Here is a 57,092-nt window from a genome sequence, read left to right on the forward strand (position 1 = left end):
CCGCATGCACGCCGCGACGGTCGCGCGCGCGGCGTCGGATGTGGATCTCGCTGCGCTGACGGTCCCGACCGCCACCGGGATCGTGCCGCTGCCGATCGGTCGCGACGCCTCCCTGGGACTCCACGTGTTCACGATCGGCTTCCCGATGCCGTCCATGCTCGGCGTCGATCCCAAGTTCTCCGAGGGATCGATCAGCGGCCTCAGCGGCCTTGGCCTGGACTGGCTCTATCAGGTCTCCGTCCCCGTTCAGCCGGGCAATTCGGGCGGGCCGCTGGTCGACGACGACGGCGCGGTGGTCGGTGTCGTCGTGGCGAAGCTCCGCGCCGACAAGGTCACCGCGGCTACCGGTGTGGCCCCCGAGAACGTCAACTTCGCCGTGAAGGGCGCCGCGCTCAGGCGATTCCTCGCAGACAGCGGCGTCTCAGCCACGGGCGTCGCTGGGCCGCGCGCGGACGCGATCGCGCGCGTGTCCGCCGCGGTGTGCCAGATCCTCGTCGAGGCCGCGCCACGCGGTCCAGGCGGCGCTGGTCCGGGGCCGCGATAGCGACGACTTGGCGCGCCCCCGAGGTCGATGCCTGCGGCCGAACCCGGCGCCGGTCACCGTCGCAGGTCGCGCGGCGGCTCGCGCCGCCCGCGCGCAGGTCGCGCTACGCGTCGCGCAGCAGCTCGGCGAGGGACAGCGGCGGCCGCGGCAGCGCGACCGGGGCGACGGCGGCCTCGGCGGCGTGGGTCGTGATCGACGTCCAGGCGCCCACCGCGCGATCGCGGTGCACGACCACCACGCGGCGGACCAGATCGATCACCCAGTACTCGTCGACCGCGCTCTCGGCGTAGAGCGCGGCCTTGGCGCCGAGATCGTCGTCGATCGAGGTGTCGGCCACCTCGATCACCAGCGCCGCCGCGGCCGGGTGCGCGTCGCGGTACGGCTGCCGCGCGACGATCGCCAGGTCGGGCTCCGGCTCGGACTCGTCGGCGCACGCCAGCGGCTGCTGGCTGCTCACCATCAGGTCGGGCGGCGCGGCGCGCACGAGGCGCTCGCTCAGGACCCGCACCACCGCGCTGTGCGCGCTCCCGATCGGACTCATCGTCACCAGCTCCCCCCGGACCAGCTCCACGTGCTCGCCGTGGAACATCCCCGCCGTCACCATCCGGTCGTACTCGTCACGGCGGAGCTTCCGCCGCGCCCGACCATCGAGTGCCACCATGGATCCAGGCTAGCAGCGCGGTCGGTGATGGCCAAGCCGCGCCCAGGCGCGCGACCTGGGCGGCAAGGCCGTCGCCCGGACGCCCCGCCAGCACGACCGGTGCTTCAGGACCTCACCCGATCGTTGCGCGGCCGCGGAGCACGGACCTCACCCGATCGTCGCGCGGCACGGACCTCACCCGATCGTCGCGCGGCCGCCCAGGGCGCGGCCCCTGGGCCCGCGGTCACGGACCGCGGTCACGGACTCCCTCACCCGATCGTCGCGCCGCACCTCACCCGATCGTCGCGTCGCGCCGCGCCTCACCCGATCGTCGCGCCGCACCGCACCCGATCGTCGCGCCGCCCGCCCGTGCCGTCGCGCTACACCTCGCCCGACCGTCGCGCCGCACATCGTCGCGCCGCACCTCACCCGATCGTCGCGCCGCCCGCCCGTGCCGTCGCGCCGCACCTCACCCGATCGTCACGCCGTCCCGCCGCGCAACCCTCGGTGATCACATGACCTTCGGGCCGTGCCGCGCGCCCATCCTCGTCGTCGGCCCAGGTGGCTGTTACCCTGCCCGCCGTGTCGCGCCCGCTCCTCGCCATGCTCGCGGTCGCGCTGCTCTGCGGCAGCGCCGACGCGCGGCCGCACCGCAAGGCCAAGCGTCACCGGCGGCGGACCCCGGCGGCGCAGCTGTATCCGCCGCCGAGCGATCCGGCGGCGACCGCGGCGGTGCGCTACGGCGCGCTCGGCCCCGAGGCGTGCCTGGCCGAGCTGGCGACCCGCCAGATCCCGTACGTGGCCGAGACCGCCGACGGCGTGGCGGCGCCGGTGCGGCTGCAGGGCCCGCTGCACGGCGTGACGTTCCGCGGCGGCGAGCCCGAGGACGAGCGCGCGACCAGCCCGTCCGAGATCGCCGACTGCCGGCTGGTGCTCGCGCTCGATGATCTCGCCGAGCTCCTGGCCGCGCACGACGTGGTCGAGGTGATCCACTACTCGATGTACCGCCGGCCGCGCGCCGGCAAGTCGTCGGAGCACAACGCCGGCATGGCCATCGACGTCGGCCGCCTGCGCCTGGCCGACGGCACCACGCTGTCGGTGCTCGACGACTACCACGGCCGGATCGGCGCCGCGAGCTGCGGCAAGCGCGCCCGGCCGCGCCGCCCGACCGCCAAGACCAAGGCGCTGCGCGCGATCGTGTGCGAGGTCGCCGAGCGCTACCTGTTCAACGTCGTCCTCACGCCCAACTTCAACCGGCCCCACCGCAACCACGTCCACCTCGATCTGACCGCCGGCGTGCGCTGGTTCATCGTGCGCTGAGCGCCCGCCCCCCACCACCCACCCGCGCCACCCCACCCGTCGACGACGGCGCGCCGCGCCGCCGGTCGTGCGCGGTGGGCCGCGGGCGCGCCCGAGCATCGCGCACCGCGATCGATGCGGCGCCCGGCTACACTGTCGGGCATGGGCACCTGGGGCAGCGGCAACTTCGACGACGACACCGCGGCGGACCACCTCTCGACCTTCGCCGCGCGGCTGGTCGCGGAGGTGGAGGCGGCGCTCGCCGAGGGCCCCGGCAACATCGAGCCCGACGAGTACTGGGGGGTCGCGGTGCCGTGCAACCTCGAGCTGCTCGGCCTGCTCGCGCAGCAGAAGTGGGTGGGCGTGACGCTGCCGCCGGCGGCGACGATCGCGGCGTGGAAGGCGACCTACCTCGCGGTCTGGGACGCGACGATCGACGGGCTCGCGCCCAGGCCTGACTTCAAGGCCCAGCGTCGCGCGGTCCTGGTCGCGACGTTCGACCAGCTCGCCGCGCTGGCGCAGGACGACGCGCCGCCGCCGGCCCCGTCGGCGACCAGGCCCAAGCACGCGCCCCCGACGAAGCCCGCCCCGACGAAGCCCGCCCCGACGAAGCCCGCCCCGACGAAGCCCGCCCCGACGAAGCCCGCCCCGACGAAGCCCGCCCCCCAGGAAGGCCGCCCCCACGAAGCCCGTGCCGACGCAGCCCCCCCCGACCAAGCCCGTGCCGACGAAGCCCGCCCCGACGAAGCCCGCCCCGACGACGCGCAGCTGATCTACCGCCGCTACCGCCACCCCGGAGGACAGTCGGCGCCGCTGACCGACCGCGCCGCTGACCGACCGCCCGCTGAACCGCGACGCTACCGCCGCGCGCGGGCGACCGAGCGGCGGGCCAGGTCGCCGAAGCCGTCCTGGCCGTCGGTGAGCACGCCGGCGACGTCGGCGGTGGCGGCCCGGACCGCGGGGCGACGGCCGCGGCCGGACACCAGCCCCAGCGCGCCGCCGAGCGCGCGCACGGTCAGCGCCAGGATCGCGAGCGCGAGCCAGCCGCCGGCGGCGGTGCCGAGCAGCGCGATCCGCAGGGCCATGCGCAGCGGCTCGGGCACGTCGACGAACACCGGCCGCGCCAGCGCGCGCGAGGTCGGCGCGGTCAGCGCCGTCGCCGCCGGGCGCGGCGCCGGCAGCGGCTCGGGCTCGGGCGCGCGCGCGAGCATGGCCAGGACGTCGCGCGGGCGCGCGGGCCGCTTGTCGGGATCGGGCTCGACCATCGCGGCCAGCGCCGCGCGCAGCGGCTTGCTCATCGCCGGCAGGTGCTTGGCGAGATCCATCGTCAGGCCCTTGCGGGGCACGTCCTCGGGCTCGGTGCCGCCGGCCAGGGCGACGATGGTCGCGCCGAGGCTGTAGAGATCGGTCGCGGGCGTGACCTGGCCGTGGAGCTGCTCGGGCGCCATGTAGCCGTAGGTGCCGACCAGCGTCGAGCCGCCGGCCGACGCCCCGTCGGCGACGCCGCCGAAGTCGACCAGCGCGAGCGTGCCGTCGCGATCGCGCACCAGGTTCGACGGCTTGACGTCGCGGTGCACGACCGGCGGCGTGCGGGTCGCGAGGTAGTCGAGGATCTCGAGCCCGCGCACCAGGATGTCCTTCAGCTCGAGCTCGCTCAGCCGCTGCTTGCCGACCAAGGCCCGCAGATCGGTGCCGGGCATGCGCTGCATGATCAGGTTGAACGTGCCGGGCGGCTCCTCGAACGCGGCGTGCAGCCGCGGGATGCCGGCGTGGCGCAGCTGGCCGAGCACCTTGGTCTCGCGCTCGTGCAGCTCGAAGCTCTTCCAGCCGGCGCCGAGCTTGACCCGCTTGACCACGACCTCGACCCGGCGCGCGACCTCGACCGCGAGGAACGTCTGGGCCTGGCTGCCGTGCCCGAGCGCGGCGCCCAGCCGCCAGCGGCCGCCCAGCAACGGACCGTCGACCGCCATCACGCGGCTCGCAGCGTGAACACCGCGACCTCGGAGGCGGTGCCCTCGCCGACGCGCACGCGCACGCCCGAGAAGCCGACCCCGGGCGTCACGTACAGGTGGCCGTCATCGATCGGGTAGAAGCCGCGCCGGAACGTGCGACCCATGCGCGCGATGATCCGATCGGTGACGCCGCGCAGGTAGATCTGCCCGCCGTGCATGTGCCCCGAGAGCACCAGGCGCGCGCCGCGCGCGACCAGCTCGGGCGCCAGCTCGGGATCGTGGCACAAGGCGACGGTGGTGCCGTCGGCGCGCGCGCCCACCCCAGCGAAGGCGCCGTCGGCGTCGTCGTGGTGGGTGATGGGGTCGTCGATGCCGACCAGCGTCAGCGGCGCGCCGCGCACGTCGAACCGGGTGTGCTGGTTGTCGAGGACGTCGTAGCCGTGGCCGGCCAGCGCCGCGCGCACGCCGCGGGCGTCGGTGAAGTAGTCGTGGTTGCCGAGCGTGGCCGCGACCCGGGTCGCGCGCAGGCCGCCGAGCTGGTCGCGCACCAGCCCGACCTCGTGCTTGCGCCAGCACACGTAGTCGCCGGTGAGCGCGACCACGTCCGGGGCGGCGTCGTTGGCCAGCTCGATCGCCGCGCGCACGTGGCTGGCCGGCGTCAGGTTGCCGACGTGGATGTCGGACAGGTGCGCGATCACCACGCCGTCGTGGCGCGGGTCGAGCCCGGCGACCGCGACCTCGTGGCGGACCAGGCGCGGCGGCGGCAACGGCTTGGCGCGACCCATGAGCCGCCCACTGTAGAGCGCCCCCACCGCCGCGCAAGCCCTGGCGGTCGTGACGGCCGGGTTGCGGCTGGGGGTGGGGCCTGGCACATTGGACCTGAGACGATGGCACAACCAGCCCTGGCCGAGGTTCGCGTGTCCTGTCCGGCGTGCGGTGGTGCGATCCATCCGATCGCCGGGCGCTGCAAGCACTGCAAGGCCGACCTCGTCGCTGCTCGCGGTGGGGCGACCGCGGCGATCGGCTCGGTGATCCAGCTCGGCGCGCTGGCGCCAGCACCATCGGGCCCGGCCCCGGGGTTGCCCTCGGGCCCGCCGACGGCGGCGCCGAGCCCGGCGAGCGGGCTGCCGGCGGTGGCCACCGCCGCGCCGCCGCCGGTGATGATCGCGCAGCCGCTGGTCGCGCCGCGCCGGGCCTCCTGGCGGCGCCGCTGGCCGCTGCTGGTGGCGGCCCTGGCCGCGGTCGCGATCGTCGTCAGCGTCGCGGTGCTGGTCTTCGGCGGCGAGGATCCCAAGGCCCGCCGCCGGCGCGCGCTGGGCCCGGCGCCCGACCGCATGCAGACCGATCAGCTCCCCACCGATCCGTGGAAGGGCTCGGGCCGCGCGCCCGATCCCGATCAGCTCCAGCCGGTCCCGCAGGCGCCGCCGCCCGACATCGATCCTGGCGGCGGCGCACCGCAACCGCCGCGCGTGCCGACGCCGCCCGCGGCTGGCGGCGGCTCGATCACGTCGGCCGACGAGTTCGTGACCCGCGCGGTCGACGTCGGCTGTCAGCGCCTGGCGACGTGCTGGGGCGGCCCCAGCGCCTCGGGCATCTGCGAGGAGCTCAAGCAGCTGACCGCCAGCGGCCTGGCGATGTCGACCGGCTGCCCGCAGTTCGATCCAGCCTCGGCCAGCCAGTGCGTCAACCAGCTCGCCAGCCTGCCGTGCCCGGACAGCAACGTGCAGCTGCCCGAGCTGCTCGGCATGGTCGCAGGCCTCGACGCATGCATGCGCACGTGCCAGGAGTAGCGCGCCGCGCGACCTTCGCGCTGGCGCTCGCCAGCGCGGTCGCCGGGTGCGGCAGCAAGCGCCGGGCCGCCGCAACGCCGCCGCCGGCCGACGCCGCCGTCGCGGGACCGGTCGTCCACGATCTCGGCGCGACGCCGCTGCGCCCCGACGAGCCGCACCCGCCGATGCCGCAGGAGCTGCGGACCACCGTGCTCGAGACCGGCGATCCGCCGCGCACGGTCCGGCGCTACCTGACCACGCCCGCGCCCGAGCGCACGCTGACCGTGCGCGCCGCGATCACGGTCCACGGCTATCGCGACGGCGCCTGGTACGGCCCGACCGAGCTGCCGGCGATCACCGACGGCTTCGGGATCAGCGTCGAGGCCGGCGCCAGCCCGACGCTCGTGCTGCGCGGCCTCGAGGGCACGGTCGCCGACGCCGCGCCCGCCATCCGGGCCAGCACCGACGACGTGACCGCGCGCTGGCGCGTGCTGCTCGAGCGCCGCCGGGTGGCGATCGCCGCCGACGCCCGCGGCCGGCTGGGACCGATCACGTTCGTCGACGATCCCGATCGCAAGCGCGCCGACGACGAGCTCGCCACCGACGAGCTGGTCCAGCGCTGGCTGGCGCTGGCGGTGCCGTGGCCCGACGAGCCGATCGGCCCGGGCGCGCGCTGGCGGGTCGTCACGCTCCTGCGGGTCGGCGGCGCGTACTTCAAGCAGACCGCGACCTACAAGCTGGCCGCGGTCGAGGGCGATCGCCACACCGTCGAGGTCGACCTCACCCGCCTGGCCGAGCGCCAGCTGCTCGACGTGCCGGGGCTGCCGGCGGGCGCGACGGCGGAGCTGATCGGCATCGTCCGCTCGGTCAAGGGCACGGTCGTCGTGACGTCGGTCGCGCCGCTACCGCTGTCGGGCGAGCTCACGTCGACCCAGAGCACCCACGCCCAGTTCCACCTGGGCCCGGGCGCGCCGATCGACGAGGTCACCGACGATCGCGCGACGCTGACGCTCACGAGCAAGTGACCTCGGATCGACGGGATCCCGGCGATGATCGGGATCGATCACGAGTTCGACGACGCCCGCGCGCGCGGCTTCGGCGGCCACCGCCGCCCGACGGCCACCGCCACGTCGCCCGGCCCCACGCGCGCGCGGCCGCGGTGACCGCTACCACACCAGGTCGATCACCTCGAGCGAGGGCGGCGACGCGTACCGGAACGGCACCAGCGAGTAGCCGATGCCGGCGGTGACGATCACCGTGGTCGCTCCGAGCTGGGAGCGCCCGTCGACGTAGGGCGTCTCGATCCGCGCCGGCGACACGTGCACCAGGCCCAACACCGGGTTGAGCTGTCCGCCGTGGGTGTGGCCAGCCAGGACCAGATCGACCCGGCCGCGGACCCGGGCCGCGATCGCGGCGTCGAACTGGTGGGTGACCACGATCGCGAAGTCAGCGCCGGCCAGCGCCGCCAGGCCGGCGTCGATCGTGGCGCCGTCGGTGCGGGTCAGGTAGTTGTGCTCGAGGAACAGGACCCCGATGCGGCGGCCCTGGTGCGTGAACCACCGGACCTGGTCGCGGACCATCGACACGCCGTGCTCGGCCAGCGCCGCCTCGACCTCGCGCACGCTGCGCGCGCGATCGACGTAGGCGAAGTGCTCGTGGTCGCCGACGACCGAGAACGTGCCCAGGCGGCTGCGCAGCGCGCCGGCGCTGGCCGCGGCCGCGGCGATGTAGTCGGGCCCGGTGTTGATCCAGTCGCCACCGGCCAGCACGAGGTCGGCGCCGGCGGCGTTGGCCAGCCCGACGACCTGGGCCGCGCGCGCGCGGTCGGTCTGGCGATCTTGTTGCAGGTCCGCCAGGAAGACGATCCGGAACCCGGCCCCGGCGCTGGCGGCGCCCGGCCCCAGCCGGTAGTGCCGCACCCGCAGCGCGTCGCGCTCGAGCACGATCCGCGCCGGCGTGTAGATCGCGAACGCCGCGATCACCGCGATCACCGCCCAGGCCCGGGCCCGCCCGGCCCGCGCCGGTCCGCGCCGGCGCCGCCAGAGGTAGTGCCCGAGCTCGATCGCGCCCAGCCACGGCAGCGCCTGGCCCAGGATCAGCACCGCCACGAAGAACGGGTACACCAGCAGCCAGGTGGCCAGCGGCCCGTCGAACCGCGGCATGGTCGCGGCGCCGGTCGCGAGCGTGACCGCGACCGCGACCACCATCACCAGCGGGTAGCCGAACAGGAGCCACGCGGTCAGCGCGCGCGCGACCCGCACCGCGCGCGGCCCGCGCCCGAGCGTGGCCAGCGCCTCGCCGAGGCGGCGCCGCAGGTACAGGCCGGCGACGACGATCAGCGCCAGCGCGACGGCGAGCATGACGAACCACACCCCCGCCACGTAGCACGCCGCCGCCGCCGTGCCCCTTGCGGCGCCGATCGCGCCGCGCTACCCAGGCGGCATGAGCGCCCCGCCCCGCCTGCCGGTCACGGTGCTGACCGGGTTCCTCGGCGCCGGCAAGACCACGCTGCTCAACCGCCTGCTCGGCGAGCCGGCCCTGGCCGGCGCCGCGGTGCTGATCAACGAGGTCGGCGCGGTCGCGATCGATCACCACCTGGTGCGCGCGGTGCGCGGCGACGCGCGGGTGCTGGGCAGCGGCTGCGTGTGCTGCACGGTCGCCGGCGACCTGGTGCGGGCCCTGGCCGAGCTGCGGGCGCAGCTCGACCGCGGCGAGCTGCCGGCGATCGATCGGGTCGTGCTCGAGACGTCCGGCGTCGCCGATCCCACCGGCGTGATCGCGACCTTGGTCCAGCACCCGCTGCTCGCGCGCGCGTACCACCCGGCCGCGGTGGTGACGGTGGTCGACGGCGTCGACGGCGTCGGCACGCTGGCGCGACACCGCGAGGCGGTGAGCCAGGTGGCGCTGGCCGATCGCGTGATCATCAGCAAGGTCGATCTGGCCGACGACGCGACCGTGGCCGCGGTCGAGGCCGCGGTGCGCACGCGCAACGGCGCGGCGCCGCTGGTGCGCGCGGTCGACGGCGCGATCGACCCGGCGGTGGTGGCCGAGCTCGCGGCGGTGCACGCCGACGACGGCGCCGGGCTCGCGCGCTGGCTCCGGGCCGCGACCGCGCGGCCGCTGCTCGGCGGCGAGGCCCGCACGCACGCCGACGTCATCACGTCGGTCGCGTGCTTCGAGGCGCCGGTGCGCCTCGGGCCGCTGGCGCTGTGGCTGTCGCTGATGACCCAGATCCACGGCGGCGCGCTCTTGCGCGTGAAGGGGCTGGTCGCGGCGGTCGGCGAGCCCGGGCCGATGGTGATCCACACCGTCGGCCACGTCGTCCATCCGGCCCGACCGCTCGCGGCCTGGCCCGACGACGATCACCGCACCCGCCTGGTCTTCATCGCGCGCGGCATGTCCGCGCCGATGCTGCGCTCGCTCCTGGTCAACCTGGGCGAGACGCTGGGGCAGCCGCTGCTGCCGTAGCGGGCCGCTCAGCGGGTGATCGAGGTCGGCGCCGGCGCAAAGCCGGCACCGCGCGCGCTCGCCGCCAGCGCGCCGAGGCCCAGCGTCACCAGCAGCGTCACGCCCACCGCGAGCACCACATCGCGGGTGCCACGGCTGCGCTGACGACGGACGATCTGATCGAGGCGTTGCGTGTTCATGCCGAGCGCTCTATGCGAACGGCGGACCAACGGCACTTCGGCGTCCGAACCTGGTTCGATCGTCGCGGCTCCGTGCGGTTGCCGACGACAACGTCGCCGACTCGCGCTCAATCGTCCACGCCCGATGACGATCTTGCGTGCGGTGCGACCAGTCGCTGCGACACCTGCGCGGTCGCACCGCGCACGCACACCGACAGTGATGTCGTGGCACCCCGGTCAGACCGCGCAAGCCCGTGATCCGCAAGGCCCGCGCTGGTCGCTCGGGTGGCCGGCGGGTGGGCGCGCCAGGACAGCTCGGCACACCGCGTCGCCCCACGCCGTCGGTGCGTCGCCCACACCGCCGCCGCGCGACGACCACAACGCACCCGCGACCGCATACGCGCGCCGCGCACGCGCGCCGACCGCGCCGCACGCGCGCCGACCGCGCCGCACACGCGCCGCACGCGCGCCGACCGCGCCGACCGCGCCGACCGCGCGACGATCGCGCCGCGCGCGCCGACGTCAGCTGTCCTTGAGGACGACCACGGTCACGCCGTCGCCGCCCTCGCTGCCCTCGCCGGGTCGCGACGACTTGGCCGCCGGGTGCCGCGTCAGGTGCTGGCGCACCGCATTGCGCAGCACGCCGGTGCCGTGGCCGTGCAGGACGAAGATCGCGTCGTGGCCGAGCAGCAAGGCCTCGTCGAGGAACCGATCGAGGCTGGCGATCGACTCGTCGACGCGCTGGCCGCGCAGATCGAGCGTGGTCGTGGGCGTGCGCGCGCCGGCCTTCGCGGGATCGTTGCCGTCGACGGTCGCCAGCGCCGGCGCCGGCGCCGGCTCGGCCCGGGCGGTCGCCTGCTGCGCGGCGCGGGCCTGGCGGTGGCTGTCGATCAGCACGTCGGCGACGTCGACCAGCGCGTGCATCGCGCCGAGCCGCACGCCGACCTTGCCGCGCTCGGGCGCGGCCGCGACGAAGCCGCGCCCGCGCAGGCTCGGCACGATCACCGGCGCGCCGATCACCAGCTCGCGCGCGGCGGCCGGGCGCCCCGGCGGCAGGTCGGCCTCGGGCTCGTGGCGCGCGACCTCGCTGCCGACCTTGACCAGCTGGCGCCGGGCCTGCTGCACGTCGGCCAGCTTGGCGGCCTGCTCCTTCTTGCGCAGCTCGATGCGCACGCGCTCGGCCTCGGCTCGGGCCTGGCGCAGCGCGCCCAGCGCCTCGCCGTGGGCGCGGCTGTGCTCGCGATCGCCCTTCACGCGCGCGCGATCGCGATCGATCTTCTGGGCCATGCGATCGGCCTCGACCGCCTCGAGCTCGGCCAGCAGCGCCGCGCGCTCCTCCTCGAGGCGGCGCCGCTGATCGGCCACCGACGCCAGCAGCCGCTCGACGCTCATGCCGACGTCGCCGACCAGCGCGGTCGCGCGATCGACCACCTCGGCCGGCAGCCCGACCCGGCGCGCCACCATCAGCGCGCCCGAGCTGCCGGGCACGCCCAGGTGCAGCTTGAACGTCGGCTCGAGCTTCTCGAGGTCGAAGCCGACCGAGGCGTTGACGTAGCGCGGATCGGTCGCGGCCACGGCCTTGAGCCGCTCGTAGTGCGTCGTCACCAGCGCGGTCACGCCGCGCGCGGCCAGCGCCTCGATCACCGCCTGGGCCAGCGCCGCGCCCTGATCGGGATCAGTGCCGACCGCGAGCTCGTCGATCAGGACCAGCATGCCGGGGCCGCCGTCGGCGAGCAGCTGCCGCAGCCGCGCGACGTGGCCGGTGAACGTCGACAGGTTGGCCTCGAGGTTCTGGGCGTCGCCGATGTCCGAGCGCACGTCGGTGAACCAGCCGATCACGCTGCCGCTCTCGGCCGGCAGGTGCAGGCCGCACCGGGCCATCAGCGCGCACAGGCCGGTGGTCTTGAGCGCGACGGTCTTGCCGCCGGCGTTGGGGCCCGAGATCAGCAGGCAGCCGCCGGCCACGACCTGCACGTCGTTCGCGACGCAGCGGCGCCCGGCCAGGAGCATCAGCGGGTGGCGCGCGTGCAGGAGCGCGACCCGCGGGGCCGGATCGAGCACCGGCGCGCTGGCGATCAGCTCCTCGCCCAGCACGCCGGCCGCGACGATCACGTCGAGCTCGCCGACCGCGCCCATGGCCGCGTCGAAGCCGTCGGCCTCCTCGGCCACCCAGCCTGACAGGCGCGCGAAGATCCGGCGCTCCTCGTCGGCGACCTCGCACTCGGCCAGCTTCTTCTTGTTGTTGAGATCGACGATCTCCTCGGGCTCGATGAAGATCGTCTGCCCGCTCTGCGAGGTGCCGTGGACGATGCCCTTGACGAAGCCCTTGCCGTCGGTGCGCACCGGCAGCACGTAGCGATCCTCGCGCTGGGTGTAGTAGTCGTCCTGGAGCAGCGGCGCGTAGCGCGGATCGTGGACCAGCTCCTCCATCCGACGATCGAGCTGGTGGGTCAGCCCGACGACCGACCTGCGCAGCGGCCCCAGCGCCGGGCTGGCGTGATCGACCAGGCGGCCGTCGGGATCGAAGGCCTCGAGGATCGGGTGGAAGACGTGGCCGAGGTCGGGGATCACCGCGGCGATCGCGGCCAGCGCCGGCGCGACCTCGGCGTGGACGCGCAGGTGCCGCCGGACCCGGGCCAGGGCCTGGCCGGTGTGGCCGACCGCGACCAGCTCGACGGCGTCGAGCGCCGCGGCCTTGCGCACCCGCGCGATCGCCGGGCCGATCTCGGCGACGCCACCCAGCGGCACCGCGGCGTCGATCGACGCCAGGTGCCGGGCCTCGCTGACCGCGGCGATCCGCGCGCGCGCGGCCTCGAGGTCGGCCACCGCGGGCGTCGCGCGCACGGCCTCGGCCCCGCGCCCGGTCGCGCACCGGGCGGCCCAGTGGTCGACGAGCGCGGGCCAGCCGAGGTCGGCGGCGGTCTGAGGATCCAGGCCCAGCACGGGGCCAGGCTTCTAGCACGATCGGCGCGGCGGCGACCGCCAAACCGCAGCGCCAGCGGCGCGCAGCGCGCGGGCCGGGCGCGCGCAGCCGGAGCCGTGTGCCCCCTTTCGCTCGACCCGTGTCGCGCCGTGGTCCCGGCGTGCCCGCGGACCTCCGGGTCCCCCTGCACCTGCCCCGGGCGCGGCGACGAAGCCGCGGCGGCTCAGCGCGCCGGGAACCCGAGCGACTGCGGCGACGGCACCACCTGGTTGCGGCCGTTGCGCTTGGCCGCGTACAGGTTGTCGTCGGCCCGCTTGATCAGCGTCGGCGGATCCATGTTGGGCTCGTTGTACGCGCACGCGACGCCCAGGCTGACCGAGACCGGGATGGCGGTGCCGTTCCAGATCACCGGCCGCTCGGCCATCAGGTTGCGGACGTGCTCGGCGAAGATCACCGCGCCGTCGAGCCCGGTCGACGCCAGCACGCACGCGAACTCCTCGCCGCCGTAGCGCGCGAACAGGTCCTCGCGGCGCATGCGGGTCTTGAGCCGCGCGCTGACCTCCTTGAGCACCTGATCGCCGGCCAGGTGGCCGTGCTCGTCGTTGACCTTCTTGAAGAAGTCGAGATCGAACATGACCAGCGACAGCGCGTGGCCGTGGCGCTTGGCGCCGGCCAGCTCGCGGTCGACGAACTCGAGGAAGTAGCGCTTGTTGTGGATCCCGGTGAGCCCATCGAGGATGGTCATCCGGTAGATCTCTTCGTGGTAGGCGCTCTCGATGTTGGCGCCCGACAGGAACTTGAAGATCGCGTCGCCGAACCGCACCTGATCGCCGTCGGCGAGCGGCTGCCGCTGGACCCGCTGCTCGTTGACGAAGGTGCCGTTGGTCGAGCCCAGGTCGACCGCCCACCACGAGCCGTCGGCCTCGCGCACCAGCTGGGCGTGGTGGCGGGACACCGCCGACCGGCTGATCACCAGGTCGGCGTCGGTGTCGCGCCCGATGATGTACAGCGACTTGGCGAGTCCGGTCCGACGCCCGATGTCAGGCCCGGGCGGGTGCAACAGCACGAGGCAGGCCTCCCCCGTCGACGTCGGCCGCTCAGGCTGATCGATGGGCGCCACCAGGACGAGCGTGCCGCTATTGCGAGTCTGGCTCACGAGGGACCGTGGTGGGGTTATATCGCGGTCCCTGGGTGGGTACGCAAGTTTTGGTCCACCGACGCCCCGCGGCGCCGGTGCTACGGCCGCGGCGGCGGCGCCTGGAGACGCTCCCACGGTGCCATCACGCCCAGGTACTCGCCCCACTCGAACCCGGACCCGTGGATCGACCGCACCTGGTCGGCGCTGAGGATCGAGCCGACGCGCCCCTCGGCCCCCTCGAGGATCGAGCCCAGGCCGCCGGCGTACTGGAGCAACCCCTTGACGTTCCGGTCGTACGGGGTCAACGAGCCGTCGGCGACCGCGGCGTCGGTGAACGCGACCACCTCGTCGTACACAGATGAGAACGCGGCGTCGAGCTCGGCCCGCTGGGCGTCGGTGACGCCGGCCGCGGCCTCGACGTTCTTGCGCAGCTGGTCGAGATCCGCGCGACGTCCGCCCAGCGCCAGCTCGATCAGCGGCAGCACCCGGGCCTTGTACGCCTCCTCGCTCTCACCGGGGTCGCGGCCCAGGAGCGCCGCCATCTGCTCTTGCCGACGCAGGCGGCGATCGAGCCGCCCCTCGGCCGGCGCGGGCTCGAGCTTGGGCGCGGGGCCGGATCCGGCCAGGCGACGCCCGAGCAGCCCGGCCAGCGGCGACGACGACGGACCGGTCGCCTCGGCCGGCGCGGCGGCCCCGCCCTGCCAGGGGTCGGCGGCCGCGCTCGGGCGCTGGGCCAGCTGGCGCCGCAGCGCGCGGTTGTCACGATAGAAGATCACCGCGGCCGCCACCGCGGCCACCAGCAGGGTCGGGACGATCCACCGCTTCATCTGCAGAAACGTAGCAGCTCATGGCGATCGGGAAACCCCGCGCCCGCGCGTCACAGCCCCATCCAGTAATTGGCCTTGATCATCACGACGTCGTCGCTGGCGGCCGACACCAGCGCCTCGAGGTCGCGGCCGAGCTGGAACCGGCCGTCGGCGATCGCGTCGCTCTGGCCGTGGCTCCAGATGAAGAACGCCGACGAGCCGGGCCGGAACTGCCAGCGCAGCACCACCGTCGAGCGCAGCTCGCGCACGTCGAAGTCGGGCAGGCTGAACGCGTAGTCGGGGGCACCGTCGCGATCGCGATCGACGACGTAGACGTCGTCCATCAGGGTGAGGTCGCCCGGCTGGTACGGCACGAACCGGTCGTCGTGCGCGGCGGCGCGGGTGGCGCCGGCGGTCTTGAGCTCGCTGTAGGCCCCGGCGGCCACGAACGGCTGGGCGTAGAGCTGCAGGCTGAGATCGGGGGTGAACGTCCACGACCCGCGCACGGTCAGCGCCAGGGTCTCCTGGGCGATCCGGCCGAAGACGTAGCGCGAGCTGCCGTCGTCGGCGACCGCCTCCTCGACGAACTGATCGTGCGACGTGCCGGTCGCGTAGCTCGGGCCGACGAACAGCTCGACGTTCGAGCGGGCCTGGACGTTGACGCCGAGCTCGGCCGAGCCCTGGAAGTCGTCCGCGGCCCAGTTGCGGTGCAGGCCGAAGCTGCCCTCGAGCGAGACCGCCTTGCGCCCGTCGCTGCTGAAGCCGCCGAAGATGTGGCCGACCGGATCGGTGGCGAGCGCCGGGCCGCCGCGGGTGCCGCCCGGGTCGACCAGGTTGTTGTCGATCCCGGCGCCGCCGAAGACGCTCCAGAAGCTGGTGAACTGGATGTTGCCGTTGACGTTGCCGCCGTACCCGAACAGCTCGGGCGCGAGGTTGCCGTAGACCCAGGCGTTGGTGTTGACGCGCCACGACAGCACCCGATCGCCGGGCTCGTCGTCGAACCGCGCCAGGTAGGCCCACTGCACGGCGCTGTCGACCGGGCCGTGGAAGCCCAGGTCGTTGGCCTCGAAGCCAGCGGTGCGGACGTCGCCGCCGAGCCCGTAGCGCCAGCGCGCGCCGCCGTTCTTGCCGAGGTCCCAGACCAGGCCGGCGCCGGTGAGGCTGGTGCGGGTCGGGTCGACCGCGAGGTGGTCGGCGTCAGGGCGCTGGTACAGGTGCCGGAAGCTGGTCTGGGTGGCCTCGATCGCCGCCGGCGAGCCGTGCACCCACGACCCGACCGCGCGGGCCCGGAGCATCCACTCCTCGTCGGCGAACTTGTGCGACACCGCCACGCCGCCGGTGACCGCCTGATCGTGGAGCTCGTCGCCGAGGCCGGTGCCGCCGAGCCGCCGGGCCACGCTGGTCAGCGCCGCGTCGACGGTGGTCTTGCCGCCGCGCAGGTCCTTCTTGACCCGGACCAGGCCGTAGTTGGTCAGGGGCTCGACCACCCCCTCGGCGCGCGCGCCGACCCCGTCGACCGCGGTGGCGGACTCCTCGCCGGTGACCGCGTCGAGCACGCCCAGCGACCAGCCGCCCGCGGTCTTGCCGCTGACCTTGGCGGCGCCGTAGATCGTCGTGCCGGTGGGTGCGTCGACGAACTCGCCGTCGAGCTCGCCGTGGGGCGCGGCGCCGATCCGGCGCGAGTAGAACAGCGTGTCCGACGCGCCCGGGCCGTCGCCCTGGCCGATCCCGAACTGGAAGATCTCGGTGCCCTCGACGAAGAACGGCCGCTTCTCGGCGAAGTAGCTCTCGTTGGCCGACAGGTTGACCTGCGACGGATCGGCCTCGACCTGGCCGAAGTCGGGGTTGACGGTGATCGCCGCGGTCACCGCCGAGGTCAGGCCGAGCTTCGCGTCGAGCCCGACGCCGTAGCGGGGATCGACGCCGTCGTGGAACGGATCGCCGGCGTCGTGGGGCGCCCGCGCCAGGCCGCCGGTCACGTACGGCAGGAGCTCGATGCGGCGGCCGCCGCGCACGCCGCGCACGCCGCCGAGCTCGCCGAACTTGCTCACGAACCCCGGGCTCGAGCGCGGCGACGGCGACCACATGTCCTGCTCGCCCGAGCGGCCGACGTAGCGCATCACCTGGACGCCCCAGGGGCGATCGTCCTCGGAGAAGCGCAGCTGCCCGAGCGGGATCCGGAACTCGGCGGTCCACCCGGTCGCGTCGACCGAGGTCGCGCCCGACCAGACCGCGTCCCAGCTGCCGTCCTCGTTGGTGTCGTCGTACATGAGCACGTCGCGCTGGACGCCCGCGGCGTTGAGCGCGAAGCCGAACGCGGTCCGGCGGTCGTGGTACGAGTCGATCATCACGCCGATCCAGTCGGCGTGCGAGTCCTGATCGCGCCGGTGCAAGAGCCGCCGGATCGCGCCGGGGTCGTCGTCGTGGGCGCGCACCCCGACGTAGATCGCCTGATCGTCGTAGACGATCTGGAACTCGGTCTGGTGCCCCGGGGGCTGGCCCTCCTTGGGCGACCGCTGCCAGAAGTCGGACGCGATCGGCACGCCGCGCCAGCCGGCGTCGTCGAGGTGCCCGTCGACCGCGATCGCGCCGGCGCGGCGGACCGCCTCGGTGGCGCGCAGCGGCGGCTGGGCCGCGGCGGTCGCGGTGGTGGCGACGGCGGCGACGGCGACGAGCAGGAGGGGCGTGCGCAGCGACATGTGTCTCGAGGATGCGCCGGTCGCGGCGCCGGTGGACACGCGAACAACCGCGGTCGGTCGATCGTGATTCCTCGTCGAGCGGCGCGACGCCGTGCGACGGCGGTGCGACCTACTGCGACGGCGGCCGCGCGCTCTCGTCGCGCACCCGCGCGTGCTCGAGCAGGAGCTGCGTGGTCGGCAGGCCGATCTCATCGGCGCCGACCACCTCGCAGCCGGTGAACTCGAAGTGGCCGCGGGTCCAGTCGAGGACCGCCATCAGGCGCAGCCGCGGCGCGTCGTCGGCCGGGTTCGCCTCGACCTTGACCACACGGCCGGCGGCGACGAACAGCCGGGCCGCGCGGGCGGCGTCGACGACCACGAGCACGCCGGACTTGCGCTCGAACTCGAACAGCGCCAGGAGCGTCGCCACCGAGATCTCCGACAGGTCGCCGCGCACCATCGCGCTCTCGGCCAGGCCGCGCGGCGCCAGCGCGGTCGCGCGGCGGACGCGGATCACCAGCTCCTCGTCGAGGAACGGCCGCGTGATGTAGTCGCGCACGCCGAGGCGGAACGCCTCGAGCCGGGTCAGGTCGGAGGCGTCGTCGGACACCATCACGACCGGCACGTGGGCCAGCCGCGGGTGCAGCGCCAGCGAGCGGATCAGGCTCGGGCCGTCGAGCCCGGCCATGGCCGCGGCCGTGAGCACGCCGTCGGGGCAGCGCTCGGCGCACGCGGCGTAGGCGGCGGCGCCGTCGCCGAACTCCTCGATGATGAAGCCGGCCGCCGTGAGCGCCGTCGCCATGCGCGCCCGCAGCGGCGCGCTCGGCTCGGCCAGCACCAGGTGGAGCACGTCGGCGACCGGGGTCGGCGGCGGGGTCAGCTCCTCGATCAGATCGTCGAGGTAGCGCGCCAGCACGTCGGCCCCGCCCTCGACCTCGAGGAACTCGAAGCCCATGCCCACGTGGCGGCCGAGCGCGCGCGCCGCCGACGGCGCCAGCAGGTGCGCGACCCGCGCGAACACCCGGAAGGTCACGCCGTCGGGCAGCGTCAGATCGAGCTCGGTGACCGCGCCGGCCGGCAACAGCTCGTCGGTGCGCACGAACACGCCGCGGCGCGAGAGGTCCTCGGACTCGGCCACGACCCGGCGATCGAGCCGCTCGAACTCGACCCGACAGCGCGCCACCACGCGCGGGCCCCGTGTCGGCCGCGACCGTTGCATCGCCACGATCATACGTCGGCGCCCGGGAGGCAGGGGGATGGCGACCGGCAGCGATGGGGATGCCGGCGGCCTTGGGCGAGGTAGGGATCGAGCTTCAGATCGAGCAATTTTAGTTACATAGACACTCAGATCGGTCCTGTCCTTGCAGGATTCGGAGATTTCATGAATCTTTGAAACTTCTGACTGCATCAATGATGCAGGTTCGCCCACCCCAGGAGCCGCTGATGACCCTCGCCGCCACCCCATCCGCGGAACTCCGCCCGACGCCGCCGCGCGTGCTCATGACCCAGCTCCAGGGCGTGTGCGAGGCCCGTGGCGCCACTGACCTGGCGCAGCGGCTGGGCGAGCTCGATCGCTTCATCGGCGGCGAGCTGCGCGACTTCGATCGCGCGCTCGCGACGGTGCCGCGCGGCGTGCGCGCGGTCCAGGCCGCGGCCCACCACCTGCTCGATCTCGGCGGCAAGCACCTGCGGCCGATGTGCGTGGCGCTGGCCGCGAAGTGCGGCACCGGCTTCGGCGACGACGCCCGCCAGCTCGCGATCGCGGTCGAGCTGGTCCACACCGCGACCTTGCTCCACGACGACGTCGTCGACGTCGGCGACAGCCGCCGCGGCCAGCCGAGCGCGCGCGTGGTCTACGGCAACGCCGCGTCGATCTTCGCCGGCGACTGGCTCCTGGTCGAGGCGCTGCGGCGGATCCGCACCACCGGCGACCTGGTCCTGCTCGACGGCATGCTCGCGATCATCGAGGAGATGATCCTGGCCGAGTCGCTCCAGCTCGAGCGCCGCGGCCACATCGACGGCGACGTCGGCGACTACCTGCGCGTGGCCGAGGGCAAGACCGCGGCCCTGTTCCGCTGGGCGATGGGCGCGGGCGCCCGCGCCGGCGGCTGCGCGCCGACGGTCGTCGCCGCGCTCGAGGCCTACGGCGCCGATCTCGGCGTCGGCTTCCAGATCGTCGACGACTGCCTCGACTTCGCCGGCGACGTCGCCGTGACCGGCAAGGCGCTCTACACCGATCTGCGCGAGGGCAAGCTGACCCTGCCGCTCTTGCTGGCGCTGCCGCGCGATCGCGAGCTGCGCGCGCTCGTGGCCGACGCGATCGGCGACGCCGACGCCGGGCTCGAGCTGCAGCGCACGCGCCACCTGGCGATCGCCGCGCGCGTCGCCGCGACCGGCGCGCTGGCCGAGGCCCGGGCCGAGGCGGCCGGCCGCATCGCCCGCGCGATCGACGCGCTCGCGGTCCTGCCCGAGGGCGCGGCCCGGGCCGCGCTCGTGACCGTGGCCGAGGCCACCGCGTCCCGGGAGAAGTGACGTGCGCCCGAGCAGTCGCATCGCCGGGTTCTACGCGCGGCCGCTGGCCGAGCGGCTGGCCCACGCCCAGCGCGCGGTGTCGGCGTCGGCCGCGAGCTGGCTCGGCGCCGGCGGCGGCCTCGATCTGGCCACCGCCGATCGGATGAGCGAGAACGTGATCGCCACCGCGGGCCTGCCGCTGGCGCTGGCGCTCAACCTGCGGGTCAACCAGGTCGACTACCTGGTGCCGATGGCGGTCGAGGAGCCGTCGGTGGTCGCGGCGGCGTCGGCCGCGGCCCGGCTGGTGCGCCTCGGCGGCGGCTTCGTCGGCGACGCCGACCCGTCGATCATGACCGCGCAGATCCACGTCGATCGCTGCGCCGACGCCGCGACGGCGCCCGCGGCGATCGCCGCCTGCGCCGACGAGCTGCGCGCGCTGGCCGACGCCGCGATCCCGCGCATGGTCGCGCGCGGCGGCGGGGCCCGGGCGGTGCGGGCCCGGGTGCTCGACGCCGCCGAGGGCGCGGTCGTGGTCGAGCTCGACGTCGACGTCGGCGACGCGATGGGCGCGAACCTGGTCGACAGCGTGGCCGAGGCGGTGGCGCCGCGGATCGAGGACGCGCTCGGGGGCCACGCGCTCCTGCGCATCCTGACCAACCTGGCGCTGGGCCGCCGGGCCCGGGCCCGCTGCGCGATCGCCGACGACGCGGTCGGTGGCGCCGCGATCGCCGACGGCATCGCCCGCGCCAGCCGGTTCGCCGAGCTCGACGTCGGGCGCGCGGTCACCCACAACAAGGGCACGATGAACGGCATCGACGCCGCCGCGGTGGCGCTGGGCCAGGACTGGCGCGCGCTCGAGGCCGGCGCCCACGGCTTCGCCGCGCTCGGCGGCGGCTACCGGCCGCTGGCCACGTGGCGCCGGACCGCGACCGGCCTGGTCGGCGCGATCGAGCTGCCGCTGGCGCTCGGCATCGTCGGCGGCGGCACCAACGCGCCGGGCGTCCGGGCCGCGCTCGAGCTGTGCGGCGTCGCCTCGGCCCGCGAGCTGGCCGTGGTCCTGGCCGCGGTCGGCCTCGCCTCCAACCTCGCGGCGCTGCGCGCGCTCGCCAGCGAGGGCATCCAGCGCGGCCACATGCGGCTGCACGCGCGTCGACTCGCCGGAGGCGCCCCATGACCGAGACCGCCCTCACCCCGCCCACGCCCGCCGCGCCCCGCCCCGGCTCGGGCCAGATGTTCGATCGCATCGCGCGCCGCTACGACCTGCTCAACCGGATGATGTCGTTCGGCGTCGACAAGCGCTGGCGCAAGCGCACGGTCGCGGCGCTGGCGCTGCCGGCCACCGCCAGCCGCGTCCTCGACGTCGCCACCGGCACCGGTGACCTCGCGATCGACATCGCCCGGCGCCACCCGCAGGCCGAGGTGATCGGCGTCGATCCGTCGGCCAACATGATCGCGGTCGGCGCCGGCAAGGTCGCGCGCTTCGACGGCCGGGTCGAGCTGACGCTGGGCGACGCCCAGGCGCTCGCGTTCGACGACGCCAGCTTCGACGCGGTCACGATCGCGTTCGGCATCCGCAACGTGCCCGACCGCGCGCTCGGGCTGCGCGAGATGGCGCGGGTGTGCAAGCCCGGCGGCCGGGTCGCGATCCTCGAGCTGGGCGAGCCGCGCAAGGGCGTGATGGCGCCGCTGGCGCGGTTCCACATCCGCCAGGTGGTGCCGCGGGTCGGCGCGCTCCTGTCGGGCTCGCGCGAGTACCGCTACCTGCAGACGTCGATCGCCGCGTTCCCGCCGCCCGACGAGTTCGCGGCGATGATGACCGAGGCCGGCCTCGACGTGCTCGAGGTCGTGCCGCTGACCTTCGGCGTGTGCAACCTGTACGTCGGCACGCCCACCCGAGGCGCGGCGTGACCACCGCCGCGCCCGCCGAGCGCACCCGCGCCGACGCGCCGCTGGCGCCGCCGGTGGCCGCGGAGCTCGAGCGCGCCCTCGACCGCGCCGCCCGCGTCGACGCCCGGGCGCTGGTCCGGATCGCGCTGCCGGCGCCGCTGGCCAGCCCGGCCGCGCTGGTGCGCGCCGGCGACGACGCGGTGGTGTGGGAGGCGCGCGACGGCGGCACCGCGTGGGCCGGCGTCGGCGCGGCCGCGACCGTGGTCGCGCGCGGCCCCGACCGCTTCGCCGAGATCGCCGCGCGCGCGGCCGCGGTGACCACCCACGTCGAGGCGCTCGGCGACGCGCCGGCGCCGCGCTGGTTCGGCGGCTTCGCGTTCGCGCCCGGCAGCGCCGACCCGCCGACCTGGGCCGGGTTCGGCGACGCCAGCTTCACGCTGCCGCGCTGGACCTACCTGCGCGACGGCGACGCCGCCCAGCTGGTGCTGACGCTGGCGCCGGGCGCGCGCGCCGATCGGGCCGCGCTCCACGCCGAGCTGGCGCAGGTCCTGGCGGCGCTGGCGGCGCCGATCGGCCCGGCGCTCGCCGCGGTCGTGGCCCAGCACGATCTGCCGACCGCGCGCTGGCTCGCCGAGATCGAGCGCATCCGCGCGGCGATCACCACCGGCGAGCTGCGCAAGGTCGTGGCCGCGCGGGCGCGCGTGGTCGAGCTGGCCCGCGCGATCGACGCGGCCGCGGTCGTGGCCGAGCTCGGGCGACGCCAGCCGGCGTGCACGCGCTTCGCGATCGGCCGCGCCGGCGCCGCGTTCGTCGGCGCCAGCCCCGAGCGGCTGATCCGCAAGCGCGGGCGCGCGATCGACAGCGAGGCCCTGGCCGGCTCGTGCGCGCGCGCTGGCGACGACGCCGCGGCGGCGGCCGGGCTCCTGGCCAGCGCCAAGGATCGCGGCGAGCACGCGTGGGTGGTCGAGGCGATCGAGGCGGCGCTGGCGCCGCGGTGCCGCGCGCTGACGGTGCCGGCCGAGCCGGCGGTGCGGACGCTGCGCCAGATCTTGCACCTGCACACGCCGATCGTCGGCGAGCTCGACCGCGATCGTCACGTGCTCGAGCTGGTCGCCGCGCTGCACCCGACCCCCGCGGTCGGCGGCACGCCCACCGCCGACGCGCTCGCGTGGATCGCCGCGCACGAGCCCAGCGCCCGGGGCTGGTACGCCGCGCCGGTCGGCTGGTTCGACGGCGCCGGCGACGGCGAGTTCGCGGTGGCGATCCGCTCGGGCCTGCTGGCCGGCACGACCGCGACCCTGTTCGCCGGCGCCGGCATCGTCGCCGCGTCGGACCCGGACGCCGAGCTGGCCGAGACCGAGCTCAAGCTGCGGGCGCTGTCGGGCGCGCTCGGCCTCGAGGACGGCCGGTGACCTCCGCGGCGATCCAGACCGCCTGGGCCGACCTCGTGCTCGGCACGCTGGTCGACGCCGGCGTGGCCGAGCTGGTCCTGTCGCCGGGCTCGCGCTCGACGCCGCTGGCGCTGGCCGCGGCCCGGCTCCCGGGCCTGCGCCGGCGGGTGATCGTCGACGAGCGCAGCGCCGGCTTCTTCGCGCTCGGCGCCGCCCGCGCCAGCGGCCGCCCGGTCGCGCTGGTGTGCACGTCGGGCACCGCGGTCGCGCACTACGCCCCGGCGGTGATCGAGGCCGCGCTCGCGGGCGTGCCGCTGATCGTGCTGTCGGCCGACCGCCCGACCGAGCTGCACGGCGCCGGCGCGGCCCAGACGATCGATCAGCAGCGCCTGTTCGGCAGCTTCGCGCGCCGGTTCGACGACCTCGGCGCGCCCGACGGCAGCCCGCTCGCGCTGGCGGCGGTGCGGCGCAAGCTGGCCCAGGCGGTCGCGTGCGCGCGCGGCCCGGCGCCGGGCCCGGTCCACGTCAACGTGCCGCTGCGCAAGCCGCTCGAGCCGGCCGCGCCTCAGACCGCGGCCGAGCACGGCGCCGTGGTCGAGGTCGCGCGCCTGCGGACCCTGCCGCTGCCGATCGCCGCGCCGCCGCAGCTCCGCGTCGCCGACGCCGCCGTGGCGGACGCCGCCCGGCTGGCCGCGACCCCGCGCGGGATCATCGCCGCCACCGCCGCCGCGGTCGATCGCGCCGCCGATCGCGCGGCGATCGTCGCGCTGGCCGCGCGCACCGGCTACCCGATCCTCGCCGAGGCCGGCAGCCAGCTCCGGTTCGGGCCGCGCGCCGGCGCCGCGGTCATCGTCGACCACTTCCCGCTCCTGGCCGCCAGCGCCGAGGTCGGCGCGCTGACGCCGACCTTGATCATCCAGATCGGCGGCGAGCCGATCGCGATGGCGTGGCCCAGGCTCGCGGCCGAGGCCGATCGGATCATCGTCGCCGACCACGGCTGGCCCGACGGTGACTCGACGGCCACGGCGCTGCTGATCGGCGACGTCGGCGACACCGTCGCGCGGCTGACCGCGCTGGCGCCGGCCCACGGCGGCGCCTGGGCCGCGACCTGGCGCGCCGCCGACCAGCGGGCCGCGGCGGCGGTGGCCGCGGCGCGGGCGTGGCCGGGGCCGTGGACCGAGGCCGAGGTGATCGCGCGGGTCGTGGCCGGGCTCGCCGACGGCGCCCAGCTCGTCGTCGGCAACTCGCTGCCGATCCGGGTGATCGACGAGGTCGCGACCTCGTCCGCCGACGTCGCGGTCCTGACCCAGCGCGGCGCGGCCGGCATCGACGGGCTGCTCGCCGGCGCCGCCGGCGCCGCCTGGGCCACCGGCCGCGCGACCACGGTCGTGCTCGGCGACGTGTCGTTCGCGCACGACGTCGGCAGCCTCGCGGTGATCGGCGACCTGCCGGTGACGATCGTCGTCGTCGACAACCGCGGCGGCCACATCTTCGACGATCTGCCCCTGGCCGCGGCCGGCGTGCCCGACGCGACCTACGCCGAGCTGTGGCTGACCGCGCCCGCGCTCGACCCGGTCGCGCTGGCCGCCGGGTTCGGCCTGCCCGCCCAGACGGTCCGGAATCCGGACGACCTGCCGGCGCCGGGCCCGGGCCCGCGCCTGGTCCACGCGCTCGTCGCCGCCGGCGGCGCCCGCGCGGCCCGCGCCCGCGCGCTGGCCCACCTGGCCGCCGCCCCCGCCCACGCTTCGTCGCCACCGCCCCAAGGAGCCACGCCATGACCGCACCCGACACCACCTGGACCCGCGTCGCCGGCTACGAGGACATCAAGTACGAGAAGTCGCCCGAGGGCATCGCCCGCGTGACGATCAACCGGCCCGAGGTCCGCAACGCGTTCCGGCCCCAGACCGTGACCGAGATGATCCGCGCGTTCGACGACGCCCGCGACGACGGCGACGTCGGCGTCGTGATCCTCACCGGCGAGGGCCCCGACGCGTTCTGCTCGGGCGGCGACCAGCGCGTGCGCGGCGCCGGCGGCTACGTCGGCTTCGACGGCGTGCCGCGCCTGAACGTGCTCGACCTGCAGAAGCGCATCCGCAGCCTGCCCAAGCCGGTGATCGCGGCGGTCGCCGGCTACGCGATCGGCGGCGGCCACGTCCTGCACGTCGTGTGCGACCTGACGATCGCCGCTGACAACGCGCGGTTCGGCCAGACCGGGCCCCGGGTCGGCAGCTTCGACGCCGGCTTCGGCAGCTCGTACCTGGCGCGCATCGTCGGCCAGAAGAAGGCGCGCGAGATCTGGTTCCTGTGCCGCCAGTACGACGCCGCCGAGGCGATGCAGATGGGCCTGGTCAACAAGGTCGTGCCGCTCGCCGAGCTGCAGGCCGAGACCCTGGCGTGGTGCCGGCAGATGCTCGAGCTGTCGCCGATGGCGCTGCGGTTCTGCAAGAGCGCGCTCAACGCCGACTGCGACGGCCAGGCCGGGCTCCAGGAGCTGGCCGGCTCGGCGACCTTGCTCTACTACCTGACCGAGGAGGGCAAGGAGGGCAAGGAGGCGTTCCTCGCCAAGCGCAAGCCCAACTTCAAGCGGTTCCGGCGCTACCCGTGACCACGGTGGCGGCGCCGCTGCGCGGGCCCGAGCGCGCGCGCGCGTGGATCGGCGCGGCGCGCCTGCGCACGCTGCCGGCCGCGGTGGCGCCGGTCGCGGTCGGGGTCGGCTGCGCCCACGCCGCCGGCGCGGTCGCGTGGGGCCCGGCGGCCGCCGCGCTCCTCGGCGCGCTGCTGATCCAGATCGCCACCAACTTCGCCAACGACGTGTTCGACGCCGAGCAGGGCGCGGACACGCCCGATCGCAAGGGCCCGGTGCGCGCGGTCGCGGCCGGGCTGATCAGCGCGCGGGCGATGCGCGCGGCGATGATCGCGACCTTCGCGCTCGCGGTCGCGGTCGGCGGCTACCTGACCTCGGTCGCCGGCTGGCCGATCGTCGCGATCGGCGTGGCCTCGATCGCCGCGGGCGTGCTCTACACCGGCGGGCCGTGGCCGCTCGGCTACCACGGCCTCGGCGACGTGTTCGTCATGATCTTCTTCGGCCAGGTCGCGGTCGCCGGCACGACCTACGTCGCGCTCGGCCGCGTCACCGGCCTGGCGCTGGCGCTGTCGGTGCCGGTCGGCGCGCTCGCGACCGCGATCCTGGTGGTCAACAACCTGCGGGATCGCGCGACCGACGTCCGCGTCGGCAAGCGCACGCTCGCGGTGCGCTGGGGCCGCGGCTTCGCGCTGGCCGAGTACCGCGCGCTGCTGGCGCTGGCCCACGCGGTGCCGCTGGCGCTGGCGCTGACCGGTCGACCGCTGCTGGCGGTGGGGCTCGCGACCGCGCCGCTGGCCTGGGTCCGCGCCCGCGCGCTGGCCGCGGCCGAGCCAGGGCCGGTGATGAACACGCTCCTGGCGGCGACCGCGCAGCTCCTGCTGCTGCAGTCGGCGCTGATCACCACGGCGCTGTTCGTGGCGTGATGCGGGCCACGGTCACCACCGTGGCGTGGCCGGTCGCCGCCGTCGGCGCGGCCGCGCGCGGGCGCTGGCCGGTGCGGCGCGCCGCGATCCTGACGCTCACCGACGGCGACGCGCGCGGCTTCGGCGAGGCCGCGCCCTTGCCCGGCTTCGGCGACGACGACCTCGCGGCCGCGACCACGGCGTTGCAGCGCTGGGCCGACGGCGACCGCGCCGCGCCGGCCAGCGCCAGCGCGCGGTTCGCGATCGACACCGCGGTCGCCAGCCTCGCCGCCGCCCGCGCCGGCACGACGCTGGCGCGACACTGGGGCGCCGCTACCGACCCGGCCACGCTGGCCACCGCCGCCGTGGTCGACGACGCCGACGGCGCCCGCGCCGCCGTGGCCGCGGGCGCGCGCGCGCTCAAGGTCAAGCTCGACGGCGCGCGCGATCGCGCCCGGCTGGTCGCGATCCGCGCCGCGGCCCCGACCGTGGCGCTGCGCGCCGACGCCAACCGCGCCTGGCCCCTGGCCGAGGTCGACGCCCGCCTCGCCGACCTGGCCGGGCTGGGGCTGGCGTTCGTCGAGGAGCCGGCCGCCGGGCTCGGCCCGACGCTGCGCGCGCCGCGGCCCGTGCCGATCGCCCTCGACGAGAGCCTGGCCGAGCCCGACCGCGACGCCTGGCTCGACGGTGCGCTGGCCTCGGGCGCGGTCGCCGCGCTGGTGCTCAAGCCGACCGTGCTCGGCGGCGTCGCGCCGGTGCGGGCCCTGGCGGCGCGCGCCCACGCCCGCGGCGTCGCGGCGCTCCTCAGCCACGCGCTCGAGGGTCCGATCGCCTTCGCGGCGGCCCACGCGCTGGCCGCCGCGATCGCGCCCGCGACGATCCACGGCCTCGGCCCGCACCCGGCGCTCGACGCCTGGCGCGCGACCGCCGGCGACGCCGCCGCGCTCGACGCCGCAACCCTGGACGCCGCCGCGCTCGACGCCGCCCTCGCCCGGCTCCGCGTGACGCCGTGACCGCGCTGCTGGCGATCGCCGACGCCGCGCGGGCGACGCCCGACGCGCCGGCGATCATCACCGCCGACGGCGCGATCACCTTCGCGGCGCTGGCCGCCCGGGTCGAGCGGGCCGAGCGCCCCGCCGCCGCGCCCGGGCACGCCGCCGCGATCGTCGCCGACGCCGACGTCGCCACGATCGTGCAGATCGTCGCCGCGCTCGCGCGCCGCCAGCCGCTGGCGCTGATCGCCGCCCGCGCCACGGCCGCCGAGCAGGCCGCGCAGCGCGCGCGCGTGGCCGCGACGCCGGTGCCGGCCGACGCCGCGTTCGTGGTGTTCACCTCGGGCTCGACCGGCCGCCCCAAGGGCGTGGTGCTGTCGCGCGCCGCCGCGGCCGGCGCCGCCGACGCCAGCGCCGCGCACCTGGGCTGGCGCCCCGACGACCGCTGGCTGCTGGCGCTGCCGCTGGCCCACGTCGGCGGCCTGGCGATCGTGGTGCGCTGCCTGCGCGCGCGCCGGCCGATCGTGCTGGCCGCGCCGCGCGACCTCGGCCGCCACCGCGCGACCCTGGCGTCGCTGGTCCCGGCCCAGCTGACCGCGCTCCTCGACGATCCCGCCTGGCGGTCGCCGCCATCGCTGCGCGCGGTGCTGCTCGGTGGCGCGGCCACAGCCCCGGCCCTGGTCGCGCGCGCGCGCGCCCGGGGCGTGCCCGTGCTCACCACCTACGGCATGACCGAGACCTTCGGGCAGGTCGCGACCGGCGACGCGGCCACGCCCGTCGACGCGATCGGCGCGCCGCTGCCGGGCGTGACCGTCGTCGGCGGCACCGTCGCCGCGCCGGCGCCGCTGATCGTGCGCAGCCCCGGGCTCATGACCGGCTACCTCGACGAGCCGGCGCCGGCGCTCGGCGACGGCTTCGTGACCCGCGACCTCGGCCACGTCGCCGACGGGCTGGTGCGGGTGGTCGGGCGCGTCGACGACGTCATCATCACCGGCGGCGAGAACGTCCACCCGGCGACGATCGAGGCCGCGCTGGTCGCGCTGCCCGGGGTCGCGGCCGCGGTCGTCGTCGGCGTGGCCGACGCGCGCTGGGGCGAGGTGATCGCCGCGGCGATCGCCCCCGGCCCTGGCTTCGACCCGGCGATCGTCGACGCCGCGATCGCGACCTGGCCCGCGCACCACCGCCCCCGGCGGCTGGCGCTCCTCGCCGAGCTGCCCCGCACCGCCAGCGACAAGATCGATCGCCAGGCGGTCGCGCGCTACTTGCGCGACCGCGGCGCCCAGCTGGGCTCATCGGCGCGCACGCCGAACGCCGCGCGGTAGCTGCGGCCGTAGCGCAGCGCCCAGCTCGGCGAGCGGCCGCCGTGGCCGTCGGTGCGCGCGGTGACCGCGACGCTGTGGCAGCGCCCGCGCGCGATCACCGGCGGCACGATCACGTCGCCGTCGCGCGGCACGGTCACGAGCACGTCGACGTGCTCGTGGGTCAACACCAGGCGCACCTGGTAGCGCCCGGCGGCCAACCCGACCATGCGGTAGCCACCGTCGGCCAGCGGGCTCGCGACCGCCGCCGTCAGGTTGCGGGTGCAGTAGGTCGGGTGGCCGTCCTCGCCCAGGACCGGGACCACCACCGCCGCGCCGCCCCGGGTCGCGTGCTCGTCCGCCGAGGCCGCGCCGACGCCCAGCCCCGCGACCGCGATCATTGCCAGCATGTGCCGCATGAGCCCATCGTCGCCGTGTCCCGGCCCGCCGACCAGCGCACCGGGCTAACACGCGATCCGCGGCTGTCACCCGCGGTCGCAGGTGCTGTCGCACACCCCGCACCCGCCCCGGCTCGTGTACGATGGCCGCGATGACGGTCCGCTGGCTCGACGAACCCGCCCAGCGCGCGTTCGCCCAGGCCGTCCAGGCGATCGAGGACGAGTCGGCGGCCGAGGTGGTCGTGGCGGTCCGTCGCGCCGCCCGCCGCTGGCCCCACGTCCCGATGATCGCCGGCATCGTCGGGGCCTGGGCCGCGCTCGCGTTCATGCTGTTCAGCGATCACGCGTTCGCGCTGGCGTCGATCCTGATCGATCCGCTGGTGGCCGGCGCCCTGGTCGGCGCCGCCGCGACCCTGGCGCCGTGGCTGGTCCGGGCGCTGACCCCGGCCGCCGTCCGCCGCCACGCGGTCGACACCGCGGCCCGGGCCGCGTTCGTCGAGCGCGGCGTCCACCACACCCGCGGGCGCACGGGCGTGCTGGTCTACTGCGCGCTGACCGAGCGCATGGCGGCGCTCGTGTGCGACGTCGGCGTCGGCGCCGCGGTGTCGGCCGACACCCTGGCCGGCCACGCCCGCGCGATCGAGCGGGCCATCCCCGCGGGCGGCGCCGCCACCGCCGCCGCGGTCACCGCCATGGGCCCGGCGCTGGCCGCCGCGCTGCCGCGCGCCCACGACGACGTCAACGAGCTGCCCGACGCGGTCGATCACGACCTCGACCGGAGGCCGCGCTCGTGACCCGACGCGCCCGCACGATCGCCGCGCTCGCGCTGCTCGCCGCGATCGCGATCCCGGCGGTGGCCTGGGCCCGCCCCGGCGGCGGCAACAGCTACTCCGGCGGCGGCGGCCACGGCGGCGGCGGCGGCGGCGGTGGCGGCGACGGTGGCGCGATCTTCGAGCTGATCTTCCAGCTCATCCGGCTGTGCGTCTACTACCCGCAGGTCGGGGTCCCGCTCCTGGTGATCGTCATCGGGTTCATCGCCTACGGCTCCTGGGTCAAGCACAAGAACAAGGACTGGGACAGCGGGCCGCCGGTCGCGCTCGAGGACTCGGTGACGTCGATCGACGCGATCACCCGGGTCGATCCCGACTTCTCGCTGGTGCTGTTCGAGGACTTCGTGTTCCGGCTCTACGCGACCGCGCACGGGCTGCGCGGCCAGCCGGCCCGGCTCGACGAGCTGGCCCCGTACATGTCCGTCGGCGCCCGGGCCGCGCTCGCCAGCCGGCCGCCCACCGGCCAGCCGGTCACCGGCGTGGTCATCGGCGCGATGCGCACCGTCCGGGTCAGCGTGCCGTCGGCGGACGAGATCGAGGAGCACGAGGGCGACGACGGCGGCGGCGCCGCGGTCACGGTCGGCCTCGAGTTCGAGGCCAACTACTCGGTCGGCACCGGCAAGGGCAGCAAGCGGTTCGCGGTCGAGCGCTGGGTGCTGCGCCGCGCGGTCACCGCCCACACGCGGCCACCGTCGGCGGTCCGCAGCTTCCCGTGCCCCAACTGCGGCGCGCCGTGGCAGACCGCCGACGCCGCCGGCACCCAGCGGTGCCCGTCGTGCAGCGAGGTCGTCGACAACGGCCGCTTCGACTGGCAGGTCGTCGACATCGGCCTGCGCCACGAGCGCAACAACCTGCCGAGCCTGGCCGAGAACGTCGAGGAGCGCGGGACCTCGCTGCCGACCTACCGCGACGATCACCTCGATCAGCGCTGGCTGGCGCTGACCGCCGACGACCCCCAGATCGCCGAGGCGTCGCTGATCGCGCGGCTGCACTACGTCTACCAGGTGGTCAACGCCGCCTGGACGGCCAACGACCTCGGCCCGGCGCGGGCGGTCGTGTCGGACGGCCTCGCCGACTACCTGCAGTACTGGCTCGACGCCTACAAGGCCCAGGGCCTGCGCAACGTCCTCGAGGGCATGCGCATCACCCACCAGGTGCCGGCCAAGCTGATCCGCGACAAGTACTACGACGCGATCACGATCCGCATCTGGGGCACCGGCAAGGACTACGTGATCCGCACGGCCGACGGCAGCCACGTCAGCGGCAACCGCAGCCGCGAGCGCAAGTACTCCGAGTACTGGACGCTGATCCGCTCGGCCAACCGCCACGGCCCGACCCGCGCCGACGGCGCCTGCAGCAACTGCGGCGCGCCGCTGACCGTCACGCAGACCGGCGCCTGCGCCCACTGCGGCACCCACGTCACCGCCGGCGAGTTCGACTGGGTGCTGTCGAAGATCGAGCAGGACGACTCGTACCGGGGCTAGATCAGCGGCCGAACAGCAGCCGACGGGTCAGCCAGCGCTTGCCGCGCTCGATCACCAGGCGCTTGCCCAGCTCGAACGCCAGCGCCCGGAGCTGGGCCGGCTCGTCGGGGCCGGGCGTGCGCGGCAGCTCGATCGCGATCTCGACCGGGCTGTCGCCGAAGATCCCGCCGACCGCCGACAGCCGCCCGGCCCGGTAGTGCAGCGCGAAGTCGGCGTCGCCCGGCAGCTCGACCCGGGCGTCGAGCTCCTCGAGCGCGAACACCCACGACAGCGGCGTGCGGAGCACCGTGCGCCCGGCCCGGAACCGATCGAGCCGCAGCCGCACCTGCCCCAGCTCCGGCCACGCGGTCGTGACCACGATCGCCAGCTCGCTGTCGACCACCTCGATCGCGCCGAGCGTGATCACCGACGGCGCGCGCTCGGGCAGATCGAGGGCCCCGGCCCCGGAGATCATCAGGTGGGCGCCGCGCACCGCCACCAGCTCCGGCGTGCGGGCGACCACGACCGCGCCCAGCGGCGCGACCTCGACGTCGAGCCGATCGATCGCCAGCCGCAGCGTGCCGAGGTGGTGCCGCTCGACCACGACGTCGCGCACGGTCACGTGGCCGCGCACCAGATCGAGCGTCGCGCCGCCGACCCGGGCCTCGCCGTCGAGGGACAGCGCCAGGCGATCGCGCACGGTGTCGGCGACCACGCCGCGCAGCGCGACCCCGAGCACCAGCAGCGCCACCAGGTACAGCGCCAGCGCGGCGACCACGCCGATGGCGACCTTGGTCCGGCGACGCGCCACGGGCCCTGGTTTACCACGCGCGCCCTGAATACCCGCTACCCCACCGGCGTCCCAGCCACATCCCCATGCTGACCCGCTTCGCCCTCCCCGCCCTCGCGGCCGCCGCCGCGCTCATCGCCACCGCTCCGCTGGTCCACGAGTCGGCCCAGGCCCGCCCGACCCACCCGGTCCGCCCGATGCCCCCGCCCGACCACGGCGGCGGCTACAACGGCGGCGGGTTCGAGCAGCTGCGCAACGAGAACGCCGCGCTGCGCGCCGAGCTCGCGCAGTACCGCACCGCGGTCGCCGACGGCCTCACCCGGCTCGACGCGATCGCGCGCACCAGCCGCGATCGCCGCACGACCGTGCGCTTGCGCCGTACCATCGACGACCTGCGCGGCCAGCTCGCGAGCCCCGGCCGCGGCTGGGACGACGGCGGCTGGACCCAGCCGCCGCCGCCCGACGGCTGGACGCAGCCGCAGCCGCAGCCCCCGCCCGGCGGCTGGCCCCAGCCGCCGCCGCGTGGCGGCGACGGGCCCTGGGCCAACGACCCGAGCTACGGCGCGATGCCGGCCGGTGACTTCCAGCGCCTGCAGGACCAGCTCGCGGCCGCGCGGTTCCCCAGCGATCAGCTCGCGCTCATCGGCGTGGCCGCGCCGCGCAACCGCTTCACCGTCGATCAGGTCATCGCGCTGATGCAGGTGCTGGCGTTCGACGACGCGCGGATCGAGGTCGCGGTGCTGCTGGCGCCGCGGGTGATCGACGGCCAGCGCTGGCACCTGGTGTTCGACGCGCTGCAGTTCTCGAGCTCGCGCGACACGCTCCGCCAGCGGGTCCAGCCCTAGAACACCGACCGCTTTGAAGTGCCTGCTGCGACGCGACCTTGCGGGCACCTCCGGGCGTACGTCCGATGCTCGCTCGTCACGTAGGCCCCGACGCTCCTCGCTGCGCTTCGGGCGTGCGCCCGGATCTGCCTCGCACGTCCGCGTCTCGCGACGGCATTCAAACCGGTCGGTGTTCTAGCCGCGGCGCGGCCGCGCGCGGCGCCGTCGACGATCGCCCGCGGGCGGCGTGGTAGTAACGGCCCATGTCCCGCCGTGTCGTCCGCCGTGTCCTCGCGCCGCTGGTCGGCGCCGCGCTCGCATCCACCGCCGCCTGCGGCGGCGCGTCCAGGGCCCCCACCGATCGGCCGCCGCCAGGCCCGGCGACGGTGGCGGTGGCCCTGGCCGACGTCGGCCTCGAGGCTGGCGTCCTCGATCGCGCCGCCGATCCGTGCACCGACTTCTACCAGTTCGCGTGCGGCGGCTGGCTCGCGGCCAACGCCATCCCGGCCGACCGCGCGCGCTGGAGCCGCTTCGCCGAGCTCACCGATCGCAACCAGGCGGCGCTGCGCACGCTGATCGAGGCCGCGGCCGCCAGCCCCAAGGACGACGTCGAGCGCACGTTCGGCGACTACTACGCGTCGTGCACCGACGTCGACGCGATCGAGCGGCGCGGGCTCGACGGCGTCAAGCCGCTGCTCGACTTCATCGCCAAGGCCACGGACCCGCGCGGCCTCGGCGCGGCGCTCACCGCCCTGCACAAGCACCAGATCTTCGCGCTGTGGGGGCTGGCGCCGGAGGCCGACTTCCTCGACTCGCGCACCGCGATCCTGTTCGTCGACAGCGCCGGCCTGGGCCTGCCCGATCGCGACTACTACCTCGACGACAAGTTCGCCGACGCCCGCGCCGCCTACCAGGCCCACCTGGCCGCGGTGCTCGCGCTGGCCGGCAAGGGCAAGGCCGCCGCCGCCCTCGCCGCCGACGTGATGACGCTCGAGACCGAGCTGGCCAAGGTGACCAAGACCGCGGTCGAGCGCCGCGACCCCGCACGCATGTACAACCCGACCGACGTCGACGGGCTGGCCCGGACCGTGCCCGGCTTCGACTGGCGCACCTACTTCGCCGGCGTCGGCAACCCGACCCCCGGCAAGCTCGCGGTCACCTCGCCGGCCTACTTCGCCGCGCTGCCCGCGATCATCAAGGCCACCCGGCCCGCCACCTGGCAGGCGTACCTCACGATCAAGGTCATCGACGCGACCGCGCTGGCGCTGCCGAAGCGCTTCGACGACGAGAACTTCAAGCTGCGCGCCGCGCTGACCGGCGTGACCGAGGAGCGCCCGCGGTGGAAGCGCTGCATCGACGCCACCGCCGCCGCGATGCCCGAGCTGGTCGGCCAGCCCTACGTCGCCGCCAACTTCCCGGGCGAATCGAAGGACACCGCGCAGAAGCTGATCGGCGCGATCACCGACGTGATGAACGCGCAGATGGACACGCTGCCGTGGATGAGCGCGGCGACCAAGGTCCAGGCCCGCGGCAAGCTGGCCAAGATCGAGGCGCTGGTCGGCTACCCGGACCAGTGGCGGGTCTACGACGTCACCGTCGATCGCGCCAACTTCGCCGGCAACCACCTGGCCGCCGCGGCGTTCGAGGGTAGGCGCCAGGCCGGCAAGGGCGGCAAGCCCTACGACCGCAGCGAGTGGCTGATGCCGCCGTTCATCGTCAACGCCTACTACAACCCCAACGCCAACAACACCGCGCTGCCGGCCGGCATCCTGCAGCCGCCGTTCTTCGGCAAGGATCGCTCGATCGCCGCCAACCTCGGCGGCATCGGCATGGTGGTCGGCCACGAGCTGACCCACGGCTTCGACGATCAGGGCGCGCAGTTCGACGCGGACGGCAACCTGAAGAACTGGTGGCAGCCGGACGACCTCACCCAGTTCAAGGCCCGCGGCACCTGCCTGGCCGAGCAGTACTCGACCTTCGAGGCCCTGCCGGGCAAGCACGTCAACGGCGAGCTGACGCTGGGCGAGAACATCGCCGACCTCGGCGGCATCAAGCACGCGTTCCTGGCCTACCGCGCGCTGCGGGCCGGCGCCGACAAGGCCTACGTCGCCGACGGCCTGACCGAGGACCAGCAGTTCTTCGTCGCGGTCGGCCAGGCCTGGTGCGCGCAGGCGCGCGACGAGGAGGCCCTGCGCTTGCTCACGGTCGATCCGCACGCGCCGCCGAAGTGGCGCGTCAACGGCGCGCTCCGCAACCTGCCGCAGTTCGCGGCCGCGTTCGGCTGTCCGGCCGGGGCGGCGATGGCGCCGACCCAGGCCTGCGCGATCTGGTGACCCGCGCGGCGCCGCGTCAGCGCGCGTAGCTGAGCGGGTAGGTGCGCGCGAACGGCGCGAACGAGCGATCGAGGTCGAGGTCCCAGCCGGCCTCGACGGCGCACACCTCGAACCGGCCGCGCGCCGTGGCGTCGTCCACGCCGGTCGCGGCGGCGGTGACGTCGACCACCTCGACGCCGGTGGTCGCGACCGCGAGCTCGAGCCGCCACGGGCTGGCCTCGAGCCCGGCCGCGCACCCCGCCACCCGCGCGGCCAGCAGCGGGGCCAGGTCGGGCGGTCCGCCGAGCCCGGTGCCGGTGCCGCTGCCGTGGCCGAGCGTGCCGTAGCCGCTGAGGTTCATCGGGATCCCGCACATCGACGACGACGAGCCGCCGCCGCGCCAGCCCAGGCCGTCGTCGGGCAGCCCGCCCGGCGTCCAGCCCGGGCGATCGGCCACCAGGCTCGCGAACCGCGTGACCGCGCCGGCCAGCGCGCCCAGCGCTTGCTCGACGGGCTCGTCGACGGCGGTCCCGAGCGCCAGCGCGAGCCGCGCGGCCCGGACGCGCGCGACCAGCGTCGCCGACGGGATCGCCGCCCAGCGCCGGCCCCAGATCCAGCCGGTGACCGGGGCCGCGCCCTCGACGTCGATCGTCCGCAGGCCCCGGCCCTCGCGCAGCTCGTCGGCCAGCGCGCGCGCGCCGATCGCGAGCTGCTCGATCCGGACCGGCCGAACCAGCTCGACCAGCGGCGCCGGATCGCCAGCGGCGCCGACGGCCGCGACGATGCCGCCCCAGGGCGCGATCGCCGCGACGAGGTGGTGCTCGAGGTCGCGCGCGATCGCGGCCGGCCCCGCACCGGGCAAGACGACGTGCGCGATCGCGTCGGCCGGCAGCGCCGTCAGCGCCGCGCGCAGCTGATCGTCGGTGAGCCCGGGCCGCAGGCGATCGTCGGTGAACGCGATGAGGCGGCGCGGCCCTGGCGCCGCGGCCAGCACGGTCGCCGCCAGCGCCAGCCCGCGATCGAGGTGCGAGCCGTTGCCGACCGCGAGGCTCGCCGTCGGCAGCGTCGCCAACCGGCCCAGGGCCGCCGCCGCCGGCACCAGGTCGCCGAACAAGCGCACCGCCTGCCGCCGCACCACGACCACCTCGACCCGCGCGTCGGGCTGGAAGTGCAGGTAGCCGCGGACGATCGCGAGCTGCCGCGCCACGCCGGCGTCGCCCTGGCTGCGCGACGCGTCGACCACGAACACCACCGCCGGGCGCCGCGGCCGCGCGGCCAGCGTCGGCGCCACGGCGACGTCGATCGCCGTCACCGTGGCGCCGGCCACCGCCAGGCTCGTGACCACGCCGGTCGCGCCGACGATCTCGGCCGCCGCCCACACCAGCACGTGGTCATCGGCGCCGGGCGCCTGGGGCCAGTACGCCGCGCAGGCCTCGGCGAGCGGCGCGCCGAGCAGCGCGCCCGCCCGCGCCACCGACGCGCGGGCGCCGCCGACCGCGACCACCGTCGGATCGGGCGCGAGCTTCGGGAACGACACCAGCCAGTGCCCGCCGGCGTAGCAGGCCGGCACCACGACCTCGTACTCGACGCCGACCCGCCCGTGCGCGGGCACGAACGAGATCGCCAGATCGTGGAACGCCCCGCCGCCGCTGAGGTGCGCGGCCCCGCGCGCGGCCACGAACGGCGTGTCGAGGTAGGCGTCGTAGCGGGCCTGGGCCACCGTCGCCGCCAGCAGGCGGCCCGGCACCCACCCACCGGCCACGCGCTGGCGCAGGCCGACCACGACCGCGCCGGTCGGCAGCTCGAGCTGCAGCCGCGCGCGATCGGCGACCCGCGACCCGTTGACCACGTCGTAGCGGACGCGCAGGTGCGCGGTGCCGTCGACGAGGCGCGCGGTCACCTGGTATCCCTCGAGCGTCAGCGCCGCCTCGCGCGCGTCGCTGCGCAGCTGGTCGGCCGCTGCGGTCGTGGCCAGCGCGGCCAGGCCGAGGGCCGCGAGCGGCCAGGTGCGATGGCGCATGCCGCTGTGACACCGGCCCGCGCCCGTGGTTCCGTCGACGTCGCAGGCGAAGGACGACCGCCGATCAGTACGCGCCGCCGACCCAGAGCCGGAAGCTGTCGAACCGATCGGTGGCGCCGTCAGCCTGGTAGTCGGCCAGGTTGTCGTTGGCGAAGGCCCACGTGAACCGCACGAGCTGGTACTCGAAGCCGGCCTCGATGCGGCCGTGCCACAGCCGCGCCAGGGCCCCGGCGCGGAGTCCGAGCCCGTCGGCGTCGGCGCTCGCGAACCGGTCGGGCAGCGGCCCGCCGCTCGCGACCACCTGGTTGGCGATCGTCAGCCAGCCGGCGAGCGGCCCGACCGAGCCCTCGCCGCGCAGGCCGAGCCGCACCGTCTGATAGTCGGAGTCGGGCAGCGCGTCCTCGCGATCGCCGCGGAAGGCCCACAGGAGCCGGGCCCAGCCGACGTCGGCGCCGATCGCCGCGTGGCGCCCGAGCCCGACGCGGTAGCGGAGCCCGACCTCGGTCGTGCGCCAGAACTGATCGGTCTCGCTCGTGCCCGCGACCACGGTGTCGGCCGGCGCGAACCCACCGCCGACCACCAGCGCCAGCGGCCACACCGGGCGCGCCGCTGGCGCCAGCCGCCACGGCGCCAGCTCGGCCTCGATCCGGATCGCGACCAGTCCCTTCGACGAGAACGACGGCGTGAACATCGCGTCGCCGCCGTTGCTGTACGACAGGTCGCGCCAGCCGAAGTCGGGGCCGACCCGCACGGTCACCAGCGGCGGCCGCGGCCCGCGCGGGCCCACGGGCTCGGGCGCCGGCGCCTCGACTTTCGGCGCGACCGTGACGACGTGCTCGGCGCCGCTGTCGAGCTCGACCCACTCGTCCCACACGGCCTTGCCGCCGGCGATCACCTGGACCTGGTGCGGCCCCGGCATGATCTCGAGGCGCCGGGGCAGCGTGCCGCGGTCCTCGCCGTCGACGACGACCCGCGCGCCGTCCGGGGCCTCGCCGCGGACCTCGAGCATCGACTCGGCGGCGCGCATCAAGATCGGCTCGAGGTCGATCGGCTTGCGCGCGGCCTTGCCCGAGACCGCGGGCACCGGCACCGGCACCAGCTCGTCGAGGTAGCCGTCGAGCTCGATCACCAGGACGTAGTCGCCCGGCGTCAGCTTGATCTCGGCCGGGGTCGTGCCGAGCGCCGCCCCGGACTTGTCGCCCAGGTAGACGGTCGCGCCGGGCGGCGTGGTCTCGACGCGGACCGTGCGCGCGCTCTCGGCGCGCGCGGAGGCGGTGGTGATGACGAGCATCACCACGGCGAGCGAGAGCCAGCGACCGACCATGCCCCGATCATATGCCATCCTCGCGGCGTGGTCGCCCGTTCCGACTCCGCCCGGGCCGTGGTCCGGCTCGCGGCGTGGTGCCTGGCGCTCTCGGTGGTGGTGAGCCGCGCCGGGCTGGTCGTCCACGAGCTCGTCGGCCACGGCCTCGCGGCGCTGGCCGTCGGCGGGTCCGTGACCGATCTGCACCTGTACTGGTTCGCGGGCGGCTGGATCGAGTACGGCGGCGCCGAGGCGTGGTCGCCGACCGCGATCGCGGTCGTCAGCCTGGCCGGCGTCACCGTCGAGGTCGTCGTGGCGGCGGGCCTGGCGGCCTGGAATCGGCGGCGGCCCGCGCTCGCGCTGGCCGGCGCCGCCTGGGCCTTGACCATCCACGCGGCGCTCTACCTCGCGGTCGGCGCCGCCGACGGTGTCGGCGACGGCGCCTGGGTCCACCAGCGGCTCGGCGGCGCCCGCGGCGCGGTCGCGATCCCCGCGGCGGTCGCCGCGCTGGTCGCCGCCGCCGTCGCCAGCCGGCGCCTGGGCGCGGCGCTGATCGCGACGTTGCCGCCGGGGCCGCGGGCCCGACGCGTGGCGCTGCTGGCGCTGGCCCTGGCGCTGGCCGGCGGCGCCCACGCCGCGCTGGTCGTCGGCGAGCTGCAGGTGCGGCCCGATCCGACCTACGCCCGGGTGATGGCGACCGAGCGCGCGCGCTCGATCGCTCGCGAGGTCGCGGCGTGGCGCGCCGAGGCCGCCGCCCGGGGCGAGCTCGACGCCGCGCACGAACGGGCCGCCCGCCGGACGATCGCCGCGCGCCACCAGGCCCGACGCTGGGGACCGTGGCTGGTCGCGGCGGTGGCCCTGATCGCGGCGCTGGGCCTGGCCCGGGCCCGGGCCCGTGGCCACACGCCGCTGGCCGACCGCGACCTGACCCGCGCCGGCGGCGCCGCCGCCATCGCCGTGATCGCGGTGGCCGCGATCGACGTCGCGGCCCGCGCGATTTGGTAAGCTGCGCGGACCATGGAGACGCGGGCACGCGACGTCATCGCCGGGACCCTCCGGCCGAACGATCCGCGCCGGTTCCTGGTCGAGGCGATGATCGGGGCGATGAACTCCGACGGCGAGGTCGATCAGCGCGAGCGCGACGTCCTGCAGCGCTACATCGACCAGCACGAGATGTTCGCGGGCGTCACCCCGACCAACGCCAAGCTGCTCCTCGAGATGGCGACCGACGCCGTCAACTTCGCGGGCAGCGCCACCGCGCGCATCCCGGCGATCGCGCGCGGGCTGCCGGCCCGCCTGCACCGGATCACCGCGATGGCGATGGCGTGCGAGGTCTGCGTCGCCGACGAGATCCTCCACGAGGGCGAGCTGACCTTCCTCGAGCAGCTCCGGCTGGCGCTGCGCATCGCCCCGTACGAGGCCCAGGACATCTTCGCCGCGGCCCAGGGCCACCGCACCGCCGCGTACATCGACGATCGGCTGCTGCGCCTGCGCACGCTGGTCGGCGTGGCGGTCGAGCTGTTCACGCTGCGCGCGGTCACGCTCGGCAAGCTGATCGACGACCACCGCTTCGAGCTGCGCGACTTCCTGGTCGCGATCCCCGATCTGGCGCTGCGCGCCCACGAGATCGAGGGGCTGCTCTACCAGGCGTTCCGCAAGCCGCGCATGACGGGCCCCGACAGCGAGCTGGTCTCGCTCGCCAGCGGCCTGCCCGACGCGGTCGATCGCTACTGGATGGTGGTCTACGCGATGTGCGCCGAGCCGCCGGCCGACCTGGCCCGCTGGCGCGTGATCCCGTTCATCTCGCTGGCGCAGCGCGCGTTCGGCATCGGCGACGCCGACATGGAGCTGGCCGCGGCCGACGCGGCGACGTTCCCGGCCAACCTGCCGCGCCCGCGCTGAGATATTTGGAGGGTCTTTCGAAAAGACCCTCCCCCGGCATGCGCCGGGGCCCAGGCAGGTGCAGGGGCGCTCGGACGTGCGGGGTCAGCACCGAACCGCGGCGGCACGTCGACGAGCTGCACCGACAAGATGGCGTTCAGCTCGGTTCGGTTTCGGATCCGGGTCCGGATCCCATTTCGGATCCGGGTCGGGGTCCGGGTTCGGCTTCGGCTTCGGCTCCGGTTTCGGCGTCGGCGTCGGATCCGGTTTTCGGTGCCGGATCCGGTTTCGGTCCCGGATCCGGATCCGGTTTCGGATCCTCCGGGTCAGCGGCCGTGGTTCGCGACGGTGGGCACGGCGATGCCGCCGGTGGCCTGGAGGTCGAGCGCGTCGGGGTGCCGGCGGTAGTGGGCGCGCACGGCGGCGGCGAGCGCGGCCTTGGTCGCGCGGTCGACCGGCGCGGGCGACGCGTCGGGCAGCGCGTCGACCAGCGCGTCGACCAGCCGCTCCTGCGGCGCCGGCACCCGGTCGCGCCACGGTGCCAAGAGCGCGCGATCGACGTGCGATGGCAGCGAGCCGAGGATGCCGACGTCGTTCTGATCGTGGACGAGCAGGCCCGAGGTCGTGCCGCGGTCGAGGGTCAGCACCTGGAACAGGTACAGCGTGTGGTAGGCGAGCTGGGTCGCGCGATCGGCGGCGGTCACGACCGGCGCGCGCGCGAGGGCCGCGCCGAGGATGCGCGCGTACGTCAGGGTCGCGGCGACGCCGACCGCGCGGGCCAGCGCCTCGTCAGCGACGGGGTCGTCGGTCGCGTGATCCTCCAGGTAGAAGTGCGTGACCCCGCGGTGACGCCCGAGCGCCGGGATCCAGAAGTAGCGATCGCCCTGGGTCTCGGCGCGCGCGGCCTCGTCGGGCGCGGCCGCGCGTAGCGCCTCGGCGAAGGCCGCGGTGTCGGCCGCCACCGCGATCGCCGGGTTGAGATCCGCCATGATCCGCCAGTACGCGCGGCCGGTGCGCAGCTCGGTCCAGCTGACGTGGATGTGGACCGAGGGCGCGTGCGGATCGCGCGGGTGGATGATCGTCGACAGCGCCGTGGCCGAGCTCAGCGCGCGGGCCGGGTCGTCGTCGTAGTGGACCTGCGAGACGTTGATCGACGCCCGGTCGAACACGCGGTCGTCGCCGCACGCCAGCCGGCTGCCGCCGCCGTGGCGGCCGTCGTCGCGCAGCCAGCTGACCTCGGCGAACTCGACCGGCAGGCCGCGATCCGCGGCGACCGCCGCGAGCGCGTCGGCGAACCCGGCGCGGAGCGACTGCACGAGGGCGAGCGCGCGGGCGGCGCCCGGCGACGAGGCGAGGGTCAGGGTCACGGCGCGACGATAGCAGGCGACGGCCGCGTCGCGCCCGCGCCACGGCCCCAGGCCGTCTTGCAGCAGGCGACCTACGCGGCCCGGGGCTACTTCGACCTGCGCGCCCGCGCCGACGCGGCCGCCGCCGAGGCGCCGCCGCCCTGATCGCGCGCCCCGCCGTCGCTCAGGCCGGGTCCTTGGTCGCTTCCTTGCTGCCGACCACCGTCAGGTTCATCCCGACCTGGACCGAGCACGGCTTGCCGTCGATCGTGACGACGATCTTGCCGTTGAGGTACCAGCCGAACGAGCCGGTCGAGAACTCCTTCACGTCGGCGAGCAACTCGGTGCCGTTGATCACCACCTTGAGCGCCTCGGCCTTCTCGGTGAACTGGGCACGGGTGACGGGGCAAGCGGTCTTGGCCATGGCGGCGATTGTGCCTCGACGCCCGGCCGTGCGCACTTGAGTGCCGGCCCCGATCGACGCACGATGGGCGCATGCCCTGGGTGCTGTTGGCCTTCGGCCTGGCGTGCGCGCTGGCGTCCGTGATCTCGATCATGCCCCCGCGCTGGCCGGGCGCGGCCACCCTGGTCGCGTGGCCCATCGGCTGGCTGGTCAGCGAGCTACCCCTGCACCAGCTCGGCGGTCAGCTCGGCGTCGGCGTCGCGCTGATCCTCGGCGGCGGCGCCGCGGCCTGGCCCGGCTGGGTCGGCGTGGCCGGCGTGGCGGTGTCGCTGACGATCCTGCGGCACCACCTGATCATCGCGGCCCGCACCACCGGCGTCATCGAGCGCGCGCTGGGCGACGCGCTCGGCCGCGACTACCACGACCGGATCGCGCCCGCGGTGCGCGCCACCTACGATCCCACCACGCCGTGGCGCGCGATCTTGTTCCCGTGGCCGCGGCGGCCGCGCGACGTCGACCGCACCGTCAGCGTCGCCTACGGCGACGAACCGCGCCAGCGCCTCGACGTCTACCGGCGCGCCGACGCCGACGCCGCGCCCCGCCCCGTGTTCGTCTACGTCCACGGCGGCGGCTGGGTGGTCGGCGACAAGCGCCACCAGGGCCTGCTCACGGTCCACGAGCTGGCCCGCGCCGGCTGGGTGTGCGTCTCGATCAACTACCGGCTGTCGCCGCGGGCGACCTTCCCCGACCACCTCATCGACGTGAAGCGCGCGCTGGCGTGGGTGCGCGGCCACGTCGCCGAGCACGGCGGCGATCCCCGGTTCGTGATGATCGGCGGCGGCTCCGCCGGCGCGCACCTCGCCAGCCTGGCCGCGGTGACCGCCAACGATCCGCGCTACCAACCCGGGTTCGAGCAGGTCGACACCGCCGTCGCCGGGTGCGTGGCGTACTACGGCGTCTACGACTTCGCCGACCGCGCCGGCACCTTCCGGCACCGCGCCTTCCGCGAGCTGTTGCTGGCGCGCATCGTCATCAAGCGCCCGCTGGCCGAGCACGAGGCCTACGAGGCCGCGTCGCCGCACGCGCAGCTGGCCCGGACCGGCGCCGCCACGCCGCCGATGATGGTCATCCACGGCACCCGCGACAACCTCGTGCCCGTCGCCATGGCCCGCGCGTTCGTCGGCGAGGCCCGCGCCCGCGGCGCGCTCGTCGCGTACGCCGAGCTGCCCGGCGCCCACCACGCGTTCGAGCTGTTCTCGTCGCTGCGCAGCGTGGTCGTCGTGCACGGGGTCCACCGGTTCTGTCAAGCGATCTATTCGCGCTGGCGCGTGGCCCATCCGGACCGCGATCGATGACCGCGCGCGTGGTGCGCCGGCGCGGCGCCCGTGCATACTCCTGGCGTGCAGTCTGACATCGTCGATCTCATCGAGCGCGTCCGCCGCCGGCTAGGCGACATCGAGCGCCGGTGTGTCATCGCCGGGCCCGTGCCCGAGGACGCCGTGGTCGCGGCTGAGCAGGAGCTCGGCGCCAGCTTCCCACCGTCGTACCGCGAGTTCCTCCGCCACTACGGCGCGCTCGGGATCCCGGCCGACCTCGCGGTCGTCCACGACTTCTGCGGCCTGGCCGACGAGCCCGGGGGCGACGTGGTCCGGTCGACGCTGGCGGCCCGGGACACCTACCAGCTCGCCGATCACCTGATCGTGGTCGGCAAGGGCGCCAACGCCGCCGAGTGGTTCTGCCTCGACACCGGCCGGGCCCAGGACTCGGGCGAGTGCCCGGTGGTGCTGTTCGATCCAGCCGCGAACGAGATCGATCAGATCTTCTACGACGACTTCGGCGCGATGGTCCGGGAGGTGCTCGAGTTCGTCGACGACACCCTCCGCGGCGACGGCGCCCCGCGAGATTGAGCTGCACGCCTTGCGCCGCGCGCCTTGAGCCGCGCCCTTGAACGGCACGATCTTGAGCCGCGCGCCTTGGACAGCACGGTCTTGAGCCGCGCGCCTTGAACGGCACGATCTTCCGCCGCGCGCTTTGAACAGCACGGTCTTGAGGCGCGCGATCTTGAGCCGCGCGCCTGAGCCGCACGCTCGAGCCGCGCGCTTGAGCCGCCTTCGGCGCGATCGCGGGCGCGATCTCGGCCGCTCTGGCGCGGTGCGGCAAGCGATCCGCTCGTCGTCGCGGCCAGCGCGGGTGCCGCCGGCTATGGGGCTGGTGTATACCTCCGGAACTTCCCCCCACCTGAAGAAGGACCCATGGCCGACTTCCACCTCGAGGCCCACGGCATCTCGGTCGCCGAGATCCACCGCAACGCCACCCCGTCGTACCTGTACGAGGCCGCCCTGCGCCACGAGCGCGGCTCGGCGATCTCGTCGACCGGCTCGCTCATCGCCTACTCCGGCAAGAAGACCGGTCGCAGCCCGACCGACAAGCGCGTGGTCGACGAGCCCGAGGTCCGCGACGACATCTGGTGGGGCAGCGTCAACATCAAGCTCGACGCCCAGAGCTTCACGATCAACCGCGAGCGCGCGATCGACTACCTGAACACCCGCGAGCGGCTCTACGTCGTCGACGGCTTCGCCGGCTGGGATCCGGCCTACCGGCTGAAGATCCGCATCGTCTGCGCCCGCGCGTACCACGCGCTGTTCATGCACAACATGCTGATCCGCCCGTCGACGGCCGAGCTCGAGGACTTCGGCGCGCCCGACTACGTGATCTTCAACGCCGGCGGCTTCCCCGCCAACAAGCACACCGCGGGCATGACCTCGGCCACGTCGATCGACCTGTCGTTCGGCCGGCGCGAGTTCATCATCCTCGGCAGCGAGTACGCCGGCGAGATGAAGAAGGGGGTGTTCACGATCATGAACTACCTCATGCCCAAGCGCGGCGTGCTGTCGATGCACTGCTCGGCGACCCAGGCCCGCGACGGCGGCGACTCGTCGGTCCTGTTCGGCCTGTCGGGCACCGGCAAGACCACGCTGTCGGCCGATCCCAAGCGCCTGCTGATCGGCGACGACGAGCACTGCTGGAGCGACGAGGGCGTGTTCAACATCGAGGGCGGCTGCTACGCCAAGGTCATCGACCTGTCGCGCGAGCAGGAGCCCGACATCTGGAACGCGCTGCAGTTCGGCTCGGTGCTCGAGAACGTCGTGTTCGATCCGGAGTCGCACGTCGTCGACTACAAGAACGTGTCGATCACCCAGAACACCCGCGGCTGCTATCCGCTCGACGTCATCCCCAACGCCAAGATCCCGGCGGTGGCCGGCCACCCGAAGAACGTCATCTTCCTGACCTGCGACGCGTTCGGCGTGCTCCCGCCGGTGGCCAAGCTGACCCCGGCCCAGGCGATGTACCACTTCATCAGCGGCTACACCGCCAAGGTCGCCGGCACCGAGGTCGGCGTGAAGGACCCCGAGGCGACGTTCTCGGCCTGCTTCGGCGGGCCGTTCCTCGCCTGGCACCCGACCAAGTACGCCGAGCTGCTCGCCGACAAGCTGCGCACGCACGGCGCCCAGACCTGGCTGGTCAACACCGGCTGGTCGGGCGGCGGCTACGGCGTCGGGTCGCGCATGAAGCTCAAGTTCACGCGCGCGATCGTCGACGCGATCCACTCGGGCGCCCTCGACAAGGTCGCCACCGTCGAGGACCCGGTGTTCGGGGTCGCGGTGCCGACCGAGTGCCCGGGCGTGCCGGCCGAGCTCCTCGTGCCGAAGAACACCTGGACCGACAAGGCCGCCTACGACGTGCAAGCGCGGAAGGTCGCGGTGCTGTTCCGCGAGAACTTCAAGAAGTACGAGGGCCAGGCGTCTGAAGAGATCCGCGCGGCCGCGCCGCGGCTCTGAGTTCCAGAGGGTTCGTCGCCGAACCCTCCCCCATCGGGGGCAAGCCCCGATGAGGGCCCCCACCCAGGACGCGAAACTCCCGGCGCGTCGACCGGCGCTCGACCGAAGAACTTACAAACTCTGTGTTCCAGAGGGTTCGTCGCCGAACCCCTCCCCCATCGGGGCAAGCCCCGATGAGGGCCCCCACCCAGGACGCGAAACTCCCGGCGCGTCGACCGGCGCTCGACCGAAGAACTTACAAACTCTGTGTTCCAGAGGGTTCGTCGCCGAACCCTCCCCCATCGGGGGCAAGCCCCGATGAGGGCCCCCACCCAGGACGCGAAACTCCCGGCGCGTCGACCGGCGCTCGACCGAAGAACTTACAAACTCTGTGTTCCAGAGGGTTCGTCGCCGAACCCTCCCCCATCGGGGGCAAGCCCCGATGAGGGCCCCCACCCAGGACGCGAAACTCCCGGCGCGTCGACCGGCGCTCGACCGAAGAACTTACAAACTCTGTGTTCCAGAGGGTTCGTCGCCGAACCCTCCCCCATCGGGGGCAAGCCCCGATGAGGGCCCCTATTCTGCCGACGGCAGTGATCTCGTCGGCTTAGGTGATCGCGGCCTGGCCGTGCGGCCACTTTCAGCCACTCGACGCCGGATGCGCGCTCGATTGGCCGCTCGACCGGTCGCTCGATCGGGCCAGCCGGAGCCAGGGACACTGTCCGACTTGGCGCGCGCGGTGGCGACCGCGGCGCCGCAGTGCGTGAGGTTCGTGACGACGCTCGGCCAGGCGCGGGAGCATCGCATCGCGAAGGTCAGCGCGCGAACGGTCTCGCTTGGTGGCCGTCGACGCGACGGGCCGGACGCGCACCCGGTCGAACCCGAGCGTGGTCCCGCGCAGGGGTAGCGTCGAGGATCGCCGGGATCACGACACCCTCGGGATGGGCACGAGAGTCAGGTGGAACGGCTGGCCGAGCGACGTCGGCGGTGCGGTCGCGGGTTCGCCCACGGCGTCGCGCAGCTTCGAGATCGCCAAGTCCAGGACCTGATCGGCGCTGAGGCCGGCGAAGGGATTGGCGCTGACCGCGGGCATGACCGGCGGACGGTCGGGCCCGTCGCTGACCGGGGGGCGATCGGGTCGGGTGGCGTCGGTCGACGTGACCGAGGCGCCCGGCGGGGTGCCCGTCGCGGTGCCGAGCGACAGCGCGCGGACGGCGCTGGGCAACGACGTGGACGCACCGCCCGGCGCACCGGACGCGACGACGTGCGCGCGCAGCTTGGAGATCGCCAGCTCCAGGACGTGATTGGCGCTGAGGCCGGCGAAGGGGTTGGCGCTGACAGCAGCGTTGATCGGCGGTCGCTCGGGGCGGGTGGTGTCGGTCGACGTGACCGGGGTGTCCGGCGGGGTGCCCGTCGCGGCGTCGAGCGACACCGCACGCACGCCGCTGGGCAAAGATGAGGACGCACCGCCCGGCGCACCAGGCGCCACGACGTCCGCACGCGGTCGGGGCGCCGGCACCGTCGATGCGCTCACGACACCGCTCGGGCGCGGCGACGGGCTCGCCGCGTCGAGCGCATCGGCGAGCGCGCGGCAGGCCACGGCACCGCGGCGCAGGTCGGCGTCGCTGGCCCCGTCGCGTGTGGCGGCGGCGATGACGGCGAGGATGGCATCCATGACGGCCTACTTCCGCCGGACGACGACGGCGACGATCGCCACCACCAGGGCGGCGCCGGCCAGGAGCAACGCGGCGAGGATCGGCGGGCGGACGCGCTGCGTGACCTTGGCGCCGATGTAGCGCTCGGCGACCGCGCCGAGGCGCCCGACGTACGTGCGGGCCTTGTCAGCGATCTGGCCGACGGTGGCCCGGACGCGGGCAGCGGCGCGGCCGGCGTGACCGCCGAGCTGGCGGACGTGCGCGCGCACGACGTCGCGCGCGTGCGCGGTGAACAAGGTGGTGTCGTCGAGCGCGGAGATCGTGTCGCTGGTGGACATGGGGGGCCTCGGTAGGGATGCAGGTGCGTCGAGACGCGCGAAAGCGTGGGCCTTGGTGAGTTGGACGTGGCCGTCAGCCGCCGCGCCGGGCCAACTCGGCGCGGATCAGGGCCGCCGCGTCGGCCGGCGGCATCGCGATCAGCCGCGCCGACCACGCGTCGCGCTCGGCCTGCGGCGTCACCCCGAGCAGCGAGTGGACCTTGAGGATCTCGGTCACCTTCAGGTGCTGGGTGATCTCCTTCATGCGCTTCGCGACCTCGGCGCCGGACATGCCCGGGGGCGGCGTGACCTGGCGCTGCTCCTGGAGCACGGGCTCGAGCTGCGCGGTGGGCACCATCGCCAGCTGCGGGGCCGGGGTCGGCGCCTTGGTGACGGGGGGCGCCTTGGCGACGGGGGCAGGCGCCTTGGCGGCGGGGGGCGGCGGGGGCGGTGCAGGCACGGCCACGGCCGGCGCGTCCGGGTCGACGTCGCACGGCGCGGGGGGCGCGTCGCCGTCCGCGGGATCGTCGCCGGGATCGGGGGTCTCGTCCCCGTCGCCGTCCTCGTCGGACAGCTCGGGCTCGGCCTCGCGCTGCGCCGCCGCCCGGGCCTCGCGCCGTGCGGCGACGCGCGCCAGCAACGCCGCCGCCTCGGCCACCGCTTCCTCGAACGGCAGCCCGCACAGGTGCGCGGTGAGTCGCTGGCGCTGGTCGGGCTCGAGGTGCAGCACCAGGCGCCGGAACCGCGTGCCCTCGGCGCCCAGCTCGTGCGCGATCAGCAGCATGTGCGACGTGTACAGGTGGCGCGGCATCGGCGCCGCCTCGTCGTCGAGATCCTCCGTCGGCGCGACCACCTCGGCCGGCGGCTCCGCCACGGCGCCCGCGTTGCGCAGCGCCACGTCGTTCCCGAACCCGCCCATCACCAGCCGCGCCACGTCGGCCACCGGCGCGATCACGCCCTGTACCTTGTCGGCGATCGCGAGCACCTTGGCGAACATGTCCTGTTCGGTCGGCGCGTCCGCGACCACGGCGCCGGGGTCGAGGTCATCGTCCTCGTCCAGCACCATCGCGTTGCGCGGCAAGGCTGCGAGGTACGCAGCGGGCGGGGGCGACGGCGCAGGCGGCGGCGGGGGCGCAGGCGGCGGCGGGGGCGGCGGCCGCCGCAGCGGCATCGCCGCACCGTCGGCCGCGCGCACCAGGTCGGCGGCGGCGCCGATCATCTCGCGCGCCCCGGCCGCGCACGACGTGCTGCGGTCGGCGAGCGCGGTGGTCAGCATCTGGATCGTCATCACCTGGCCGCGCAGGGCCTCGGCCAGGAGGTACTCCGCGCCGCTCATCTGCTCGGGGCGGGGCAGCGCCGGCCAGGTGCCGTACGCGGTCACCACGGGCGGGCGCGTCACGGCGGTCGCCACCGGGGCGTCGTCGTACTCGCCGTGCGAAGCCCACTGGACCGCGTTGACCGCGTTGCGCAGGGTCGCGCCCGCTGGCTCGGACGGCACCGGTGGCGCGACGGTCGCGTACGCCGCCTCGCCGTCGATCGGCTGGTTCTGCTCGTCCACCATGTCGAGCCGGTACCGCCCGACCGTGTGTCCCACCGCCTCCCGGAACCCGTCGAACGCGATCGCGATCGGCAGGATGATCTGCATCCCGGCGGCATCCCGGACGACATCGAGCTGCCCGCGCTGGCCATCGCGCAGGCGCCGCACGCGCCAGTTCGTGGCCTCGGGCGGCGGGGTAAACGGCTCCCCCTTGTAGTTGAAGCTGAGATTGGACACTGGACAGGCTCCTCCGCCCGTCGTGGGCGGTGGGGTGGGCGCCACGAGGCGCACAGGGGACACCACGCGCGATCGGCCCCGTCATGTGGGTTGCCTGATCGCGCCTCTCACTCACCTATCGGCTGCAAGAAGCCATGCCAGCACAGGTTTGTTTTTGTGCCGTTTTCCGATCGCCCGAATCACGTGCGATCACGCGCGCCTCCAACCCAGAAAAATCTTCGCGGTTGATCGGGCAGATCTCCGTCGGGACCCGCGGACCACCGGCACCGGGATCTCGGTGGAACCCTGGTGATCGCACCGATCAAACACCTGCCTGCGCACCGTGGGCGGCTGTGCGTGCACCGCGGGAGCGCTGCGCGTGCACCGCGGGAGCGCTGCGCGAGCACCGCGGGAGCGCTGCGCGAGCCTGCGGAAGCACCGCAGGAGCGCTGCGGGAGCGCTGCCCGAGCGCTGCCCGAGCGCTGACCGAGCGCCGCGGGAGCGCCGCGGGAGCGCCGCCCGAGCGCGCTCGGCGAGCGCTCGCACACGCGCCCCATGTTGTTGATCGCACGTACGAACTCGCTCGTTGATGCGCCCGATCCGGCACTCGATCCGGCACTCGATCGCGCTTGCGCGGGCCGCAGGCTATTGACCGCTCCCTTGCGGCGTCGCGATGCTCTCCAACCGATGCCGGATGATCCCCACCCGATGCCGGATCCCAACCGCCCCGACGCGCAACAGCCAACGGTCGCCAAGTCGCGTGGCACGGCCTGGCTTCTCGATGCCCGCGGCCGGCGCTTCCGACGTCACCCGGAGGCGATCTCGTTCATCGTCATGCACCAGGCCCACGAGGGAGCGCTCTGGCGCAAGCTGACGCTCCCGGACGGCAGCCCGCTACGGCTGCCGCTGACCATCACGAGAGCCGAGTTCATCGCCATGCTCGGCGACACACCCGGTAGCTACCAACTCAACCCGCTCAACCAACACGGTCAGCAGCGCGGCGACCCGCCCCAGCGGATCGACCTGCACAACACGGTCGCGATCGCGTCGCCTGCCGCCGACTGCTCACGATGACCGTCGCTGACCTGCGCGCCGGCGCGCGGCCGGGGTTCGACCTCGCGAGCGAAGCCCTCGCGCCGCTGCCGCTGCCACCCGCGCGGGCGGCGTGGCGGGTGCCGGCGGGGGCGATCGCTTCAGCCACGCGCCTCACGCCGGGTGACATCGAAGATCTACTGGGGTGTCCCCTGCCCTGGGTGCTCGGCCGAGCGGCATCGCTCCACTCGTACTCGGTGCCGAGCCTGCGCGACGGCCCCGCGCTCAACGGCGGGCTGGGTCACCGGCTGATCGAGGCGCTGGTGGCGCACGGCGACCTAGTACAGCCACGGGCGGCGCTGGCGGAGGCCATCGACGAGCTCGTGCCGGGGGTCGCGGCGTGGTTGTTGCAGCCGGGCAGGCCTCCGAGCTGCACCAGCTACGGCACCAGCTCATCGGCGCGGTCGAGGCGGTGGACCTCGTTGACCAGGGCATCGCCGCCGATGCCCTGGCCCGTTGGACCAGCGCCACTTATTGAACTCGGCGACCGCACCCCTGCGGTGTCACCCATGTCCTGAGCGGACCTGTCACCCATGTCCTGAGCCGGCGCTGTTACCCATGTCTTGTAACCGGACCGGCAGCACGAGCAGTGCGGTCGCGTCGCACAGACGACCGCAAGGAGACGCTGATAGCGATCCGCCGCGCCCAGACCCTCGGTCAGGTCGATCGCGAGGCCGTTACACGGTGGTTCATGGGTGATTCGCACAACATGTTGTGACGACCACAGCACGGTTTGTTCACCCGATGCCCGTGATCACGTATGGTTGGAAGTGGAGTAAGTCATGCATAGGACACGGTTATGCAGCCGATGACGACCCCTCTCGGTGACCTCGCAGCCGCGAATCCGTCCGCAACTCGCGTCTTCCTGCGCCACCGCCTTGACTTCTGTTGTGGTGGCCGCCGAACGCTGGCGGAGGCATGCGAGCGCGCCGGCCTAAACCCCGCGGAGATCGCCGCGGAGCTCGAGCAGGAGGCCACACGAGGCGATTCATCCATCCGGTGGCAGAGCCGGACGCAGACCGAACTCGCCGACCACATCGAGAGCCACTACCACGCCGGCCTTCGCCGAGACCTCCCGCCGCTGATCGAAGCCGCGCGCAAGGTGGAGCGAGTCCACGCGAGCAAGGCGGGCGTCCCTTCGGGACTCGCGGACGTACTGACCGAGTTCTTCGCCGAGATGCAGAGCCACATGGGCAAGGAAGAGAAGATCCTGTTCCCTATGATCCGTGACGGTGCGCGCGGGGAGGCGGTCCACGGGCCGGTCCACGTGATGGAGGGCGAGCACGACGCCCACCGCGAACAGCTCGCGAAGATCCGCGAGCTCACGGACGACCTGCGGCTGCCGGCGCACGCCTGCGCGACATGGACGGCGCTCTACCATGGCCTCGAGACCATCGAGGCGGAGCTGATGCAGCATATCCATCTCGAGAACAACATCCTGTTCTCGCGCGCAACCCGCGGGGACGGATGAGCACCGTCGTCGCGCCTCCAGCGTCGTTCGACGAGCACCACGGCCTCGAGTTCGTGCGCCTCGACCACCGTGTCCATGCGCAGATCGCCACCGAGGTGCACTTCAGGGCGTGGCGTCAAGGCGCGCTGGGAGCTGCCTTGTGAAGTCGCGACCGAAGGCGGCCCACGCCGGCGGCGTGATCGACCTCGCTGAGGTCGCCCGCGAGCTCCGCGCGGACGCCATGGCGTCTGCTGTCGGGCACGCCGCGCGCACGATCCTCCGCGAGCCCGATCTCCGGGTCGTCGTGATCGCGATGGAGGCTGGTGCCACGATCGCCGAGCACCACGCGACCGATACGGCGACGTTGTACGTCCTCCACGGGGACCTGCGGATACGCTTCAACGACCGCGTCGTCGAGCTCGGCGCCGGGCATCTCCTGCCGTTCGCGCGTGGCCTGGTCCACGACGTCGAGGCGATCGCTGAAAGTGCCGTCGTCCTCGTGCTCGCCCGGAGCGCAACTTGACGTCACCAGGCTACGGAACCGGCGACGCTTCGTACCGCGCCGCCGGCGGTGCCGATGGCATCGACCGACTCGTGGATCGATTCTACGAGCACATGGAGACGCTCCTCGAGGCGCGCGCGCTTCGCGCGATGCATGCCGCCGATCTTACCGAGGTCCGCGAGAAGCTCGCGGTCTTTCTCGTGGCCTGGCTCGGTGGCCCCAACGAGTACCGGACGCGATTCGGCCCGATCTCGATCCCCGGAATCCACGCGCGCTTCACGATCGACGAAGCGGAGCGGGATGCGTGGCTCCTGTGCATGGCGCGTGCGGTCGACGAGCAGCCGTGGGTCGAGGCGTTCAAGACCTACTTCATGCAGGCGATCGCCGTCCCTGCGGAGCGGGTGCGCGTCGCTTCGGTGATGCGTCGCGCCGACTCGTGATCACACCGGCGCGCGGTGCGCGCCGCCGCGGCCGCGTGACCGATGGCGCGGCCGCGCGACCCTCGCGCCGCACCTTACCAACCTGGGCTTGCGACGTGCACGGCGGGATCCCGGCCGAAGTCGACGCAGCAACGCTCAGCGACTCGACGAGGGGTGGGCGGGCCGGGCGAGGTGCCGCGCCATGCCGGCCGCGGCGAGGCACCACGCGCCGAGCGCCACGTACACGAACACGCGCGCGATGCCGCCGAGGAATGCGGCGTCGACCACGCGGGAAAGGCGGAACGTGCACACCGTGTACATGCCGAGCGGGAACACGGCGCCCCAGTAGAGCGGGTCATAGCGCAGCGGGAACTTGCGGATGACGTGGCGCCAGACCCCGAGGATCAGCAGCATCGGGATCCACCACGTCGCGGTGGCCCACCACATCCACGTAAAGCCCCGCACGAACGGGAGGATCTGCTCGAGCGCCGGCGAGTGCGGCGCAGCGGCGACGAGCATCGTGCCCGCGAGCGTCGAGATCGCCGCCGCGCCCATGTTGATCCAGTACGGCGGCGCGAGGTCAGAGGGGCTCATCGTGAAGAACGTGTATCGGTAAAAGATCAGCGAGATGATCCATAGGTACAGCATCCCGCCGCCGAGCCACATCGCGAGCGAGAACACGAGCGCCGCCTCCGCGTGCGCGCCAAGAGAAGGGGCGAGCTGCGCGCCGAGCACGCTGACGGACTGAGCGGCGACGACGCTGATCAGCCAGCCTCCGTTGATTCCATCGGCGAGCGCGGGCTTCTGGGTCTTGACGGTGAGCAGCGCGAAGATCCCGTAGATCAGCACAGCCCAGAGGACGATCCCGGCGAACCATAGCCCGAGCGCCGCGGCGAGGCTGCCGCCGACGATCAAGCACTGCGACCCGAGCACGCAGGTCGCCGCGACGATCGTAAAGAACCCGACGGCCCGACGGTGGTCAACGAGGTCGGCGCGGACGCGATCGCCATGGCGGATCACGCGCGCGATCAGCAGCGTCCACAGGATCGAGTAGAAGCCTAGGTTGCAGGCGAATAGCGCCACGGCAACCGGATGCAGCGCGAGGGACTCGCACGCGAGCGACACGATCCCGGTCGCCATCGCGAGCGCGAAGTACGCAGGGTGCATCCCAGCAAGGCCACCAACGGGCTGCGCGGCTTCCATCATCGGCGAAGGAGGTAGCGGAGCAGCCCGAAGTTGATCCCGAGACACCCGGCGCTCGCCGCGAGCGCCGGCCAGACCACACCGTCGTCATCGCCGAGCCACGCGTTCACGGTCGCGGCGAGCAGCCAGAGCTGGAGGATCACGAGGATCAGCACGAAGCACAGCACCCCGTGCACCACGGTCAGCCGCTGCGCGCGCGTCGACTGGCCCCGGAACCTGACGCTCATACCGTCCTCGCCTTGATGCCGACGGCGTAGACCTCGTCGCCCGTGACCTCGAGCTCAATCACCGGAAGCGGTCGCGGCGGAGGGCCTGCGATGTTGCGCCCGGTCGCGAGTTCGAAGACGCCGTCATGGCATGGACAGCGCAGGATGCCCTGGTCGAGCTCCGGAATGACGGCGCACGACAGGTGCGTGCACTTCTGACTGTAGGCGAGCAGCCTGCCGTCGCGCATACGGATCAGCAAACAGGGATTATGCGCGTCGGGATAGGCGAACATCGTCGCGCTACCGAGCGGCAGCGCCGCCAGCGACGCGATCCGCACGCGGCCGGTCTTCGCGCGGCGAGCGCGCACGAGGCTCTTGGCCGCGATCCACACCTGGCCGGCGACGAACGCGCCGCTCGTGAGCACGAGGAACTTTGCGAAGTCGCGGCGGGCCACGAAGTCGGCCTCGGGCGTGTCGATCGCAAAGTCCTGGCGCCATCGCGGCTGCGCCTCCATCGGTCGCCCATCGGGCGCGACGGTGATATCCCCCGGATCCCGCGCCGGCCCGGAGAGGGCCGGGGGGCGCGGGCGGGGGGGGGCCGGCGCGCGCGGGCGGGGGGGGGGGGGGGGGGGGGGGCGCCCCCGCGCGGCATGCTCTCGTCGGCCACGGCTACACCTCCACCCCGGCGAACGGATCGTTGGTATCGATCACGGGCAGGCGCATCCCGCGATTGTGCGGCCGCTCCGCCATCGCGGCGGTGACGTCGACGTGTGACGGCGCGCCGGGGCCGCGCGGCACCATCACGTTGACGCGCGTGGTGATGGCCTGGTCACCGAACTGGAATTTGTTGACCGGCGCCGACCGCGGGCGGAGCGCACGCACCTCCTCGCGGGTTCCGAAGAACAGGGCCTGGCTCGGGCAGACCGTCGCGCACATCGGCTTCTTGCCGACGGAGGTGCGGTCGTAGCACATGTCGCACTTCATCATCACCGCGCGATCGATGTAGAGTTCCGGCACGCCGAACGGGCAGGCGACGACGCAGTTGCCGCAGCCGATGCAGCGCGGCTTGCGTGCGCTCTGCACGACGCCGTCGGCGCTGCGCTTGATCGCATCGGCGGGGCAGACCTCGGCGCAGGTCGGCTGCTCGCAGTGCATGCACACGACCGGCACGGTCTGGACCGACGTGGCGCGATCGATGTACTCGAGGTGAATCATCGAGTCCCCGCGGTGCGTGTCGCACTCCGTGCATGCGTGGACGCAGGCCTGACAGCCGATGCAGCGGCTGGGGTCGACGAAAAACTCGAGATCATGAGGGACGGGCATAGCGGCTCACTGTTGCGGTTCGAGGATCGCCGCGTACGCGGGCGGCGCATCGGCGCGCCGCACGCGGCAGCCGCAGACCTTGTATTGGGGGATCTTGCTGATCGGATCCTGGGCCGCGACCGTCAGTCGATTCGGGCTCTTGTCGCCTGGCCAGTGATACGGGATGAAGACGGTGTCGGGGCGGATCGTCGCGACCACGGAGGCCCGCACGGTGATCGCGCCGCGGCGCGTCTCGCACGTCGTCCAGTCGTCATCGGCGATCCCGAGCTTCTCGGCGAGGCGCGGATGAAGCTCGATCCGCGGCTCGGGATACTGCTTGACGAGCGGGCCGATGCGGCGCGTCTGGGTCCCCGACAGGAACTGGCTCACCACGCGGCCAGTCGTCAGGAAGATCGGGTAGTCCTCGCTAGCGTCGTCGACGGCGGAGCGGTACTCGGCGACGTTGAACCGCGCCTTGCCGTCGGGGAAGTAGAACGGGCCCGCGCCCTTCGCGATCGGGTTGTAGCTGCCGGTCGCGAACAGCCGCGGCGTGCCCGGATCGTCGGGCGTCGGCGCGCCGGTCTGCGGATCGTGGCTGTAGCAGGGCCAGAACACGCCCATCTGCTGTTCAATCTTCTCGTAGGTGACGCCGGAGTAGTCCGCGATGCCGCCCTTGCTGGCGACCCGCAGCTCATCGAAGATCTCGCGCGGACTCGCGAACGTGAACCCGTGTGGCCGGTCGAGCGCCTTCGCCAGATCCTGGACGACCTTCCAGTCCGCGCGCGCCTCGCCGGGACACTCCACGGCCTTGTTGATCTTGATGACGCGCCCCTCGACCTGCGTCACGGTGCCCTCGTCCTCCTCC

At 74.5% G+C, this 57,092-nt stretch carries 51 protein-coding genes and 1 pseudogene (2 of these 52 only partly in view); 28 read left to right on the plus strand and 24 right to left on the minus strand.

Annotated features, from left to right (window positions below):
- Positions 1-544, plus strand: partial view of a trypsin-like peptidase domain-containing protein gene (locus IPL61_09160; GenBank protein MBK9031488.1) — the 3' portion only. The gene continues 677 nt to the left of window position 1, outside the view; only the last 544 of its 1,221 coding nucleotides appear in the window; its start codon lies off the left edge, out of view; the stop codon is at positions 542-544.
- Positions 545-647: 103 nt separating this feature from the next.
- On the opposite strand, the gene IPL61_09165 is transcribed toward IPL61_09160, so the two are convergent.
- The gene (locus IPL61_09165) at positions 648-1,205 is read right to left on the minus strand and encodes a Uma2 family endonuclease (protein ID MBK9031489.1); all 558 of its coding nucleotides are present in this window, start codon (positions 1,203-1,205) and stop codon (positions 648-650) included.
- Positions 1,206-1,766: 561 nt separating this feature from the next.
- Between IPL61_09165 and IPL61_09170 the strand changes: the two genes are divergently transcribed.
- A complete protein-coding gene (locus tag IPL61_09170; GenBank protein ID MBK9031490.1) occupies positions 1,767-2,504 on the plus strand; it encodes an extensin family protein in 738 nt (245 codons plus the stop codon).
- An 836-nt stretch (positions 2,505-3,340) separates the two neighbouring features.
- On the opposite strand, the gene IPL61_09175 is transcribed toward IPL61_09170, so the two are convergent.
- Both IPL61_09175 and IPL61_09180 read right to left on the minus strand, forming a co-directional pair.
- Positions 3,341-4,456 (minus strand): serine/threonine protein kinase, encoded by a 1,116-nt coding sequence (locus tag IPL61_09175; GenBank protein ID MBK9031491.1) that lies wholly within the window; start codon positions 4,454-4,456, stop codon positions 3,341-3,343.
- Complete coding sequence (locus IPL61_09180; GenBank protein MBK9031492.1) at positions 4,453-5,220, minus strand: metallophosphoesterase; 768 nt, start codon at positions 5,218-5,220, stop codon at positions 4,453-4,455. The genes IPL61_09175 and IPL61_09180 overlap by 4 nt, the downstream gene beginning before the upstream one ends.
- Before the next feature lie 102 nt (positions 5,221-5,322).
- On the opposite strand from IPL61_09180, the gene IPL61_09185 reads away from it, so the two are divergent.
- On the plus strand, positions 5,323-6,225 hold the full coding sequence (locus IPL61_09185; protein ID MBK9031493.1) for a hypothetical protein: 903 nt from the start codon (positions 5,323-5,325) through the stop codon (positions 6,223-6,225).
- On the plus strand, positions 6,201-7,229 hold the full coding sequence (locus IPL61_09190) for a hypothetical protein (protein MBK9031494.1): 1,029 nt from the start codon (positions 6,201-6,203) through the stop codon (positions 7,227-7,229). Before IPL61_09185 ends, IPL61_09190 begins: the two co-directional genes overlap by 25 nt.
- A 141-nt stretch (positions 7,230-7,370) precedes the next feature.
- On the opposite strand, the gene IPL61_09195 is transcribed toward IPL61_09190, so the two are convergent.
- On the minus strand, positions 7,371-8,576 hold the full coding sequence (locus tag IPL61_09195) for a metallophosphoesterase (GenBank protein ID MBK9031495.1): 1,206 nt from the start codon (positions 8,574-8,576) through the stop codon (positions 7,371-7,373).
- 70 nt (positions 8,577-8,646) lie between these two features.
- Here IPL61_09195 and IPL61_09200 point away from each other — a divergent pair, with 70 nt between their 5' ends.
- On the plus strand, positions 8,647-9,672 hold the full coding sequence (locus IPL61_09200) for a GTP-binding protein (protein MBK9031496.1): 1,026 nt from the start codon (positions 8,647-8,649) through the stop codon (positions 9,670-9,672).
- An 8-nt stretch (positions 9,673-9,680) separates the two neighbouring features.
- Here IPL61_09200 and IPL61_09205 read toward each other — a convergent pair whose 3' ends face one another.
- From IPL61_09205 to IPL61_09230, 6 genes are all read right to left on the minus strand, one after another.
- Entirely contained in the window at positions 9,681-9,887 is a 207-nt protein-coding gene (locus IPL61_09205; protein MBK9031497.1) for a hypothetical protein, read from the minus strand.
- 465 nt (positions 9,888-10,352) lie between these two features.
- Positions 10,353-12,773 (minus strand): Smr/MutS family protein, encoded by a 2,421-nt coding sequence (locus tag IPL61_09210; protein MBK9031498.1) that lies wholly within the window; start codon positions 12,771-12,773, stop codon positions 10,353-10,355.
- Between the two features lie 203 nt (positions 12,774-12,976).
- Positions 12,977-13,930: a GGDEF domain-containing protein gene (locus tag IPL61_09215; protein ID MBK9031499.1), complete on the minus strand. Its 954-nt coding sequence runs from the start codon at positions 13,928-13,930 to the stop codon at positions 12,977-12,979.
- 59 nt (positions 13,931-13,989) lie between these two features.
- On the minus strand, positions 13,990-14,718 hold the full coding sequence (locus IPL61_09220; GenBank protein MBK9031500.1) for a hypothetical protein: 729 nt from the start codon (positions 14,716-14,718) through the stop codon (positions 13,990-13,992).
- 50 nt (positions 14,719-14,768) lie between these two features.
- Positions 14,769-17,396: a carbohydrate binding family 9 domain-containing protein gene (locus IPL61_09225; protein ID MBK9031501.1), complete on the minus strand. Its 2,628-nt coding sequence runs from the start codon at positions 17,394-17,396 to the stop codon at positions 14,769-14,771.
- Positions 17,397-17,505: 109 nt separating this feature from the next.
- On the minus strand, positions 17,506-18,594 hold the full coding sequence (locus IPL61_09230; GenBank protein MBK9031502.1) for a DUF4388 domain-containing protein: 1,089 nt from the start codon (positions 18,592-18,594) through the stop codon (positions 17,506-17,508).
- A 281-nt stretch (positions 18,595-18,875) separates the two neighbouring features.
- On the opposite strand from IPL61_09230, the gene IPL61_09235 reads away from it, so the two are divergent.
- Genes IPL61_09235 through IPL61_09275 form a run of 9 tightly spaced genes read left to right on the plus strand, consistent with a single transcriptional unit; the run spans position 18,876 to position 28,964 of the window.
- Entirely contained in the window at positions 18,876-19,907 is a 1,032-nt protein-coding gene (locus tag IPL61_09235; GenBank protein ID MBK9031503.1) for a polyprenyl synthetase family protein, read from the plus strand.
- A gap of 1 nt (position 19,908) precedes the next feature.
- Complete coding sequence (locus tag IPL61_09240; protein ID MBK9031504.1) at positions 19,909-21,060, plus strand: hydroxymethylglutaryl-CoA reductase, degradative; 1,152 nt, start codon at positions 19,909-19,911, stop codon at positions 21,058-21,060.
- Complete coding sequence (gene ubiE / locus IPL61_09245; GenBank protein MBK9031505.1) at positions 21,057-21,794, plus strand: bifunctional demethylmenaquinone methyltransferase/2-methoxy-6-polyprenyl-1,4-benzoquinol methylase UbiE; 738 nt, start codon at positions 21,057-21,059, stop codon at positions 21,792-21,794. Before IPL61_09240 ends, ubiE begins: the two co-directional genes overlap by 4 nt.
- Positions 21,791-23,185, plus strand: a complete 1,395-nt coding sequence (locus tag IPL61_09250) for an isochorismate synthase (GenBank protein MBK9031506.1) — start codon at positions 21,791-21,793, stop codon at positions 23,183-23,185. Before ubiE ends, IPL61_09250 begins: the two co-directional genes overlap by 4 nt.
- On the plus strand, positions 23,182-24,942 hold the full coding sequence (gene menD / locus IPL61_09255; protein MBK9031507.1) for a 2-succinyl-5-enolpyruvyl-6-hydroxy-3-cyclohexene-1-carboxylic-acid synthase: 1,761 nt from the start codon (positions 23,182-23,184) through the stop codon (positions 24,940-24,942). The genes IPL61_09250 and menD overlap by 4 nt, the downstream gene beginning before the upstream one ends.
- Complete coding sequence (gene menB, locus IPL61_09260) at positions 24,939-25,769, plus strand: 1,4-dihydroxy-2-naphthoyl-CoA synthase (GenBank protein MBK9031508.1); 831 nt, start codon at positions 24,939-24,941, stop codon at positions 25,767-25,769. Before menD ends, menB begins: the two co-directional genes overlap by 4 nt.
- Positions 25,770-25,786: 17 nt before the next feature.
- The gene (locus IPL61_09265) at positions 25,787-26,671 is read left to right on the plus strand and encodes a 1,4-dihydroxy-2-naphthoate polyprenyltransferase (protein MBK9031509.1); all 885 of its coding nucleotides are present in this window, start codon (positions 25,787-25,789) and stop codon (positions 26,669-26,671) included.
- On the plus strand, positions 26,671-27,663 hold the full coding sequence (locus IPL61_09270) for a hypothetical protein (GenBank protein ID MBK9031510.1): 993 nt from the start codon (positions 26,671-26,673) through the stop codon (positions 27,661-27,663). The genes IPL61_09265 and IPL61_09270 overlap by 1 nt, the downstream gene beginning before the upstream one ends.
- On the plus strand, positions 27,660-28,964 hold the full coding sequence (locus IPL61_09275; GenBank protein MBK9031511.1) for an AMP-binding protein: 1,305 nt from the start codon (positions 27,660-27,662) through the stop codon (positions 28,962-28,964). Before IPL61_09270 ends, IPL61_09275 begins: the two co-directional genes overlap by 4 nt.
- On the opposite strand, the gene IPL61_09280 is transcribed toward IPL61_09275, so the two are convergent.
- Positions 28,901-29,359 (minus strand): hypothetical protein, encoded by a 459-nt coding sequence (locus IPL61_09280; GenBank protein MBK9031512.1) that lies wholly within the window; start codon positions 29,357-29,359, stop codon positions 28,901-28,903. The two genes, IPL61_09275 and IPL61_09280, sit on opposite strands and share 64 nt — an antisense overlap.
- A 131-nt stretch (positions 29,360-29,490) precedes the next feature.
- On the opposite strand from IPL61_09280, the gene IPL61_09285 reads away from it, so the two are divergent.
- Together IPL61_09285 and IPL61_09290 are read left to right on the plus strand one after the other, a co-directional pair.
- On the plus strand, positions 29,491-30,132 hold the full coding sequence (locus tag IPL61_09285; GenBank protein MBK9031513.1) for a hypothetical protein: 642 nt from the start codon (positions 29,491-29,493) through the stop codon (positions 30,130-30,132).
- Positions 30,129-31,652, plus strand: coding sequence for a TIM44-like domain-containing protein (locus tag IPL61_09290; protein MBK9031514.1), 1,524 nt, complete (start codon positions 30,129-30,131; stop codon positions 31,650-31,652). Before IPL61_09285 ends, IPL61_09290 begins: the two co-directional genes overlap by 4 nt.
- A 1-nt stretch (position 31,653) precedes the next feature.
- On the opposite strand, the gene IPL61_09295 is transcribed toward IPL61_09290, so the two are convergent.
- Positions 31,654-32,442, minus strand: a complete 789-nt coding sequence (locus IPL61_09295; protein ID MBK9031515.1) for a hypothetical protein — start codon at positions 32,440-32,442, stop codon at positions 31,654-31,656.
- 65 nt (positions 32,443-32,507) lie between these two features.
- On the opposite strand from IPL61_09295, the gene IPL61_09300 reads away from it, so the two are divergent.
- Together IPL61_09300 and IPL61_09305 are read left to right on the plus strand one after the other, a co-directional pair.
- A complete protein-coding gene (locus IPL61_09300) occupies positions 32,508-33,266 on the plus strand; it encodes a DUF4476 domain-containing protein (GenBank protein ID MBK9031516.1) in 759 nt (252 codons plus the stop codon).
- Positions 33,267-33,508: 242 nt separating this feature from the next.
- Positions 33,509-35,578 carry a M13 family metallopeptidase gene (locus tag IPL61_09305; GenBank protein ID MBK9031517.1) on the plus strand — a complete coding sequence of 690 codons (2,070 nt, stop codon included), beginning with the start codon at positions 33,509-33,511 and terminating at the stop codon, positions 35,576-35,578.
- A gap of 16 nt (positions 35,579-35,594) precedes the next feature.
- On the opposite strand, the gene IPL61_09310 is transcribed toward IPL61_09305, so the two are convergent.
- Both IPL61_09310 and IPL61_09315 read right to left on the minus strand, forming a co-directional pair.
- Positions 35,595-37,577: a hypothetical protein gene (locus IPL61_09310; GenBank protein MBK9031518.1), complete on the minus strand. Its 1,983-nt coding sequence runs from the start codon at positions 37,575-37,577 to the stop codon at positions 35,595-35,597.
- Positions 37,578-37,641: 64 nt separating this feature from the next.
- The gene (locus IPL61_09315) at positions 37,642-38,901 is read right to left on the minus strand and encodes a PEGA domain-containing protein (protein MBK9031519.1); all 1,260 of its coding nucleotides are present in this window, start codon (positions 38,899-38,901) and stop codon (positions 37,642-37,644) included.
- A gap of 27 nt (positions 38,902-38,928) precedes the next feature.
- On the opposite strand from IPL61_09315, the gene IPL61_09320 reads away from it, so the two are divergent.
- Positions 38,929-39,885 carry a hypothetical protein gene (locus IPL61_09320; protein ID MBK9031520.1) on the plus strand — a complete coding sequence of 319 codons (957 nt, stop codon included), beginning with the start codon at positions 38,929-38,931 and terminating at the stop codon, positions 39,883-39,885.
- Positions 39,886-39,897: 12 nt separating this feature from the next.
- Entirely contained in the window at positions 39,898-40,782 is an 885-nt protein-coding gene (locus IPL61_09325; protein MBK9031521.1) for a TerB family tellurite resistance protein, read from the plus strand.
- Positions 40,783-41,087: 305 nt separating this feature from the next.
- On the opposite strand, the gene IPL61_09330 is transcribed toward IPL61_09325, so the two are convergent.
- Both IPL61_09330 and IPL61_09335 read right to left on the minus strand, forming a co-directional pair.
- Positions 41,088-42,128: a coproporphyrinogen III oxidase gene (locus IPL61_09330; GenBank protein MBK9031522.1), complete on the minus strand. Its 1,041-nt coding sequence runs from the start codon at positions 42,126-42,128 to the stop codon at positions 41,088-41,090.
- Positions 42,129-42,291: 163 nt separating this feature from the next.
- Complete coding sequence (locus IPL61_09335; GenBank protein MBK9031523.1) at positions 42,292-42,531, minus strand: hypothetical protein; 240 nt, start codon at positions 42,529-42,531, stop codon at positions 42,292-42,294.
- Between the two features lie 71 nt (positions 42,532-42,602).
- On the opposite strand from IPL61_09335, the gene IPL61_09340 reads away from it, so the two are divergent.
- The 3 genes from IPL61_09340 (at position 42,603) to pckA (ending at position 46,349) form a co-directional block, all read left to right on the plus strand.
- Positions 42,603-43,865, plus strand: coding sequence for an alpha/beta hydrolase (locus IPL61_09340; GenBank protein MBK9031524.1), 1,263 nt, complete (start codon positions 42,603-42,605; stop codon positions 43,863-43,865).
- A gap of 45 nt (positions 43,866-43,910) precedes the next feature.
- A complete protein-coding gene (locus tag IPL61_09345) occupies positions 43,911-44,417 on the plus strand; it encodes an SMI1/KNR4 family protein (GenBank protein ID MBK9031525.1) in 507 nt (168 codons plus the stop codon).
- Between the two features lie 345 nt (positions 44,418-44,762).
- Positions 44,763-46,349, plus strand: a complete 1,587-nt coding sequence (gene pckA / locus IPL61_09350; GenBank protein ID MBK9031526.1) for a phosphoenolpyruvate carboxykinase (ATP) — start codon at positions 44,763-44,765, stop codon at positions 46,347-46,349.
- 904 nt (positions 46,350-47,253) lie between these two features.
- Here the strand turns inward: pckA and IPL61_09355 are convergent.
- The 3 genes from IPL61_09355 to IPL61_09365 all read right to left on the minus strand — a co-directional run bounded on the left by IPL61_09355 (position 47,254) and on the right by IPL61_09365 (position 50,074).
- Positions 47,254-48,003, minus strand: a complete 750-nt coding sequence (locus tag IPL61_09355) for a hypothetical protein (GenBank protein MBK9031527.1) — start codon at positions 48,001-48,003, stop codon at positions 47,254-47,256.
- A gap of 6 nt (positions 48,004-48,009) precedes the next feature.
- Positions 48,010-48,321 carry a hypothetical protein gene (locus IPL61_09360; GenBank protein ID MBK9031528.1) on the minus strand — a complete coding sequence of 104 codons (312 nt, stop codon included), beginning with the start codon at positions 48,319-48,321 and terminating at the stop codon, positions 48,010-48,012.
- Between the two features lie 73 nt (positions 48,322-48,394).
- Complete coding sequence (locus IPL61_09365; protein MBK9031529.1) at positions 48,395-50,074, minus strand: hypothetical protein; 1,680 nt, start codon at positions 50,072-50,074, stop codon at positions 48,395-48,397.
- 534 nt (positions 50,075-50,608) lie between these two features.
- Between IPL61_09365 and IPL61_09370 the strand changes: the two genes are divergently transcribed.
- The 5 genes from IPL61_09370 to IPL61_09390 all read left to right on the plus strand — a co-directional run bounded on the left by IPL61_09370 (position 50,609) and on the right by IPL61_09390 (position 53,537).
- Positions 50,609-51,127 (plus strand): hypothetical protein, encoded by a 519-nt coding sequence (locus IPL61_09370; protein ID MBK9031530.1) that lies wholly within the window; start codon positions 50,609-50,611, stop codon positions 51,125-51,127.
- 817 nt (positions 51,128-51,944) lie between these two features.
- Positions 51,945-52,616 carry an iron-sulfur cluster repair protein YtfE gene (gene ytfE / locus IPL61_09375; GenBank protein ID MBK9031531.1) on the plus strand — a complete coding sequence of 224 codons (672 nt, stop codon included), beginning with the start codon at positions 51,945-51,947 and terminating at the stop codon, positions 52,614-52,616.
- Positions 52,613-52,759: a hypothetical protein gene (locus tag IPL61_09380; protein ID MBK9031532.1), complete on the plus strand. Its 147-nt coding sequence runs from the start codon at positions 52,613-52,615 to the stop codon at positions 52,757-52,759. The genes ytfE and IPL61_09380 overlap by 4 nt, the downstream gene beginning before the upstream one ends.
- Before the next feature lie 77 nt (positions 52,760-52,836).
- Complete coding sequence (locus IPL61_09385; protein ID MBK9031533.1) at positions 52,837-53,118, plus strand: cupin domain-containing protein; 282 nt, start codon at positions 52,837-52,839, stop codon at positions 53,116-53,118.
- Positions 53,115-53,537, plus strand: a complete 423-nt coding sequence (locus IPL61_09390; protein MBK9031534.1) for a group II truncated hemoglobin — start codon at positions 53,115-53,117, stop codon at positions 53,535-53,537. Before IPL61_09385 ends, IPL61_09390 begins: the two co-directional genes overlap by 4 nt.
- A gap of 135 nt (positions 53,538-53,672) precedes the next feature.
- Here the strand turns inward: IPL61_09390 and IPL61_09395 are convergent, their stop codons facing one another.
- From IPL61_09395 to IPL61_09415, 5 genes and pseudogenes are all read right to left on the minus strand, one after another.
- Positions 53,673-54,719: a tellurite resistance/C4-dicarboxylate transporter family protein gene (locus IPL61_09395; protein MBK9031535.1), complete on the minus strand. Its 1,047-nt coding sequence runs from the start codon at positions 54,717-54,719 to the stop codon at positions 53,673-53,675.
- Positions 54,719-54,946: a hypothetical protein gene (locus IPL61_09400; protein MBK9031536.1), complete on the minus strand. Its 228-nt coding sequence runs from the start codon at positions 54,944-54,946 to the stop codon at positions 54,719-54,721. Before IPL61_09400 ends, IPL61_09395 begins: the two co-directional genes overlap by 1 nt.
- Complete coding sequence (locus IPL61_09405) at positions 54,943-55,350, minus strand: Rieske (2Fe-2S) protein (protein ID MBK9031537.1); 408 nt, start codon at positions 55,348-55,350, stop codon at positions 54,943-54,945. The genes IPL61_09400 and IPL61_09405 overlap by 4 nt, the downstream gene beginning before the upstream one ends.
- 244 nt (positions 55,351-55,594) lie before the next feature.
- Positions 55,595-56,248: a 4Fe-4S binding protein gene (locus IPL61_09410; GenBank protein ID MBK9031538.1), complete on the minus strand. Its 654-nt coding sequence runs from the start codon at positions 56,246-56,248 to the stop codon at positions 55,595-55,597.
- 6 nt (positions 56,249-56,254) lie between these two features.
- A pseudogene (locus IPL61_09415) lies at positions 56,255-57,092 on the minus strand (molybdopterin oxidoreductase family protein) (it continues 1,428 nt past the right edge of the window).

The sequence above is a fragment of the Myxococcales bacterium genome, from assembly GCA_016717005.1.
GTDB lineage: Bacteria > Myxococcota_A > Polyangia > Haliangiales > Haliangiaceae > UBA2376.

Bases quoted from the DNA above. Each gene is read 5' to 3' on its own strand.
- IPL61_09360 (MBK9031528.1), bottom strand. From the start codon at position 48,321: ATGTCCACCAGCGACACGATCTCCGCGCTCGACGACACCACCTTGTTC.
- IPL61_09395 (MBK9031535.1), bottom strand. From the start codon at position 54,719: ATGGAAGCCGCGCAGCCCGTTGGTGGCCTTGCTGGGATGCACCCTGCG.
- IPL61_09190 (MBK9031494.1), top strand. From the start codon at position 6,201: ATGCATGCGCACGTGCCAGGAGTAGCGCGCCGCGCGACCTTCGCGCTG.
- IPL61_09180 (MBK9031492.1), bottom strand. From the start codon at position 5,220: ATGGGTCGCGCCAAGCCGTTGCCGCCGCCGCGCCTGGTCCGCCACGAG.
- IPL61_09165 (MBK9031489.1), bottom strand. From the start codon at position 1,205: ATGGTGGCACTCGATGGTCGGGCGCGGCGGAAGCTCCGCCGTGACGAG.
- IPL61_09325 (MBK9031521.1), top strand. From the start codon at position 39,898: ATGGAGACGCGGGCACGCGACGTCATCGCCGGGACCCTCCGGCCGAAC.
- menB (MBK9031508.1), top strand. From the start codon at position 24,939: ATGACCGCACCCGACACCACCTGGACCCGCGTCGCCGGCTACGAGGAC.
- IPL61_09310 (MBK9031518.1), bottom strand. From the start codon at position 37,577: ATGCGCCATCGCACCTGGCCGCTCGCGGCCCTCGGCCTGGCCGCGCTG.
- IPL61_09285 (MBK9031513.1), top strand. From the start codon at position 29,491: ATGACGGTCCGCTGGCTCGACGAACCCGCCCAGCGCGCGTTCGCCCAG.
- IPL61_09315 (MBK9031519.1), bottom strand. From the start codon at position 38,901: ATGGTCGGTCGCTGGCTCTCGCTCGCCGTGGTGATGCTCGTCATCACC.
- IPL61_09300 (MBK9031516.1), top strand. From the start codon at position 32,508: ATGCTGACCCGCTTCGCCCTCCCCGCCCTCGCGGCCGCCGCCGCGCTC.
- IPL61_09410 (MBK9031538.1), bottom strand. From the start codon at position 56,248: ATGCCCGTCCCTCATGATCTCGAGTTTTTCGTCGACCCCAGCCGCTGC.
- IPL61_09335 (MBK9031523.1), bottom strand. From the start codon at position 42,531: ATGGCCAAGACCGCTTGCCCCGTCACCCGTGCCCAGTTCACCGAGAAG.
- IPL61_09220 (MBK9031500.1), bottom strand. From the start codon at position 14,718: ATGAAGCGGTGGATCGTCCCGACCCTGCTGGTGGCCGCGGTGGCGGCC.
- IPL61_09380 (MBK9031532.1), top strand. From the start codon at position 52,613: ATGAGCACCGTCGTCGCGCCTCCAGCGTCGTTCGACGAGCACCACGGC.
- IPL61_09200 (MBK9031496.1), top strand. From the start codon at position 8,647: ATGAGCGCCCCGCCCCGCCTGCCGGTCACGGTGCTGACCGGGTTCCTC.
- IPL61_09230 (MBK9031502.1), bottom strand. From the start codon at position 18,594: ATGCAACGGTCGCGGCCGACACGGGGCCCGCGCGTGGTGGCGCGCTGT.
- IPL61_09370 (MBK9031530.1), top strand. From the start codon at position 50,609: ATGTTGTTGATCGCACGTACGAACTCGCTCGTTGATGCGCCCGATCCG.
- IPL61_09400 (MBK9031536.1), bottom strand. From the start codon at position 54,946: ATGAGCGTCAGGTTCCGGGGCCAGTCGACGCGCGCGCAGCGGCTGACC.
- IPL61_09235 (MBK9031503.1), top strand. From the start codon at position 18,876: ATGACCCAGCTCCAGGGCGTGTGCGAGGCCCGTGGCGCCACTGACCTG.
- IPL61_09355 (MBK9031527.1), bottom strand. From the start codon at position 48,003: ATGGATGCCATCCTCGCCGTCATCGCCGCCGCCACACGCGACGGGGCC.
- IPL61_09270 (MBK9031510.1), top strand. From the start codon at position 26,671: ATGCGGGCCACGGTCACCACCGTGGCGTGGCCGGTCGCCGCCGTCGGC.
- IPL61_09385 (MBK9031533.1), top strand. From the start codon at position 52,837: ATGGCGTCTGCTGTCGGGCACGCCGCGCGCACGATCCTCCGCGAGCCC.
- ubiE (MBK9031505.1), top strand. From the start codon at position 21,057: ATGACCGAGACCGCCCTCACCCCGCCCACGCCCGCCGCGCCCCGCCCC.
- pckA (MBK9031526.1), top strand. From the start codon at position 44,763: ATGGCCGACTTCCACCTCGAGGCCCACGGCATCTCGGTCGCCGAGATC.
- IPL61_09340 (MBK9031524.1), top strand. From the start codon at position 42,603: ATGCCCTGGGTGCTGTTGGCCTTCGGCCTGGCGTGCGCGCTGGCGTCC.
- IPL61_09280 (MBK9031512.1), bottom strand. From the start codon at position 29,359: ATGCGGCACATGCTGGCAATGATCGCGGTCGCGGGGCTGGGCGTCGGC.
- IPL61_09305 (MBK9031517.1), top strand. From the start codon at position 33,509: ATGTCCCGCCGTGTCGTCCGCCGTGTCCTCGCGCCGCTGGTCGGCGCC.
- ytfE (MBK9031531.1), top strand. From the start codon at position 51,945: ATGCAGCCGATGACGACCCCTCTCGGTGACCTCGCAGCCGCGAATCCG.
- IPL61_09225 (MBK9031501.1), bottom strand. From the start codon at position 17,396: ATGTCGCTGCGCACGCCCCTCCTGCTCGTCGCCGTCGCCGCCGTCGCC.
- IPL61_09185 (MBK9031493.1), top strand. From the start codon at position 5,323: ATGGCACAACCAGCCCTGGCCGAGGTTCGCGTGTCCTGTCCGGCGTGC.